This is a genomic window from Synechococcus sp. BDU 130192 (genome assembly GCF_963876085.1).
In the GTDB taxonomy this organism is placed as follows: domain Bacteria; phylum Cyanobacteriota; class Cyanobacteriia; order Cyanobacteriales; family MRBY01; genus MRBY01.
Genome location: NZ_CAWNNO010000060.1, coordinates 56,559 through 112,785, shown reverse-complemented (window position 1 = coordinate 112,785; position 56,227 = coordinate 56,559). Strand labels below are relative to the sequence as shown.

General features: G+C 49.6%; 59 protein-coding genes and 1 pseudogene (2 of these 60 only partly in view). 28 read left to right on the top strand and 32 right to left on the bottom strand.

Features of this window, described 5'->3' with window-relative positions:
• A protein-coding gene (locus AACT35_RS14120; protein WP_099237950.1) for a Uma2 family endonuclease crosses the window boundary here: on the bottom strand, window positions 1-178 show its beginning. It extends 386 nt beyond the left edge of the window; the window shows 178 of its 564 coding nt (coding positions 1-178); the start codon lies at window positions 176-178; the stop codon falls past the left edge of the window.
• Between the two features lie 144 nt (window positions 179-322).
• Here AACT35_RS14120 and AACT35_RS14115 point away from each other — a divergent pair, with 144 nt between their 5' ends.
• Together AACT35_RS14115 and AACT35_RS14110 are read left to right on the top strand one after the other, a co-directional pair.
• Window positions 323-553: a hypothetical protein gene (locus tag AACT35_RS14115; protein WP_099237948.1), complete on the top strand. Its 231-nt coding sequence runs from the start codon at window positions 323-325 to the stop codon at window positions 551-553.
• A complete protein-coding gene (locus AACT35_RS14110; protein ID WP_099237946.1) occupies window positions 546-899 on the top strand; it encodes a type II toxin-antitoxin system RelE/ParE family toxin in 354 nt (117 codons plus the stop codon). Before AACT35_RS14115 ends, AACT35_RS14110 begins: the two co-directional genes overlap by 8 nt.
• A gap of 18 nt (window positions 900-917) precedes the next feature.
• Here the strand turns inward: AACT35_RS14110 and AACT35_RS14105 are convergent, their stop codons facing one another.
• From AACT35_RS14105 to AACT35_RS14090, 4 genes are all read right to left on the bottom strand, one after another.
• On the bottom strand, window positions 918-1,823 hold the full coding sequence (locus AACT35_RS14105) for a hypothetical protein (protein ID WP_099237944.1): 906 nt from the start codon (window positions 1,821-1,823) through the stop codon (window positions 918-920).
• A gap of 91 nt (window positions 1,824-1,914) precedes the next feature.
• Window positions 1,915-3,600 (bottom strand): dihydroxy-acid dehydratase, encoded by a 1,686-nt coding sequence (ilvD, locus tag AACT35_RS14100; protein ID WP_099237942.1) that lies wholly within the window; start codon window positions 3,598-3,600, stop codon window positions 1,915-1,917.
• 93 nt (window positions 3,601-3,693) lie between these two features.
• Entirely contained in the window at window positions 3,694-5,064 is a 1,371-nt protein-coding gene (locus AACT35_RS14095) for a hypothetical protein (RefSeq protein ID WP_143596755.1), read from the bottom strand.
• Window positions 5,065-5,330: 266 nt separating this feature from the next.
• On the bottom strand, window positions 5,331-5,807 hold the full coding sequence (locus AACT35_RS14090) for an Hsp20/alpha crystallin family protein (protein ID WP_030005901.1): 477 nt from the start codon (window positions 5,805-5,807) through the stop codon (window positions 5,331-5,333).
• A gap of 369 nt (window positions 5,808-6,176) precedes the next feature.
• Here AACT35_RS14090 and AACT35_RS14085 point away from each other — a divergent pair, with 369 nt between their 5' ends.
• The 5 genes from AACT35_RS14085 (at window position 6,177) to AACT35_RS14065 (ending at window position 11,415) form a co-directional block, all read left to right on the top strand.
• Entirely contained in the window at window positions 6,177-7,160 is a 984-nt protein-coding gene (locus tag AACT35_RS14085; protein ID WP_012306284.1) for an alpha-ketoacid dehydrogenase subunit beta, read from the top strand.
• A 40-nt stretch (window positions 7,161-7,200) separates the two neighbouring features.
• Complete coding sequence (gene secD, locus AACT35_RS14080) at window positions 7,201-8,604, top strand: protein translocase subunit SecD (RefSeq protein ID WP_012306285.1); 1,404 nt, start codon at window positions 7,201-7,203, stop codon at window positions 8,602-8,604.
• Between the two features lie 32 nt (window positions 8,605-8,636).
• Entirely contained in the window at window positions 8,637-9,608 is a 972-nt protein-coding gene (secF, locus tag AACT35_RS14075) for a protein translocase subunit SecF (protein ID WP_099237936.1), read from the top strand.
• Between the two features lie 85 nt (window positions 9,609-9,693).
• Window positions 9,694-10,089 (top strand): hypothetical protein, encoded by a 396-nt coding sequence (locus AACT35_RS14070; protein WP_099237934.1) that lies wholly within the window; start codon window positions 9,694-9,696, stop codon window positions 10,087-10,089.
• Between the two features lie 234 nt (window positions 10,090-10,323).
• Entirely contained in the window at window positions 10,324-11,415 is a 1,092-nt protein-coding gene (locus AACT35_RS14065; protein WP_099237932.1) for a LuxR C-terminal-related transcriptional regulator, read from the top strand.
• Here the strand turns inward: AACT35_RS14065 and AACT35_RS14060 are convergent.
• The 4 genes and pseudogenes from AACT35_RS14060 to AACT35_RS14045 form a co-directional block, all read right to left on the bottom strand.
• Window positions 11,412-11,672: a hypothetical protein gene (locus tag AACT35_RS14060; RefSeq protein WP_254047949.1), complete on the bottom strand. Its 261-nt coding sequence runs from the start codon at window positions 11,670-11,672 to the stop codon at window positions 11,412-11,414. The two genes, AACT35_RS14065 and AACT35_RS14060, sit on opposite strands and share 4 nt — an antisense overlap.
• 9 nt (window positions 11,673-11,681) lie before the next feature.
• Window positions 11,682-11,879: pseudogene (locus tag AACT35_RS14055) on the bottom strand (HNH endonuclease); the annotation flags it as partial.
• 3 nt (window positions 11,880-11,882) lie between these two features.
• Window positions 11,883-12,155 carry a hypothetical protein gene (locus AACT35_RS14050; protein WP_099237928.1) on the bottom strand — a complete coding sequence of 91 codons (273 nt, stop codon included), beginning with the start codon at window positions 12,153-12,155 and terminating at the stop codon, window positions 11,883-11,885.
• A gap of 169 nt (window positions 12,156-12,324) precedes the next feature.
• Entirely contained in the window at window positions 12,325-13,563 is a 1,239-nt protein-coding gene (locus AACT35_RS14045; RefSeq protein WP_099237926.1) for an MSMEG_0569 family flavin-dependent oxidoreductase, read from the bottom strand.
• Between the two features lie 402 nt (window positions 13,564-13,965).
• On the opposite strand from AACT35_RS14045, the gene AACT35_RS14040 reads away from it, so the two are divergent.
• The 7 genes from AACT35_RS14040 to AACT35_RS14010 all read left to right on the top strand — a co-directional run bounded on the left by AACT35_RS14040 (window position 13,966) and on the right by AACT35_RS14010 (window position 19,066).
• A complete protein-coding gene (locus tag AACT35_RS14040; protein WP_012306292.1) occupies window positions 13,966-14,448 on the top strand; it encodes an MSMEG_0572/Sll0783 family nitrogen starvation response protein in 483 nt (160 codons plus the stop codon).
• Window positions 14,449-14,613: 165 nt separating this feature from the next.
• Window positions 14,614-15,621 (top strand): Nit6803 family nitrilase, encoded by a 1,008-nt coding sequence (locus AACT35_RS14035; protein WP_099237924.1) that lies wholly within the window; start codon window positions 14,614-14,616, stop codon window positions 15,619-15,621.
• Window positions 15,622-15,657: 36 nt separating this feature from the next.
• The gene (locus AACT35_RS14030) at window positions 15,658-16,740 is read left to right on the top strand and encodes an MSMEG_0568 family radical SAM protein (protein ID WP_099237922.1); all 1,083 of its coding nucleotides are present in this window, start codon (window positions 15,658-15,660) and stop codon (window positions 16,738-16,740) included.
• 14 nt (window positions 16,741-16,754) lie between these two features.
• Window positions 16,755-17,273, top strand: a complete 519-nt coding sequence (locus AACT35_RS14025) for an MSMEG_0567/Sll0786 family nitrogen starvation N-acetyltransferase (RefSeq protein ID WP_099237920.1) — start codon at window positions 16,755-16,757, stop codon at window positions 17,271-17,273.
• A 32-nt stretch (window positions 17,274-17,305) separates the two neighbouring features.
• Window positions 17,306-18,277 (top strand): sll0787 family AIR synthase-like protein, encoded by a 972-nt coding sequence (locus AACT35_RS14020; protein ID WP_339374624.1) that lies wholly within the window; start codon window positions 17,306-17,308, stop codon window positions 18,275-18,277.
• Between the two features lie 5 nt (window positions 18,278-18,282).
• The gene (locus tag AACT35_RS14015) at window positions 18,283-18,570 is read left to right on the top strand and encodes an MSMEG_0570 family nitrogen starvation response protein (RefSeq protein ID WP_099237916.1); all 288 of its coding nucleotides are present in this window, start codon (window positions 18,283-18,285) and stop codon (window positions 18,568-18,570) included.
• Window positions 18,536-19,066 (top strand): TolB family protein, encoded by a 531-nt coding sequence (locus AACT35_RS14010; protein ID WP_216820509.1) that lies wholly within the window; start codon window positions 18,536-18,538, stop codon window positions 19,064-19,066. Before AACT35_RS14015 ends, AACT35_RS14010 begins: the two co-directional genes overlap by 35 nt.
• 24 nt (window positions 19,067-19,090) lie before the next feature.
• Here the strand turns inward: AACT35_RS14010 and AACT35_RS14005 are convergent, their stop codons facing one another.
• Window positions 19,091-19,513, bottom strand: a complete 423-nt coding sequence (locus AACT35_RS14005) for a hypothetical protein (RefSeq protein WP_012306298.1) — start codon at window positions 19,511-19,513, stop codon at window positions 19,091-19,093.
• 168 nt (window positions 19,514-19,681) lie between these two features.
• On the opposite strand from AACT35_RS14005, the gene AACT35_RS14000 reads away from it, so the two are divergent.
• Window positions 19,682-20,734, top strand: a complete 1,053-nt coding sequence (locus AACT35_RS14000) for a tocopherol cyclase family protein (protein WP_099237912.1) — start codon at window positions 19,682-19,684, stop codon at window positions 20,732-20,734.
• Here the strand turns inward: AACT35_RS14000 and pdxA are convergent.
• Entirely contained in the window at window positions 20,664-21,740 is a 1,077-nt protein-coding gene (gene pdxA / locus AACT35_RS13995) for a 4-hydroxythreonine-4-phosphate dehydrogenase PdxA (protein ID WP_099237910.1), read from the bottom strand. The genes AACT35_RS14000 and pdxA overlap by 71 nt on opposite strands.
• A 108-nt stretch (window positions 21,741-21,848) precedes the next feature.
• Window positions 21,849-22,250 (bottom strand): peptide-methionine (R)-S-oxide reductase MsrB, encoded by a 402-nt coding sequence (gene msrB / locus AACT35_RS13990; protein WP_012306301.1) that lies wholly within the window; start codon window positions 22,248-22,250, stop codon window positions 21,849-21,851.
• 163 nt (window positions 22,251-22,413) lie between these two features.
• Here msrB and AACT35_RS13985 point away from each other — a divergent pair, with 163 nt between their 5' ends.
• Window positions 22,414-22,650: a hypothetical protein gene (locus AACT35_RS13985; protein ID WP_062432576.1), complete on the top strand. Its 237-nt coding sequence runs from the start codon at window positions 22,414-22,416 to the stop codon at window positions 22,648-22,650.
• A 14-nt stretch (window positions 22,651-22,664) separates the two neighbouring features.
• Here AACT35_RS13985 and argF read toward each other — a convergent pair whose 3' ends face one another.
• Entirely contained in the window at window positions 22,665-23,585 is a 921-nt protein-coding gene (gene argF / locus AACT35_RS13980) for an ornithine carbamoyltransferase (protein ID WP_012306303.1), read from the bottom strand.
• A 234-nt stretch (window positions 23,586-23,819) separates the two neighbouring features.
• Between argF and AACT35_RS13975 the strand changes: the two genes are divergently transcribed.
• From AACT35_RS13975 to AACT35_RS13950, 6 genes are all read left to right on the top strand, one after another.
• Window positions 23,820-25,733, top strand: coding sequence for a long-chain fatty acid--CoA ligase (locus AACT35_RS13975; RefSeq protein ID WP_099237908.1), 1,914 nt, complete (start codon window positions 23,820-23,822; stop codon window positions 25,731-25,733).
• 120 nt (window positions 25,734-25,853) lie between these two features.
• Complete coding sequence (locus tag AACT35_RS13970) at window positions 25,854-26,297, top strand: YlqD family protein (protein ID WP_012306305.1); 444 nt, start codon at window positions 25,854-25,856, stop codon at window positions 26,295-26,297.
• Window positions 26,298-26,384: 87 nt separating this feature from the next.
• Window positions 26,385-27,221 (top strand): prephenate/arogenate dehydrogenase, encoded by an 837-nt coding sequence (locus tag AACT35_RS13965; RefSeq protein WP_099237906.1) that lies wholly within the window; start codon window positions 26,385-26,387, stop codon window positions 27,219-27,221.
• 70 nt (window positions 27,222-27,291) lie between these two features.
• Window positions 27,292-27,960, top strand: coding sequence for a protein-L-isoaspartate(D-aspartate) O-methyltransferase (locus tag AACT35_RS13960; protein WP_099237904.1), 669 nt, complete (start codon window positions 27,292-27,294; stop codon window positions 27,958-27,960).
• Window positions 27,961-28,260: 300 nt separating this feature from the next.
• The gene (locus AACT35_RS13955; protein ID WP_339374623.1) at window positions 28,261-28,635 is read left to right on the top strand and encodes a DUF1823 family protein; all 375 of its coding nucleotides are present in this window, start codon (window positions 28,261-28,263) and stop codon (window positions 28,633-28,635) included.
• A 3-nt stretch (window positions 28,636-28,638) separates the two neighbouring features.
• On the top strand, window positions 28,639-29,448 hold the full coding sequence (locus AACT35_RS13950; RefSeq protein WP_099237902.1) for an MOSC domain-containing protein: 810 nt from the start codon (window positions 28,639-28,641) through the stop codon (window positions 29,446-29,448).
• 22 nt (window positions 29,449-29,470) lie between these two features.
• Here the strand turns inward: AACT35_RS13950 and trpE are convergent, their stop codons facing one another.
• Together trpE and AACT35_RS13940 are read right to left on the bottom strand one after the other, a co-directional pair.
• Window positions 29,471-30,991, bottom strand: coding sequence for an anthranilate synthase component I (gene trpE, locus AACT35_RS13945; protein ID WP_099238027.1), 1,521 nt, complete (start codon window positions 30,989-30,991; stop codon window positions 29,471-29,473).
• Window positions 30,992-31,206: 215 nt separating this feature from the next.
• Complete coding sequence (locus tag AACT35_RS13940; protein WP_012306311.1) at window positions 31,207-31,635, bottom strand: photosystem I reaction center subunit II PsaD; 429 nt, start codon at window positions 31,633-31,635, stop codon at window positions 31,207-31,209.
• 316 nt (window positions 31,636-31,951) lie between these two features.
• Here AACT35_RS13940 and AACT35_RS13935 point away from each other — a divergent pair, with 316 nt between their 5' ends.
• A complete protein-coding gene (locus tag AACT35_RS13935) occupies window positions 31,952-32,836 on the top strand; it encodes an alpha/beta hydrolase (protein WP_099237900.1) in 885 nt (294 codons plus the stop codon).
• Window positions 32,837-32,858: 22 nt separating this feature from the next.
• Here AACT35_RS13935 and rimK read toward each other — a convergent pair whose 3' ends face one another.
• The 12 genes from rimK to grpE all read right to left on the bottom strand — a co-directional run bounded on the left by rimK (window position 32,859) and on the right by grpE (window position 45,487).
• Window positions 32,859-33,764 carry a 30S ribosomal protein S6--L-glutamate ligase gene (rimK, locus tag AACT35_RS13930; RefSeq protein ID WP_012306313.1) on the bottom strand — a complete coding sequence of 302 codons (906 nt, stop codon included), beginning with the start codon at window positions 33,762-33,764 and terminating at the stop codon, window positions 32,859-32,861.
• Entirely contained in the window at window positions 33,761-34,219 is a 459-nt protein-coding gene (locus AACT35_RS13925) for an ATP-dependent zinc protease family protein (RefSeq protein WP_012306314.1), read from the bottom strand. Before AACT35_RS13925 ends, rimK begins: the two co-directional genes overlap by 4 nt.
• A 44-nt stretch (window positions 34,220-34,263) precedes the next feature.
• Window positions 34,264-35,046, bottom strand: a complete 783-nt coding sequence (locus AACT35_RS13920; protein ID WP_065710202.1) for an ABC transporter permease — start codon at window positions 35,044-35,046, stop codon at window positions 34,264-34,266.
• A 10-nt stretch (window positions 35,047-35,056) separates the two neighbouring features.
• Window positions 35,057-35,551, bottom strand: coding sequence for a DUF4330 domain-containing protein (locus tag AACT35_RS13915; protein WP_254047947.1), 495 nt, complete (start codon window positions 35,549-35,551; stop codon window positions 35,057-35,059).
• 121 nt (window positions 35,552-35,672) lie between these two features.
• On the bottom strand, window positions 35,673-36,194 hold the full coding sequence (locus AACT35_RS13910) for a hypothetical protein (protein ID WP_099237898.1): 522 nt from the start codon (window positions 36,192-36,194) through the stop codon (window positions 35,673-35,675).
• Between the two features lie 91 nt (window positions 36,195-36,285).
• Window positions 36,286-38,496, bottom strand: a complete 2,211-nt coding sequence (locus tag AACT35_RS13905; RefSeq protein ID WP_099237896.1) for an ATP-binding protein — start codon at window positions 38,494-38,496, stop codon at window positions 36,286-36,288.
• 153 nt (window positions 38,497-38,649) lie between these two features.
• Window positions 38,650-40,038 (bottom strand): IctB family putative bicarbonate transporter, encoded by a 1,389-nt coding sequence (locus AACT35_RS13900; RefSeq protein WP_099237894.1) that lies wholly within the window; start codon window positions 40,036-40,038, stop codon window positions 38,650-38,652.
• Window positions 40,039-40,084: 46 nt separating this feature from the next.
• Window positions 40,085-41,182 (bottom strand): small ribosomal subunit biogenesis GTPase RsgA, encoded by a 1,098-nt coding sequence (gene rsgA / locus AACT35_RS13895; protein WP_099237892.1) that lies wholly within the window; start codon window positions 41,180-41,182, stop codon window positions 40,085-40,087.
• Entirely contained in the window at window positions 41,158-41,412 is a 255-nt protein-coding gene (locus AACT35_RS13890; protein WP_030005932.1) for a sulfurtransferase TusA family protein, read from the bottom strand. The genes rsgA and AACT35_RS13890 overlap by 25 nt, the downstream gene beginning before the upstream one ends.
• On the bottom strand, window positions 41,409-42,545 hold the full coding sequence (dnaJ, locus tag AACT35_RS13885; RefSeq protein ID WP_099237890.1) for a molecular chaperone DnaJ: 1,137 nt from the start codon (window positions 42,543-42,545) through the stop codon (window positions 41,409-41,411). The genes AACT35_RS13890 and dnaJ overlap by 4 nt, the downstream gene beginning before the upstream one ends.
• Window positions 42,546-42,666: 121 nt before the next feature.
• Complete coding sequence (dnaK, locus tag AACT35_RS13880) at window positions 42,667-44,622, bottom strand: molecular chaperone DnaK (protein WP_099237888.1); 1,956 nt, start codon at window positions 44,620-44,622, stop codon at window positions 42,667-42,669.
• Between the two features lie 115 nt (window positions 44,623-44,737).
• The gene (gene grpE, locus AACT35_RS13875) at window positions 44,738-45,487 is read right to left on the bottom strand and encodes a nucleotide exchange factor GrpE (RefSeq protein ID WP_099237886.1); all 750 of its coding nucleotides are present in this window, start codon (window positions 45,485-45,487) and stop codon (window positions 44,738-44,740) included.
• A gap of 412 nt (window positions 45,488-45,899) precedes the next feature.
• Between grpE and AACT35_RS13870 the strand changes: the two genes are divergently transcribed.
• From AACT35_RS13870 to AACT35_RS13855, 4 genes are all read left to right on the top strand, one after another.
• Window positions 45,900-47,921, top strand: coding sequence for a GspE/PulE family protein (locus tag AACT35_RS13870; RefSeq protein WP_099237884.1), 2,022 nt, complete (start codon window positions 45,900-45,902; stop codon window positions 47,919-47,921).
• Window positions 47,922-48,041: 120 nt separating this feature from the next.
• Window positions 48,042-49,148, top strand: a complete 1,107-nt coding sequence (locus AACT35_RS13865; RefSeq protein WP_012306326.1) for a type IV pilus twitching motility protein PilT — start codon at window positions 48,042-48,044, stop codon at window positions 49,146-49,148.
• A gap of 65 nt (window positions 49,149-49,213) precedes the next feature.
• Window positions 49,214-50,452: a type II secretion system F family protein gene (locus tag AACT35_RS13860; RefSeq protein ID WP_012306328.1), complete on the top strand. Its 1,239-nt coding sequence runs from the start codon at window positions 49,214-49,216 to the stop codon at window positions 50,450-50,452.
• 8 nt (window positions 50,453-50,460) lie between these two features.
• Window positions 50,461-51,018, top strand: coding sequence for a hypothetical protein (locus AACT35_RS13855; RefSeq protein WP_099237882.1), 558 nt, complete (start codon window positions 50,461-50,463; stop codon window positions 51,016-51,018).
• Here the strand turns inward: AACT35_RS13855 and AACT35_RS13850 are convergent.
• Entirely contained in the window at window positions 51,015-52,091 is a 1,077-nt protein-coding gene (locus tag AACT35_RS13850) for a glycosyl transferase (protein WP_099237880.1), read from the bottom strand. The two genes, AACT35_RS13855 and AACT35_RS13850, sit on opposite strands and share 4 nt — an antisense overlap.
• Window positions 52,092-52,118: 27 nt before the next feature.
• Entirely contained in the window at window positions 52,119-53,282 is a 1,164-nt protein-coding gene (locus AACT35_RS13845; protein WP_099237878.1) for an SAM-dependent methyltransferase, read from the bottom strand.
• A gap of 69 nt (window positions 53,283-53,351) precedes the next feature.
• Between AACT35_RS13845 and AACT35_RS13840 the strand changes: the two genes are divergently transcribed.
• Window positions 53,352-54,278 (top strand): homogentisate phytyltransferase, encoded by a 927-nt coding sequence (locus AACT35_RS13840; RefSeq protein WP_099238025.1) that lies wholly within the window; start codon window positions 53,352-53,354, stop codon window positions 54,276-54,278.
• On the opposite strand, the gene AACT35_RS13835 is transcribed toward AACT35_RS13840, so the two are convergent.
• From AACT35_RS13835 to AACT35_RS13825, 3 genes are all read right to left on the bottom strand, one after another.
• Window positions 54,275-55,051, bottom strand: coding sequence for an alpha/beta fold hydrolase (locus AACT35_RS13835; protein WP_099237876.1), 777 nt, complete (start codon window positions 55,049-55,051; stop codon window positions 54,275-54,277). The genes AACT35_RS13840 and AACT35_RS13835 overlap by 4 nt on opposite strands.
• A gap of 83 nt (window positions 55,052-55,134) precedes the next feature.
• The gene (locus tag AACT35_RS13830) at window positions 55,135-56,157 is read right to left on the bottom strand and encodes a daunorubicin resistance protein DrrA family ABC transporter ATP-binding protein (RefSeq protein WP_012306334.1); all 1,023 of its coding nucleotides are present in this window, start codon (window positions 56,155-56,157) and stop codon (window positions 55,135-55,137) included.
• A 62-nt stretch (window positions 56,158-56,219) separates the two neighbouring features.
• Window positions 56,220-56,227 carry the 3' end of an inositol monophosphatase family protein gene (locus AACT35_RS13825; RefSeq protein ID WP_099237874.1) on the bottom strand. It continues 835 nt past the right edge of the window, so 8 of the gene's 843 nt are visible here — the last part of the coding sequence; the start codon falls outside the window, past its right edge; the stop codon is at window positions 56,220-56,222.

The window sequence follows — 56,227 nt, the reverse complement described above, 5'->3', positions numbered from 1 at the left end:
GAGTTGTTTCAGTAACAGCATTGATATGATTGCTGAGTTTTAACTGAAGACGGCTATGTTTACCCTTTGGCATTGGCTTTTGGTAGATGGCACCATTGATATATTCGCTTGCAGGTTTTGTTTCAGGACGCGCTAAAAAATCTTGTAATGATATCTGTAGTGAAGTTAAAGCGGTCATAATTTCGCTCTATCTCAAGAATATCCATAGTCTAACATTGACATCTTCTGATTTCTGCCATTGACACAGGAGCGGTCGCTAACCTGATGACTAGAGTTGTAGAAAAAGCTTTGTATAATGTAGAAAATAAGAAAGCGCGAATCTATGCGAAGTATTTACCGTCTCAAAGCCGATGAACTTAATACAGATTTCCTTGAAGGCTTAAAACTTATTTTCAAAAATCAAGAAATAGAAATTATTGTTTCGGCTGTTGGCGAGGAGCTTGAAGCAGATACTTCTGAAGTAATTCAGGCTAGTTTGAAACAGGCTTTACAAGATGTAAAAGCAGGGAAAACAAGACCGATTTCAGAGCTTTGGACAGGAATTGATGACTAAAAAAAAGCAAATTTCTATAGAGTTTGCTGATGAATTTCAAAAAAGGGTCCGCAAGCTTTTCAAAAAATATCGTAGTATCAAACAAGATCTCACACCGATTATTCAGCAGCTACAAAATGGGGAGACTTTAGGTGATCGCCTGTCTGGTGTTGACAATAATGCTATCTACAAAGTTCGCGTCAAAAATTCTGATATTAAGAAAGGCAAAAGTGCTGGCTATCGAGTGCTTTATTTATTGAAAAAGGAAACAAAGATTATCCTCTTAACTATTTACAGTAAGTCAGAGCAAGCAAATATTTCGGCGAAAGAACTTTTAAGTATTTTACAGGATTTTTATGGTGAGTAGGCGAGTGTCCTTTTAATTTTATTCTTCTTCATCTTGTTTTGGTTGAGGTAGACACTTTGGAGCTAAAGATGCATTCATTGAAATGGAAGAAGAATCTTGAGACATATTCAAATAAGCCTCATATAAACTTGATGAATTTTCAACTAATCTTTGAGATTCTTCTATTTTGTGAATAAATTGCTCATAGTTAGGCACCCAATATTGTTCAATTGCTGGAACGATGCTAATCATATCCGAAGGTGAAGGGCAAGCCCAAAACAAAAAGCCCAAAGCCAATCCTTTTACTTTATTAAATGTTGTTTTCGGTTGATCTTCTAAATCTATAGATTTTTCAGCAAGAAGAAGATCAGTCATCATAGATTTCGCAACTTTTTGTAACCCCTCAGTACCGTCAATTTGATATCGACTAATCACTCTTAAAATTTCATTTAGGTGACTTATGAGTACATTTTTGACATTAGAAGGTAGTCCTGATTTATCAACATCATCTAGAAGTTGATTGATTTTTTGAGCGATTTTTTTAAGGTCTTCCTCATCAACAGTCTTTAATTTATATGCTGAGTAATAATAGTTGGATAAGTTATCAAGCAATAAAATATAATTAGCGTTTTTTAAAAAAGTACTGAATTTTTGCCAGGGTGTATTCCAGATATTATTCTCAACAAAAAATCGATTAAGTTTTGTGATTGACTGCAAAGATTCTTGCAATATGTCCTTTTCCATTGTAGGAGATGATCTGAAGCTGTTTACTTCATTGGCTGCATTAAATAAAACTCCATAAAACGTAATAACGCTATCTGCGTTTACTGGCAATTTCATTAATGGCAAAATTACATCCTTTGCTGCACTATCTATCTTTCCTGATTTAATAGCTTCCTTGAAAATTCTCTGTAAAGTTCTAAGCTGACTTGATTGTTGAGTCATATTAATAAAATGGAGAAGAAATCACTTTCTTCTCCATATCATAAACTATCTTGTAGTGAAGCTAATTCGCTAGTCTAACTGCAATCAAATATTAGAATAAGTCGATATCTGTTACTGCACCTTTACTGCTGGTGGAAACAATCTTGGCATACTTCCCAAGGACACCACGCTTATAACGAGGTTCACGGGGTTTCCAAGCGGCACGACGTTTTGCCAGTTCCTCATCAGAAACATTGATTTGCAACAGTTTTTCGTGGGCATCGATGGTGATGCTGTCCCCTTCTTCCACGAGGGCAATATTGCCACCCACAAACGCTTCCGGGGCAACGTGACCAACCACAAGACCATAGGTTCCGCCAGAGAAACGACCATCGGTGATCAGACCGACAGAATCGCCCAGACCAGCGCCAATAATCGCGGAAGTGGGCGCTAACATTTCTCGCATCCCGGGGCCCCCCTTCGGCCCTTCATAACGAACAATCACCACATCACCAGCAACAATCTTGCCAGCCAGGATTGCATCGAGACATTCTTCTTCGGACTCAAAAACACGGGCAGGGCCAGTGATCCGGGGATTTTTTACGCCGCTAATTTTCGCGACGGAACCTTCTTCGGCCAAGTTGCCCTTGAGGATCGCCAGGTGTCCTTTTTCGTACATCGGCTTATCCCAAGGACGAATCACATCCTGATCGAGAGAGGGTTCGCTGGGAATATCGGCGAGGGTTTCAGCGACGGTTTTGCCAGTAACTGTTAGACAGTCGCCATGGAGAAGACCGTGATCCAAGAGCATTTTCATCACCTGGGGAATGCCGCCCGCCTTGTGGAGATCGGTAGCCACGTAGCGACCAGAGGGCTTGAGATCACAGATGACGGGGACGCGCTGGCGGATGGTTTCAAAGTCATCGATGGTCAGATCCACACCGATAGTATTGGCGATCGCCAACAAATGTAAAACGGAATTTGTCGAGCCGCCCACGGCCATAATTACGGAAATCGCGTTTTCAAATGCCTTGCGCGTGAGGATGTCCTTCGGCAAAATCTGCTTCTTGATCGCATTGACCAAAACGCGTGCCGACTCTTCCGCACTGACAGCTTTTTCTTCATCTTCAGCGGCCATCGTCGAGGAGTAGGGCAAACTGATCCCCATCGCCTCAAAAGCCGAGGACATCGTATTGGCCGTGTACATCCCGCCACAGGAGCCAGCCCCCGGACAAGCATTTTTCTCAACGGCTAATAATCTTTCTTCGTCGATTTTTCCGGCGCTAAATTCACCGACAGCCTCGAACGCACTGACCACTGTGAGGTCTTCACCGTCTAAATGGCCGGGTTTGATCGTGCCACCATAGACAAAAATTGCGGGAATATTCATCCGGGCGATCGCCAACACTGCCCCCGGCATATTCTTATCACAGCCACCGATCGCCAGCACCGCATCCATGCTCTGGCCATTACAAGCCGTCTCAATAGAATCAGCGATCACATCACGAGAAACCAAAGAATACTTCATCCCCTCCGTACCCATAGAGATCCCATCACTAATGGTGATCGTCCCAAACATCTGCGGCATCGCTCCCGCTTCCCGGATCGCCTTATCCGCTCGCTGGGCGAGGTCATTGATTCCCATATTGCATGGCGTAATCGTACTGTACCCATTCGCCAAGCCCACAATTGGTTTACTAAAATCATCATCCCCAAAGCCCACAGCCCGGAGCATGGCGCGGTTTGGGCTCCGCTGATGACCTTCGGTGACTACCCGGCTACGTCGATTGTCGCTCATAACAAATAGAAATCAAGATTTACATCAAAATAACCTTTCTATTGTCCTTTTTTTTCGAGCTTTTGGATAGGGACTGCCTAAAGTTAACCACGACTACTCAGGCACAACCGGGCAATACTGGGGAGCCGTCAGCACCAACGCCAAAATAACCTGAACCGTCTCAAAAAAGCCCATGAGCCACTGGCACTCTGCCTTGGGCTGGTCTTGATATTGTCCGAGCAGAAGATTGAGGGCTTGCATCAGTTCACCATAGGTTTCTGGCGCGACCAATACCAATTTCAACAACAAAATACTGTGGGTTAAATATTCCCGCTGAATCATTAAAACGGGCAGAGGATGGGATAAATCTTGCAAATGTTCAGGATTGAGTAGGTAATGGATCAAATTGCGGCAAACATCAGTAATCAGCGCCCGGTCTAGGGTGATACTGTCTCCTGCGGGATAACACTGTTTCAGATGTTGCAAAATCTTATCGGGCAGCCACTTCAAACGGCGTGGTGAAGTCATAGCACAGAACAAATAGTCAACAAAATAGGGCTGCCAAGTGACAAAGGTATGCTCGTCTGTCTGGGCTAAAAATTGCGTGGCAATATCAGGGTAACTGGGCTGCTTTTTAACCACTAAACGGTGAATCAGATTCAGGGTTACATCTTCAATGAGGGTAGGATTTTTAATGGCCTCTCCTGTCGCTGTCATTTTTCCCTTCGTTGACAGGTACATCACCAAGCGGTAGCGATAGCGGTTATTAAATAGTTGGTAAAGCAGCTTAGAGGCCCGTTGTTGTTCTGGGGAAGATTGTGGATCCGTCGCTTGGGCAAATAACATAAAACCAACATAGCGATCGCCCCAAGTCCGTTGATTTGTCTCACTAGGAGGTGCTAAAACCCGCAAGACCCGACATTCCTCGCTCTGAATAAATCCCCTTAGCCAATCCTGAAATCGCTCTGTGGTCAACGACGCATCACCCGTCTGCGATGTTGGCGTCAACAGCAAATGGGCCAGTTGAGTAATGTGCTGGATACTTTCTTGATTGAGGCAAGTTTCGATAAATAGATAACAACACCGTTTAAGAACCGCAATAAATCCCGTGCGCCGATTGCCAATAATCAGCTGATAACTTGCTTGTTGTAGGGGTTCTGGACATTGGGCCGCGTCATAACCAACGAAAAACCCTTGAAATAACCCCAAGAACTCATCAAGGGAAGCAGTTTGTAGCGTTTGGGCAAAGAAATCAAAAACAACCTGTTCCGGGGGGATTTCTGGCTTCGGCAACGATGATTCTACGGGAGCTAAGGAGGTTTCAAAATCACGGCCTGGAGTCATGTCCGGCATCATCTCTGTTGATTGCAGTACTGTCTCTTCCGATGATACATTGGCTCGCCCTGATGGGTCAGTCTTTGGGCTGCGGCGAACCGATTTCGACGTGATCGGCCGTAGGTGGTTCAGTGGCAACAGTTGCTTCATGATGTTTCTCCCCCCGGCAATCCTCAGTTTTCTTGACTACCTCCATGATAAAGTTCCAGGTCTGTTGAGCATTGCTTTCTTGGACAATTCAAAGAAAAGCTTTATACTTCATTGCTTCTTTAGATATATAGCCAAACTTTATTGTAAATTCACATTGGCGCAGGCCCTGTCAGTTACTCAAAAAAACAATGGCCTCCCCCAATTTTCGGGAAGGCCAGCACAGTGTTTATGATTTGACGGCGTCATGGAAAATGACAGTCCGTGAACTATTCAGTCGGTTCTTCGAGAACTTTTTGAGTTTCGGGGCTTTTACCCAGTTGTAGTTTGACAACTTTTTTCGCTGCGGGAACAACTTTGGGCAGCTTCAGGGTAAGAATGCCATCTTTAAATTCTGCTGTGGCATTTTCGTGGTCGACGGCGACCGGAAGCGCAATGGTGCGGTCAAATTTTCCATAGCGGAATTCAGAATGATAGCAGCCTTCATCTTCTTTTTCTTCTTCGTATTTATATTCCCCGGAGAGGCGGACTGATTCACGGGTCAACTGAATATCGATATCGTCAGCGGCAATGCCAGGAAGGGCGGCTTTTAAGGTTAATTCTGCGTCCCCATTGAGTAGCTCGACAGAGGGACGCCAGGGGGAGCGACCTTCCCCTTGCCAGCCGGCAAGTTCATCGAGAATGCGATTCATTTGGGTCTGAACTGTTTCTAGTTCAGAAAACGGCGAAAAATGTACTAAAGACATATATGACCTCCTAAGAGAATCAGCTTCTTGCTACATTTTTATTTTCTACTATCTTCAAGGGGTTTGTAGATGACACAAACCGTATTTTTTTGGTGGAATTACCGCAGAATTGCTACTTTTTCTTGGGATTACAAATTACATTTTTTTAGGAAAAATTTAAGGGTTTTTCGATCACCATTGGGGCAGGTTGGCCATTCCCCCCGCAAAAGGCGATCGCCACCGGACAGAGCCTCCCTGCCGATGGGGTTTCTCAATCCGGCCCTAGAGCCCTAAAAATGTCGGCTTCAATCCCACCTAGATTGATGGCGCAAGAAAGGCTCAGGAATGATACGATGTCACTTGCTGCGATAGGTTTTAGAACGATTTCATATGGCGGAAACTTTACTTTTTAATGCGCTGCGTCAAGCTATCGATGAAGAGATGGCACGTGACGAAACTGTCTTCGTTATGGGCGAAGATGTGGGTCATTACGGCGGTTCCTACAAGGTAACGAAGGATCTTGCGAAAAAATATGGCGACCTGCGCGTTCTGGATACACCCATCGCAGAAAACAGCTTCACCGGGATGGCTGTTGGCGCTGCCATGACTGGACTGCGGCCGATCATCGAAGGGATGAATATGGGCTTTTTGCTGTTGGCCTTTAACCAAATTTCCAATAACGCTGGGATGTTGCGCTACACATCCGGCGGTAATTTCACAATTCCGATGGTGATCCGTGGGCCTGGGGGGGTCGGTCGGCAGTTGGGGGCAGAACACTCCCAGCGTCTAGAAGCCTATTTCCAAGCCGTCCCTGGTTTGAAGATCGTCGCCTGTTCCACCCCTTACAATGCCAAAGGTTTATTAAAAGCGGCGATTCGTGACGAAAACCCCGTGCTTTTCTTTGAACACGTGCTGCTCTACAACCTCAAAGAGAATTTGCCCGATGGGGAATATGTGCTGCCCCTCGATAAGGCGGAATTGGTACGGGAAGGGAAAGATGTGACGATTCTGACCTATTCGCGGATGCGTCACCATTGCACCCAAGCGATTAAAACCCTCGAAAAACAAGGCATCGATCCAGAATTAATTGATCTCATCTCCCTGAAGCCCATCGACATGGAGGCGATCGCCAAATCCGTGAAGAAAACCCACCGGGTGATCATCGTCGAAGAATGTATGAAAACGGCGGGGATTGCGGCGGAAGTGATGTCCTTGATCAACGAGCAACTGTTTGACGAATTAGATGCCCCCGTAATGCGTCTCTCGTCCCAGGATATTCCCACCCCCTACAACGGTACCCTGGAGCGACTCACCATCGTCCAACCGGACAACATCGTCGAAGCAGTGCAAAATATGTTGGCCCTGAACGTCTAAACACCAGCGACCAACTGCGGTTCATCCTCCTAGATCCATCATGCAAAAACAACGGTTAATCATAGTTGCAATTCTTTTTTTGGTGGCGATCGCCATCACAATTTTGACAACCTTACCCCTCCAGCTCGGTCTGGATCTCAAAGGTGGTGCCCAACTGACGATTCAGGTGCAACCCAATGCCGAAGGAGTCGTCGTTGAGGCCGATGATACGGCTGCCGTGAAGCGAGTCATCGAAAATCGCATCAATGGTCTAGGAGTGGCCGAACCCATCACCCAACTTGTGGGGAACGACCGGATCCTCGTGCAATTGCCTGGAGTGACAGATCCTGAGCAGGCTGAACGGGTTCTCGGTGGCACCGCTCAGCTAGAGTTTCGGCCCCAAAACCCTGGCACCGAAGCCGAATTCCAAGAAAAGTACGCCCTCCGTCGCCAACTCGACGCCCAGTTAACCAGTCTCCGTGGCAGTGCAAGCCCTGCCGCTAGCGATGCCGAAATCGAAGAATTAGAAACCAATATTGACAGTCTCGATCAAGAGATTCTCGCTCTGTTTGAACCCGTTGGTCTAGTCGGCGAATACGTCACCAATGCCCAACCTGCCCCCACCCAAACGGGCAACAGTTGGCAAGTTTTTCTCAATTTCAATAGTGAAGGGGCCGAACTTTTTGCAGAAATCACAAAAGGTCTAGCTGGTACAGGCCGGAGTGTCGGCATTTTCTTAGATGATGCTCTTCTCAGCGCCCCCACCGTTGGCCCAGAATATACTGCCCAAGGGATCGCCGGGGGGAACGTGACCATTACCGGCAACTTTGATATTGATACCGCCAGTGATCTCGCCATTCAGATTCGGGGTGGGTCGTTACCCTTCCCGGTGGCCGTGGTCGAGAACCGTACCGTAGGGGCAACCCTAGGCCAAGATTCCATTCGCCAAAGTATCTATGCAGGGATTGCGGGCCTAATTCTGGTGTTGATCTTTGTGGCAGTCTATTACCGTTTGCCGGGGCTGATCGCAGATGTGGCGTTAGTGGTTTATACCCTACTCACTTTGGCCTGCTATTCCCTTGTGGGGGTTACGCTGACGTTACCGGGGATTGCTGGTTTTATTCTCAGTATCGGTATGGCCGTGGATGCAAATGTGCTGATCTTTGAGCGCACCCGGGAGGAAATCTATAAGGGAAATACCTTGTACCGGGCCGTGGAATCGGGATTTTTTAACGCTTTCTCCAGTATTCTCGACAGTAATGTCACCACTTTGATCGCCTGTGCGGCCCTCTTTTTCTTGGGTTCGGGTTTGGTAAAAGGTTTTGCGTTGACCTTGGCGATCGGGGTGGGGGTGAGTATGTTTACGGCAGTGACTTGCAGCCGCACTTTACTGCTGTTAACGGTATTGGGCTTACCGGCGGTGCGCCAAAATCCTAAGTTGTTTGCGCCTAAAGTCCCCAACTAATTTCCTTTGCCCTCTAGTCTGTTGTTAACCCGATGACTTTTAAATTTAGCGTCATTAAACAGCGTCTCCTTTGGTGGTCCATCTCGGCGATCGCCATCCTTGCGAGTGTGTTGTTTATGGGCATTTCTTTCAACCAACTTCAAGCGCCCCTCCGACCCAGTCTCGACTTTGTTGGGGGCACAAAAATCCAAGTGGCCCTCGACTGTACGGTGGCTGGCAACTGTACTGATCCTTTAGAAACAGCGACAATTCAAACCGTGGTGAATAACCAGGGGGTCGGCAGCAGTACGGTGCAAATTTTGGGCCAAGAGCGGACAACGTTTTCGGTGCGGACGCCGCAGCTTGATGTGGATCAACGCAGCCGTTTGCTCGACGCCCTAGAATCCGAAGTGGGCGCCCTAGATCCTGGCACGATCCAAATTGACTCGGTGGGGCCAACCATTGGTCGGGAATTGTTTATCCAAGGGATGCTCGCCCTCCTGGTTTCTTTTTTCGGGATTATTGTCTACTTGAGTATCCGCTTTCAGTTCGATTATGCGCTGTTTGCGATCGCCGCATTATTCCATGATGTGCTGGTCACGGCTGGTGTCTTTGCGCTACTCGGTCTGGTGTTGGGCGTTGAAGTAGATAGCCTTTTCCTCGTGGCCCTACTGACGATTATTGGTTTTTCTGTGAATGATACGGTGGTCATTTATGACCGCGTTCGTGAGAATCTCAAGGCCGACGAGGGAGACAACATCGATCAAGTTGTTGATCATTCCGTCCAGCAAACCCTGGGCCGTTCGATCAATACCACCCTCACCACCCTATTGCCGCTGGTGGCGATCTTTTTGTTCGGCGGTTCGACCCTCAAGTTTTTTGCCCTCGCCTTGATTATTGGGTTTATTTGCGGTTCTTACTCTAGTATTTTTGTCGCCAGTACCCTCTTGGCCTGGTGGCGTAATCGTAATGGCCAACCCCCCACGGTCACCAAAGAAGCGGTGAATGTTACAGAATTGTCCTAGCCATTGCAGGGGAACTTCCCGGTAACGGCGGCAATCCCAGGATTTGGCCTGACCCACTCGGTAAAGATGTTTAGGGTGAAAAAATATGGGCGATCGCCAACTTCAGGAAGCACCAACAGACCATCATTTTAGTCCCTTGGCCCGCAAGCTGGTGCGGTTCACCTTCCTCTGGCGTTGGCTATTGGTCGCCTTGCTGTGGCTGATCTTGGGAAGCTACGGCATTTGGGCGTTGCGGGGAGAATTTGCCCTCTGGCGCGACCATCTCACCTGGGCCGTGGTGCGTTTGAGCCTCGGTTATCATTACTGGGCCAGCGTTGCCTTGACGATCTGTGTCGCCTATACCTGTGCTGTTTTGGTTTGGCATAGCCAGAAATTAACCCAAGGCTGGTCTCAACGGGAAAAGTATCGTTTCAATCAATGGGCAGAAAAATTAACCCGAAATCAGCAGCATTGGCTTTGGTTTTTCCTAAGGCGTTTATAGTGTGATTTCAGCCATCTATAGGGTGTCAAAAGAAAAACAGCCAGCATTCGCAAATACGCCAAATTACTGAAAGCCGCTCTTTTGGGAGAGCGAGTCGCTGAAACTTTTCTGGATTAATCCCCTCCAAAGTTCCAGATAATTGCGGGTTTCTGTACTAATGTTCACTACTGACTGACGTAGGTGAGCTGGCTCGCGTTAACTAGAAAGAGAATTTGTGCTTAATTTACCGATGCCGTGCTTGATTCTGCTTGCTTGATTGTTGATTTGCAAAAGGTTCAGCGCATTACCCAGGGCATTTCTGGTTGTCTGGAACCAACGCTGATCGCCAAACGTTTAACCGAAGCATTGATTGGAGACTTTAATTGCGCCTTTGCGCGAATTTGGTTAACTGAGCCAGATCAACGATCGCTCCGGTTAGTGGCCTCATCGGGTCTGTCTGAAAACATTAATGGCAGTTTTGCACGGGTTCCCATGGGCGCCTATAAGGTCGGAAAAATTGCCAAAAATGGAATTCCTTTCTTGAGTAATCAACTGGCGGAAGAAGCTTGGGTAAAAGACCGTGACTGGGCGATCGCCAACGGAATTCAAGGTTTTGCGGGTTATCCCCTTGCCAGTCAACAGCGAATTATTGGTGTGTTAGCGGCCTTTAGCCATGAAACTTTTTTACCAGAATTTTTAGAGGTTTTGCAGGTGCTATGTATGGCTGGGGCGATCGCCTTAGATGCCGCCCAAAAAAGCCCCCAAGATCCTAGCAAAAGCCAGACAAGAGAATCTCACCCCCTCTCGGATCACCTGGGCAGCCTTTTAAGTACCAGCCAGCTTAGTTTGATTGGTACGGAACGACCTCTGACACCAAGTTCGACCTATCTCTTGATCAAAACCGTAGAAATTCTCAATCAATTCAACTGTCACTATTGCCGACTCATTTACGGTGATACGGAAATTTGTCTCGAAGGGATTATCGCTGCCCCTACCCCGACGAAAAACAAAGGGCGATCGCCTTTTGCCGACATTGAATTTTTCGTACAAACCCTTGGGGGGAACTGCGATGTCGGGATCAACACCCAGGAAGCAGTTCACCAAATTCGCCTTACTTTGCCCTATGGAGCGACCACCCAAGTCTACAAATCAAAAGAATCACTATCCCAACGGGAACGTCAGGTTTTAGCGCTCCTCACCAAAGGGTTGCGTGATCGCGACATTGCCCAGCAGCTCCACATCAGTGAAAGTACCGTAAAATTCCACCTAAACCGCACCTTGAGTAAACTACAAGCTAAAAACCGCTATCAAGCCATTTACCAAGCCACAAAACAAGGTCTGATTTAAACGCGATCGCTAGTTCCACTATCCCCCAACAGCCGATCCAATTTCGGAGGATGTCGCCCAACATCTCGATCCGCTTGCCGAATCAACAGAACGCGTTCCCGATTCATATCTAATCTGGCGATCGTTGCCCGCCCAATTTCCGTTAAGCCTACCAAAATAACTCCATCTTCTGCCCAAACAAAATGATCAGCCCATCGATCACAACGCGGGTTAAACAAGCGAACTTCCGCCCCTGACAGCAGATCAACTCCTGTCACAAAACTTGACTTTTTACGATTGCAATGAAAACAAGCCAACGCCAAATTTTCCACATCATCCGAACCGCCCCGAGCCTGTGGAATGACATGATCAATCGTGAAGCGAACATACTGCCATAACTCCACCCCATGGCAATACTCACATAGACCCTTAGCCCTTGCTCTGACTTTATTTTGAATTTTTTCTGGAAGTGGTGACCTACCCATTTCCTATGCCACCATGCTCCCAGCAACAGCATTACGAACTGTCCGATTCACAAAACTCAAATAATCATCAATTTCTTCATAACAGTCCAATTCTTCCTCCTCAGCCTCGGTCAATCCTTCAGACTGCTGCTTCTCCAACAAAACTTCAACCCGCGCCTGTACCTGTACTGAAGCTCGAAAAATCAGAACCCCTTCCACCAAATCAAGTCGAACAGCACCATCAAGCGGTATGGAATTCGACAAACGTTGCAGCACAGGAAAAGCAGAAGCAGCCATAATGTTTAAATCGAAAAACTATGATCATCATAACTTAATAAACTGCTCGTCACTAAGTCAGGAACTCGGTACTAAGTCAGGAACTCGGTTTTTATTTGATTGAGGAAGTTTAGAATTCCTAATGAACGTCTTTCAACTGAAACCGGATTAATAATCCTTCGTTCGGTTGTTAAGCAGAAGCCGGAACCAAAAGCCTTACTGTAATTTGTGTCGCCAAATATTCTGCATCGCGAGCGACACCAGAAAAGCGACCAGAACCCCAGGTATAGAGCCAGGGCAAACCGAGAAAATATAATCCATCTACAGCAGTCACACCCCGGTCATGTAGCGGTTCTCCCAATTCATTAAAAACCGGTAGATCAATCCAACCAAAATTCGAGCGAAAGCCCGTCGCCCAAATAACTGCACCAATGTTGGTTGCCTTGAGGTTGAGGGATGATGGTTCTAATTCTGGCTCCCAGACGGGTTGATAATGGGCCTCTGGGGGAGCGGTGATGTTGTTATCAGCGATAAATTTGTCAATATTCCGTTGGATGCGCACCACGGTGGCATCAGCCCGATCTAAATTTTGTTTTAAATCTTTCCCAAAGTGGAGAGTCTGCCCGGTAATACTTTGCAAGCGACCATAGAGGTGCATTCCCTGTTGGGCAAAGCGGCGCAGATCAATATCACGACCCCCATCCCGGCCTGTGACATAGTGATTGGTTTTATGACGCACCGTTTCTTTTTGGGGATGCTGGTCGATGGGTAGGTCGTAATAACCCATGCGTTCGAGCCACTCCACCACATCCTTACCCCGATAGCGGCGCGGCGCTCGGGGCGCACTACCGGTAACAAGGTGAACTGTTTTCCCTGCTAAATGAAGATCCTCAGCAATTTGACAACCCGACTGGCCAGTGCCCACAATCAACACTTCATCGGGAAGATCCTGGGGATTTTTGTACTGTACGGAATGGATTTGCTGCAACTCACGGAGCAGTTGGGCGGCGATGGGCGGAATTTTTGGAATATGGTATCCCCCCGTGGCGATCGCCACTTGATCAGCCGTGTAGTTACCGATAGATGTTTTTACTGCAAACTGGGTTCCAGACGAACTTACTTTTAAGACGGTTACTCTCTCTCGAATTGGCGGATTAAAAGAGCGGGCATAGGCTTCTAAATAAGCAACAATCTCTTCCTTGGCCATAAAGCCATTAGGATCAGGCCCCGCATAGGAAAAACCAGGGAGCCGACATTGCCAATTAGGGGTCACCAAACAAAAAGAATTCCAGCGTTCATTACGCCACGCATGACCAATTTTGTGTTTCTCAAAGATTAGGTGGTCAATGTTGTTTTGCTTGAGGAGATAGCTGAGGGCAAGTCCTGCCTGGCCACCCCCAACAATTATTACCGGGTAATGGGTCTGCATTGCCGTTGCTCTTAAGTGGATTGGATTTAACTGTAAACCCGCTCAATTCTTTTTCTTGTAAGGGTTGTTACCGATCCCAGCGGTTTGTGATTACCCATAGGCGATCGCCAAATTACTGCCAAATAGTTGCTATTTTGGTGGTCTGACCTAGCGAAATCAATAGTTCTTTTTAGAACACAATCACAACAACTTAATCGGGACAGAACTACCAGATATTCACCGTTAAACAAGCTTAAGCTTAGTCAGAAAGCCAATCTTTACATCACCTTTTTTATTTAAAAACTATTGCTTTATATAGAAGGTCTTCTTTTGTCAGCAATGATACAGGTTGCCTTGAGTTCTCCCCTTACAGTAATGCACAACTCAACCCATTAAAACCTAAAAACTAAAGGAAAATTTCTCATGCCTGAAGTAACAATCCCTGCCCATCAGACCGGTGACTTTCTTGTGGATTACGAAGAAAAGGTTTTTCCTGATGTCCAAGCAGAGCCCGGCGAAAAAGCATTGATTACCTTTCATACAGTAGCCTTTGAAGGATCTATTGGTTTAGTCAATTTATTACAAGCTAGTCGCCTCATCAAAAAAGGGTTTGAAACGTCTGTGCTACTTTATGGCCCTGGGGTGACTTTGGGAGTACAGCGGGGCTTTCCAAAACTCGGCGATGAAGGTTTTCCGGGGCACTTAGCCATGAATGATCGTCTGGTCAAGATTATGGAATCTGGCGGAAAGGTCTATGCCTGTCGTTTTGCACTACAAGCTCTTTATGGCCACGGAGAACCTTCTTTGATTCCTGGTATTCGCCCGATTAATCCCTTAGATGTGATGGATTTGATTTTAATGCACCGCAAAGAAGGGGCATTTATCCTTGATACCTGGACGATGTAAAAACAAAGGTTTTACTTCTGAAAATTTCCAAAGAGTTCACAAGAACAATTTTTAGATTTTTTTTGCACTCTTTGAAAACTTCCGAGTCTTTAAAAAAGTTTTGTTGGAATATTTTCGGTTACCAAATCCGTTTTCCGTGAGTTTGTTGTTTCCCTGGTAGCGACTATGTTTGATTATTCAAAAACGATTCGGGCAGCAGCAGCACAAATCAGTCCGGTTTTGTTTAGTTGTTCAGATACAACAGAAAAAATTCTAGAGACAATTACCCAAGCGGCCAAGGAGGGAGTGCAACTCATTGTTTTTCCAGAGACCTTTGTTCCTTACTACCCTTACTTTTCTTTTATCGAGCCCCCAGTGCTGATGGGCAAAAGCCATCTCCAGCTCTATGAGCAAGCAGTCACAGTCCCTGGCCCAGTTACGGAAGCGGTGGCTGAAGCGGCCCAAGCCCATGACATGGTGGTGGTTTTAGGGGTGAATGAACGGGAGGAGGGTTCCCTTTACAATACCCAATTGATTTTTGATCACGATGGGACATTGCGCCTTAAGCGCCGCAAAATCACTCCCACCTACCATGAGCGAATGGTTTGGGGCCAGGGAGATGGGGCTGGTTTAACGACGGTCGATACGGCGGTGGGCCGTGTGGGTGCTTTAGCTTGTTGGGAGCACTATAATCCCCTTGCTCGCTATAGTCTGATGGCCCAACATGAGCAGATTCACTGTGGTCAATTTCCGGGATCTATGGTGGGGCAAATTTTTACGGAGCAGATGGAAGTGACCATGCGTCACCATGCTCTTGAATCCGGCTGTTTTGTGATCAATGCAACGGGATGGCTCTCGGCAGAACAGAAGACCCAATTAACCAGCAATGAAAAGATGCACAAAGCCCTTAGTGGTGGTTGTTATACGGCCATCATTAGTCCTGAAGGTAAGCATTTAACGGCTCCGATTTATGAAGGGGAAGGTTTGGCGATCGCCGATTTAGATTTCTCCCTGATTACCAAACGCAAGCGAATGATGGATTCGGTGGGACATTACTCCCGCCCTGATCTATTCCAGGTACAACTCAATGACGCACCTTGGGCCACCCTCAACACGAGTTCCTTGCCCTTACCCTCAGAAGTAACACCACTGCCGAATACCCCGGCCCCAGATATTCCTGCTTCCTGTCCCTAATCTAGCGCGCCCTCACCCATCCCTATGACTATGCCCATGGATAGACAACGTCTGATTACAGAACTCCAGTCCCACGGCCTCCGCCTCACAGAGACCACAATGACGGGACGCCAAGGGGGGGCAGGGCCTTCGGATCACCGGGCAGTGACCATTGGCGGGATCACCGTGATGGTTCCTATTTATACGAATACCGCTGGGCGATCGCCTTACCATGCCACCCTAGATTCCCAACGGAGTGAAGCCAAGCTCCAGAAACATCACCAAGAAATTGCCCCCATTACCCTGCAAGGACGTCCCAAATTCTACGATCTAGAGACAGCGGAAGGGATTCCCTACTGGAAAATTGCCCTTCTCCATAGCAACAATGTGCTCGCCACAACGGTGCAACAAACCTGTATGCGCTATCGGGACGAAAGCACGGCCTGTCAATTTTGTGCGATCGAGAAATCCCTAGAAGCAGAACAAACCATTGCCCGTAAACTCCCAGAACAGTTAGCAGAGGTTGTGGAAGCGGCGGTGCGGCTCGATGGCATTGAGCAGGTGATCATGACCACAGGGACCCCCAACACAGGCGATCGCGGTGCGGCTTACCTGACCAAATGTGCCGCTGCCATCAAAGCCAAAGTCGATATTCCCATCCAATCCCAATGTGAACCCCCTGCCGATTTTGTTTGGTTTGAGCGCTTAAAAGCCGCTGGTGTCGATAGTTTAGGAATGCACCTAGAGGCCGTTGATCCCGCAGTCCGTGCCAAAATCATGCCGGGCAAAGCGGAAGTCCCTGTTTCCTACTACTACCAAGCCTATGCAGCGGCAGTGCAAGTATTCGGTTGGGGCCAAGTTAGCACCTACCTTTTAGCGGGTTTAGGTGATAGTTTTGCGACGCTTGTGACAGCAGCAGAAAAATTAGTCAGTCTTGGCGTTTATCCTTTTGTGGTACCTTTTGTCCCCATTTCTGGCACGCCCTTAGCAACCCATCCAGCCCCTGATCCAGAGTTTATGTTCGCTCTCTACCAAAAGGTGGGTCAGATTCTCAAGGAAGCGGGAATGTCTTCCCAGGCAATTAAAGCTGGTTGTGCGAAATGTGGTGCCTGTTCAGCATTATCTACCTTTGAAAATTAGGGAGGTTACGGGAAATGAGTCGTCAACGATTTCAGTTTGAACTCGCCCAGTCTGCGGTGGAAATCCGCGCTTATTTTGCTTTAAGACGGGATATTTTTTGTGAAGAACAGGGGATTTTTAGCGGCAATGATTTTGATGACCTCGATCCCATTGCCTATCCGATTGTTGCCTTGGACAAGAGCTCATCCCCTCAGAGTAAGGTGGTTGGGGTTGTGCGCATCTACGAAAGTGAGCCCCAGGTTTGGTATGGTGGCCGCCTGGGAGTCCAGCCAGAGTTTCGGCGCGTAGGACGCATTGGTAAGGGGTTAATCTACAAAGCGGTCACAACGGCCCATGGTTGGGGCTGTACTAAGTTTCTGGCGACGGTACAGCTACAGAATGTACGTTTTTTCCAGCGGCAACATTGGCATTCCCTGGCGGAAATGGACATTTGCGATCGCCCCCACCATCTCATGGAGGCAGATTTAAACTTTTACCCACCGGCAGTGAATCCCCGACCCCAACTTGACCTGGGGACTTGGCTCGTTTCCTAAAGGAAAAAATAATCGAAATACTTGGCGTGAACATCACTTTACCCCAGTTGGCAGAGACCCTACGCCACAATCTGGGCCTTTTACACAAACGAGATATTCAACTCGCTTCCCGGCAATTTCAACGGCAATTTACAGCCCAGGGGCAAGCCATTCGCCTTGGGGATGATTGTGCAGCCATTCCAGACCAAGCTGGTTTTCTCCTTCTCGCCGCAGAGGGCATGAGCCCCGCATTGGTGCAGCAAGATCCGTGGTTTGCGGGCTGGTGTGGGGTGCTCGTGAATGTCAGTGATATTTATGCCATGGGAGGACGACCACTGGCCGTTGTGGATGCTCTGTGGGCCTGTGGAGATCAGCAGGCGCGGCAGATTTGGGCCGGGATGCAGGCAGCGGCAGAAAAGTTTCAGGTACCGATTGTCGGGGGTCATACCAATACCCACAGTGAATATGATGCCTTGGGGGTCGCGATTCTCGGTCGGGCAAAACGACTGATTACCAGTTTTGATGCCCAGGTGGGCGATCGCCTCGTGTTAGTCGCTAATTTTCAGGGGCAACCCCGGCCCCAACTGCCCTACTGTTGGGATGCCGCCACCCAAGCCGATCCAGCGCAACTCCAGGCCCAATGGGATTTATTACCGCTCTTGGCTGAACGGGGTTTATGTAGCGCTGGCAAAGATGTCAGTATGGGGGGAATTATCGGCACAACTTTGATGCTTTTGGAAACGTCTAATTGCGGTGCGATCTTGGATATCGGCGCAGTTCCCTGTCCACCACAGCTCGATTTGCAACAATGGCTCCTCAGTTTTCCAAGCTACGGGTTTTTGCTGACTGTGCCGCCAGAGCAGGTCTCTGAAGTACAGATGTTGTGCAAAGATCAGGGGTTGGTCGCTCAGGCGATCGCCACCATTACCCCAGGCCACACCTTAACCCTTAAACTGGGGGAAACTAGCCTCGACTTTTGGCACCTCGACCATGTTCCGCTCACTGGCTTTACCGGAGGCTCCTAAATTCTATGCCAGCCGTTACTTTTGACATTGTTTGGCCCGACGGCTCCCAGGATCAATTTTATTCCCCCTCCACCGTCGTCCATGACTACTTTCAGGTGGGACAAGGCTACGCCCTGGCGGATTTTGTGCATCGCTCCCAAACGGCCCTCACCCTTGCCAGTAAGCGGGTCGAACAGCGCTATGGTAGCCCCTGTTCCCTGGCCCTGAGGCAACTCCAACGTGTTGAACAAAAGGCCAGTACATTCATGGATCAACCCAATGCCCAAGTCACAATCTTGGCGGATGATCACTAAGCTGATAGGAAAATTTTGGCCGTTGGCGATCGCCGCGATGGGAGTGATCTTGGGGGGCTGTGGTCGGGCCTTGTTCTATCAGCCCCAGATTGCCACGGGGGGAATTAATAGTAATTTTGCCGAAGAATTTCCGAGCTACAGCGGTGATGGCCGTTATCTCGCCTTTGCCTCAGAACGGGATGGCCGCCGCAATATTTTTCTCTACGATCTCCAGACTAATCAATTAGTTAACCTGCCTAATCTCAACCGCCGCGACTCTAGCCAAGACCAACCGGATCTCAGTGAAGATGGCCGTTTTATCGCCTATGTTTCCACCGAACGGGGCCGCCAGGATGTGTTTGTCTATGATCGCAACCAGGGGCGATCGCAGTTGTTGACAGTAAACTTACGGGGGTCGGTACAAAATCCCACCATTAGCGGCGATGGACGTCGGGTCGCCTTCCAGAGTAACGAACGGGGGCAATGGAATTTGATGCTGGTGGACGTGGTTCCCTAGCGGGAAATTTCCCCGCAATTGCATCTACAGATCAGAATGGTGCTGGCGTGACCGGAGACGTTTATGGATCGCAGACAGTTGGTCGCGGGCATAGTGAGGACAGTGGGGCACGGGAATATTAACATTCGGCCAATCTGCGAGATCCGCACAGGGGCAGCCATTTTTCAAACCCACCGCATCGAAGGGCATCGGCATCGCACAGCGGGGACAATCGGCAATATCCCACCGCTCTGAGAGCAAATCCGCGATGGTTTGGGTTGTACCCTGGAGATAACAGTCACGGTTTGCATTGAGGTCTTGCCAACAGGCCTCAAAATCTGGGGAATATTGATTTCCTTCGAGCACGGTCATCGGTAAAATTTGGCGATCGCCCTTGGGACAAATCACCGGTTTGCCCACCTGAAACCAGTAGGCTAAATATTGTTTAACTTGATTCACGGTCGCCATATATCTATCTTCTTCCTGCTGCATATCAATTCCTAAAGCTACGCCGTCCCCATCGTCCCTATCCTATCGAGAAAAAAGAAGACCCGTGGCGATCGCCCCCGTCTGAACCTTGAAAAGCAATTTTTTTTAAGATCGTTTTTAGATTTAAGCCCATCACCGCCTTTTTATATGAATTTTTGTGAACCGCCCCACAGTGGCTACCACTGGGATCACCACACCCCCCGTTTCTTTGAAGGTTGGTACTTTCGTGTCACCTTGCCGGAGTTGGGTGATAATTTTGCCTTCATGTATTCCATCGAAGATCCCCTCGGCGATCGCCCCCATAGTGGTGGTGCCGTGCAAGTTCTGGGCCTCCAGGATGAATATCTCTGGCGCACCTTACCGAACGTCAAAAATTTTTGGGCCGATCATCAACGCCTCGCCCTGGGCCATTGGCGACATTGCCCCCCCAATTTAAAACCCCAACGCCTCGCCCCCAGGGTTTTTCAGGAGAAAATTCACGAAGGCTACCAGGCAACGGCAACCCTCAACCAAGGCCGTATTATCGACCCAGGCACCGGGGAAATTTGCCAGTGGCACTATGAAACAAAGCCGATCTACGGTTGGGGAAGGCCTGCTAAGCCCACCGCCAATTGGTATTCTTTTTTGCCCATTTACGATCCCGGTTGGCAGGTGTTGCTGGCCCATGGGTTGAGTACGGGTTGGATCGAATGGCAGGGCAAACGCTATGAATTCAGAAATGCCCCGGCCTATAGCGAAAAAAATTGGGGCAAATCCTTTCCAAAGGCTTGGTTTTGGCTCAATTGCAATGCTTTCAAAGAAGAAAAAGATCTCGCCCTCACTGCCGCTGGTGGCATTCGTCAAATTTTAGCGAGGGAAGAGGAAGTGGGTTTAATTGGCATTCACCACCACGGAAAATTTTATGAATTTGCCCCATGGACAAGCAATCTTACTTGGCAGTTTTCGCCCTGGGGAAGTTGGGAAATGACCGCAGGCGATCGCCAAGGCTTTACGATTCATCTCAGTGGGGAAACTGACCTACCGGGACAACCCCTGCGAGCACCGACCCACACGGGCCTACGGTTTTGTTGTCAGGATACCCTGCGGGGCCAAATTTCCCTCGAACTATTCGCCCCGGACAAAACGCCCCTCATCCAAGCAACGAGCGATCTGGGGGGGTTAGAAGTGGGGGGACAGTGGTGGCGGCGCGATTTTGACTAATGCTGACGGCCAGTTTAATCGCTTCTTTCATGCTGGTGGGATTGGCGCTGCCTTGCCCCGCAATGTCGAAGGCGGTGCCGTGGTCGGGGGAAGTCCGAATAAAGGGTAAACCAATGGTGGTATTGATCGCGTAGTCAAAGGCCATCAGTTTCACTGGGATTAACCCTTGGTCGTGGTAGAGAGCCAGATACGCATCGGCGGCGGGTTTGAATTCTGGTTTGCCATACCAAGCTTTGCCCGCATTGACCCACATGGTATCCGGAGGATAAAGCCCTAACAGAGTTGCATTGGGATATTTTTGTCGCGCATCTTCTAGCCAACCGTTAAGCCAGTCCAGTTCTTCTGTACCTAGTTGACCATTTTCGCCACTGTGGGGATTTAAGCCGGCGATCGCCACCTGGGGATTTTCTAACCCAAAATCCTGCTGGAGCGACTCTAAAAGAAGACTAAGTTTCAAATCCATCAGCCCTGGGTTGAGGGTTTCTGGCACTGCTTTTAAAGGAATGTGGGTCGTCGCTAGCAGGCTCCGCAATGTCCAGCCCGTATAAGGAGATTTGCCAATAAAGGCCATGCCATAGCGGGTGGTTTGGCTCTTTTGGGCGAGAACCTCCGTTTGGCCGGGGTAGTCGTGGCCCGCTGCTTTCCAGAGGGATTTAGCAATGGGGGCGGTGACAATGCCCGAAAATTCTCCCTCCAGGGTTTTTTCAATCGCCGTGTCGAGGTACTGGAAAGCGCGATCGCCTGTTTCTACCGAACCTTCCCCCCAGGTGAAATTTCTCAGAAATTCATTGCCACTCGGTTCGACAATCTCTAACTCACTGGGATCAAGGAGATCAGATTCCGTCCGAGTTTTGAGGTGCTGATAGGTTTTTTCGAGCAAGGGGCGATCGCCAATGACCGTCATCGGACAAAGCGCTCTAATTTCTGGATCCGCCAGAGCTTTTAAAAGTACCTCTGGGCCAATCCCGGCCGGATCACCAATAGTCAAAGCGAGGCGAGTTTTCATAGGGGAGAATAGTCAATAAATAAAAAAATCCTCCCTAGAGGGAGGTGCCAAAGGCGGAGGGTGCATGTCCCTAGAGGGAGGTGCCAAAGGTGAAGGGTGTGAGGGCGTCTACTCGGCCTTCGGTTCAAACTTCAGGGCCACGGAATTGATACAGTAGCGCAAGCCCGTGGGAGGGGGGCCATCGTTAAATACATGACCTAGGTGGGCATCACATTTCGCGCAGAGCACTTCTGTCCGCTTCATAAAGAAACTAAAGTCATTTTTTTCGGCGATCGCCTGATCATTCACCGGTTGCCAATAGCTCGGCCAGCCAGTACCCGAATTAAACTTCGTCTCCGAGGTAAACAGGGGCGCACCACAGCACACACAATTGTAGGTGCCTTCCCCCTTAAAATCGTGATATTCACCCGTAAAGGCCCGCTCGGTGCCATGTTTGCGGGTAACTTTGTAGGCCTCTGGGGAAAGTTGCGCTTGCCATTCGGCGTCAGTTTTGACAACTTTGTCGGTCATGGTGGTGTTTTGTCTCCAAAAGTGAGGTTGCACTGCTTTGTATCGTAACAAGATCGACTAGGGGAAAACAGGTGAGAAATCCCCCAATGGATGTTGTGGGGTCGGGGCTTTCGGCTATACTCAACAAGGTTTTTTTATTCAAGTTCAAGGAGAGCGCCAAAAGATGCGATGTGCCATTATTAGTCGTGCCGGTCAAACTCTGGCGCGAGGGAAGTTAGTCTTAACCCCGATTGAAAACGATCAACAACGGCTTGATCTGGTTACGGACGGGGGTCGCTACCTAGAGGGAGGGCTGGTTGCTCCTGATGGTGATATGACCGAAGCCAGCCTAGAGCTATCGCGGAAATTTTTTGCGATGTGGGGCATGAGTAATCTCCAGCTACAAATCACCCTCCGCTAGATCCATAATTAAAGTTAGACAATGCCAAGGAGACTGGCCATCAGCGCTTTTTGGGCGTGCATCCGGTTTTCGGCTTGATCCCAAATTTTGGCTTGGGGGCCTTCCATCACGTCGGCAGTAATTTCTTCGCCTCGATGGGCGGGCAAACAGTGGAGGGCGATCGCCTCTTTATCGGCGAGGGCCATGAGTTCGGCGTTGACTTGGTAGGGTTGGAAAATGGGTACCCGACTGTTGGCGAGGTCTTCTTGGCCCATACTGGCCCACACATCGGTGTAGATGGCGTGACAGCCTTCGGCGGCTTCCTTGGGATCATGGGTAATTAAAATTTGACTGCGATCGCCTGCAATGGCCTGGGCCTGGGCGACAATTTTCGGGCTAGGTTCGTAATCTTTGGGGGTAGCGATGCGAATATTCATGCCGACTAACGCGCCACCGAGGAGGATCGAGTGGGCGACATTATTGCCATCACCCACATAGGTCATGGTCAGGCCTTCTAGTTGGCCGAAGGTTTCCTGCATCGTTTGCAGATCCGCCAACATCTGACAGGGGTGTTCTAAATCTGTAAGGGCGTTGATAATCGGCATTTCACAGTAATCAGCGAAGGTTTCGAGATCCTGTTGATCGAAGGTACGAATCGCCAAAATATCGAGGTAGCGGTCTAAAACCCTGGCGGTGTCCTCGATGGGTTCGCCGCGACCTACTTGGGTACGGTTTGGGTTCAGGTCAATGACATTGCCACCCAGTTGGTACATGGCCACGCTGAAGGAGACTCTGGTGCGGGTAGAGGCTTTGTAGAACAACAGGCCGAGGGTTTTGGGGCAGGTGGGGGCGATTTTTCCCTGTTTGAGATCTGCCGCCAGGTTTAGCAGGGTAATAATTTCTGTGCTGCTGAGATCTGCAATGCTCAGAAGATCCCGACCCTTGAGTGCATTCATCCTGTTTTCGGCTCCTTACCGTGGCAAAAAAATCATTATAAGCTCCCCTCCAGATTCCACAAAAGCTTGCAAGGGCGATCGCCACTGGTCTTCGTCAGGAAATGTTGATGGCGATCCCAAGGGGGTGACACTTGAAAAACTGTCTACTTTTGGGGAGATGGGTGAAATCTGGTTTTAAAGTAGGATTGTAGCCATGATTTCAGCTTGTTTTTTGCGCTTTTAAATGGAATTGCCATGAGCACTGCTCCCTACGACCAGATCCAATCTTTATCAGAAATTTGGGCGATCGCCGCTGAGCGTTATGCCGACATTGTTGCCCTCTATGATCCCCACCAAAAACCAGAATTCAAACTGACCTATCATCAGCTCTGGCAAGGGATTCAGCAGTTTGGGGCTGGCCTCCAAGCCCTTGGTCTTCAACCCCAGGAAAAAGTCGCCCTGATTGCGGATAATAGCCCCCGTTGGTTCATCGCCGATCAAGGTAGTATTGCGGCAGGGGCCGTGAATGCGGTGCGCTCATCCCAGGCAGAAAAACAAGAACTGCTCTACATCTACACTGACAGCGAAAGTCGATTTCTCATCGTCGAAGACCGCAAAACCTTTGAACGCCTCAATCCAGAAATTACAAATCTCCAACCCAGGGCCGTCATTTTCCTCACCGACGAAGAAGTGCCAGAAACGGAACTCCCGATTTTCAACTTTTCCCAACTGATGACCCTCGGCAGCCAGGAACCCCTGACGATGCCTGGGCGATCGCCCCAAGATTTAATGACCTTGATCTACACGTCTGGGACGACGGGCAAACCCAAAGGGGTGATGCTTTCCCACGGCAATGTCCTCTACCAAGTGCGCAACCTCGACCAGGTGATTCAACCGAATCCTGGCGATGTCACCCTCAGCATTCTCCCCACCTGGCATTCCTACGAACGGGCTGCTGAATATTTCCTCCTATCCCAGGGCTGCACCCAAATTTATACGAATATCCGCAACATCAAAAAAGATCTCCAAACCTACAAGCCCGGTTACATGGTTGCGGTGCCGCGCATTTGGGAATCGATTTACGAAGGAGTGCAGAAAAATCTCCGGGAACAACCCGCCAAGAAACAAAAGCTGGTGAACTTTTTCCTCACCTGCTCCCAAAATTATGTCCTGGCCCAGCGTATCGCCAACAACCTCAGCCTGGAGCATTTCCATGTTTCTCCCCTAACGCGGTTAATGGCTAGAGCAAAGGCGATCGCCCTTTACCCCTTTCACCTCCTCGGCAACAAACTCGTTTACGAAAAAATTCGGGGGGCCACTGGCGGCAAAATTCGCTACGTAATCAGCGGCGGCGGCTCCCTCGCCCAACACATCGACACCTTTTTTGAAATCGTGGGGATCAATATCCTCGTGGGTTATGGCCTCACCGAAACCTCCCCAGTGACCAATGCCCGTCGGCCCGAACGCAATGTGCGTGGCTCCGCTGGCCCCGCCCTCAAGGGCACCGAAATTCGCATTGTCGATCCCGAAACGCGACAAACCCTCTCCCAAGGCCAAAAGGGACTGGTTTTAATCCGTGGCCCCCAGGTGATGCAGGGCTACTACCGCAAACCCGAAGCCACCGCCAAGGCTATTGATCCCGAAGGCTGGTTTGACAGCGGCGACCTCGGCTGGGTGACGCCCCAGGGGGATCTCGTTTTAACGGGTCGGGCAAAGGATACTATTGTCCTCACCAACGGCGAAAACATCGAACCACAACCCATCGAAGATGCCTGCGCCCGCAGTCCCTACATCGATCAAATTATGCTGGTGGGCCAGGATCAAAAATCCCTCGGTGCTTTAATTGTGCCGAACCTCGAAGCCCTCGGCCAGTGGGTGTCCCAGGGTGGCCTTGGTTTGCAATTGCCAGATCCTGACATTCCTTCAGAACAACTGCCCCAAACGGATTTGTACAGTAAGCCAGTCTTGAATTTATTTAAACAGGAGCTGAATCGAGAAATTAAAAATCGGCCTGGCTATCGGGTGGATGACCGCATTAGTGATTTTGCGTTGATTTTGGAGCCTTTTTCCATTGAGAATGGCCTAATGACCCAGACGCTAAAGGTAAAGCGGCCAGTGGTGGCAGAGAAATATGCGGCCTTAATTGCTTCCCTTTACGACAAAGATTAAGCGATCCGAATGGCGGAATCTTCGGGTATTGATGCTACCCTGAAAATATTTTGCAGATAGGGCCCCTTTAGCCCACTGATTTAACAAAACCGAGTTACATTTCTCTAGGAAAACATTCACATGGACGGAAACCAAGTGCCTACTGTTACCCTCAAACGCCCAATTAATCTGAAGGTCATCGTGACCCCCCGCTGGAAAGAGGAAGTACAGCAGCAACTCCAGGGACAAATAGCGACTTTTGATGGTCAATTACAACAACTGGATGTCCAAGGAAATCGCACCATTAGTGAACTTCAACAACAGGGCAATACCCCCCAGGTCGCTCAACAAATGGAAAATATCCAACTCCAGGTTAACCAAAAAAAGCGGGAACTCCTTGAGAAGAAAAACCAAGTACTCCAGCAGCTCCAACAGGTACAAAACTTAGAATTAGATCAAGAGTTTCTCCAGGGTCAGATGGAGAGTTTCTTTGAAGTGAAAGTGGGCGATAATCTGGTGCGCAAGCTGAATGTTGAACTTGTGGTCCGGGATGGTGTTGTTGAAGAAATTCGCGGCGACCTCTAAATTTTTTTGTGATTGCTGTCGCGTGACAGTGTTCGGCTCCCCCGATGACACTTGCGGTGCGGGGGATTTTTAATGGGGAAAAAATTCATGAAAATTGGCATTGTCGGGCTGGGTTTAATCGGTGGATCTTTGGCGATCGCCTTTCGGGAAAAAGGGTTAGAAGTATTGGGAGTTTCCCGGAAAAATACAACCTGCGAAACGGCCTTGAGAAAGGGAATTGTCGACCAAGCCAGCACAGATTTTTCTCTTCTCAAGGATGCGGATGTGGTGTTTCTCTGCACGCCGATCAAAGCGATTTTGCCCACGGCCCAAACCCTTATTCCCCACCTCAAACCCACGACGATTTTGACGGATGTGGCCTCGGTGAAGGGGGAAATTGTCCAGGCGATCGCCCCGCTGTGGCCCAATTTTGTCGGGGGACATCCCATGGCGGGCACAGCCGAACAGGGTATTGACGCCGCACTCCCCGGATTGTTTATCAACGCACCCTACGTTTTAACGCCGACCGATGAAACTTCCCCTGATGCGGTGAAAATCCTTAAAGACTTAATCCTGCTGCTCCAGAGTCGTTTTTACTGCTGCGCCCCGGAGATTCACGATCAAGCGGTGGCCTGGATTTCCCATTTACCCGTTTACGTTGGTGCGAGTCTGATCGCGGCCTGTGGGTCGGAAATCAATTCAGAAGTGCTACAAATGGCCCAAGCTTTAGCGAGTTCTGGCTTTCGGGATACCAGTCGTGTCGGCGGTGGCAATCCAGAATTGGGGTTGATGATGGCCCAGGGGAATCGACAGGCGCTGTTAAAATCCCTCACCCATTATCGGCAGCAGTTAGATCAAGTCATTGCAGATCTTGAAACAGAAAACTGGGAGGCGATCGCCCAATTCCTCACAGCGGCCCAACAACAGCGGCCCGACTTTCTCTAGATTCCAGGAGTACAATGGAGGTAGGAGGAAGTCGAAGGATTCATAACTGAAATGATCCTCGCCAGCGACCATGGATCTTCCACCCACCAATGATTTCTGTGCCGATCCCACCGTTGCGTTACGTCAGCGGATGGTTAAGCAGCAAATTATCGCCAGGGGCGTGAACGATCCAGCCGTCTTAGCCGCGCTCCAGCAAGTGCCCCGGCATCGCTTTGTGCCCGCTTCTCTCCAAAATCTCGCCTACGCCGATCAACCCCTCACCATCGGCTATGGCCAAACCATTTCCCAACCCTACATCGTCGCCTACATGACCGAGGCGGCCCACCTGACGCCCAGCAGCAAAGTTTTAGAAATTGGTACGGGGTGCGGTTATCAAGCGGCAATCCTCGCCGAAATTGCCCAGGAAGTTTTTACCGTTGAAGTTGTGCCCGAATTAGCCCGGCAAGCCCGCGATCGCCTAGAACAATTAGGTTACAAAAATATCCACTACAAGATTGGTGACGGTTACCAGGGCTGGCCAGAATTTGCTCCCTACGACGCGATCCTTGTTACGGCGGCCCCAGACCATCGGCCCCAACCGTTACTGCAACAATTGGCCGTGGGCGGTCACCTGGTAATTCCTGTGGGCACCGTCGGCCAACGCCTTGAAGTCCTCCACAAAACCAGCACTGACTTAGAAATGGAAAAGGCGATCGCTGTGCGGTTTGTGCCACTCCAGGGCCACAGCTACGGATTTTGAAACAATCTTTTGACCCGAAAAACCAGCATTGACTTGGAAATGGAAAAGGCGATCTCGGAGAGATCCGCTGTGCGGCACGCTGTGCGGTTTGTGCCACTCCAGGGTCACAGCTACGGATTTTGAGTAAATTTGGATAGGTCGCCAGATTAATTGTCCCATCTCTATTGCTCGCATCGAGGGCATTGCCTTCCTGGAGAGTGACCCAGACGGTTTGGGAATCCGGCGCAACGGCCACATATTTTGTGGAGGCGATCGCCTAAAATTGAACCAGCTTTCTCTACACCTTTTCTTTCTGTTATCGTGACTTTGCCTCCCCTAACAACGGACACCATTCAGCAAATCATCGACGATCGCCTTGAGGATGAAACGCTCCATCAGTTGGTCTGGCATTACCTCGGCTACCGTTACAATGAAACTCAAAAATGCTGGAATCTTGACCAAGTTGATCCAGCCTGGGCCGAAAAATATCCAGAACCACCTAAGTTCATTGAGGAGCGTCCCCCCACGGTACAACTGACCCGCTCGATCCCCAAACCCTATAAGGCTCTGCTCAAGGAAAAAATGGGCTTTAAGGGCTACACAGTTGATCAACTGATTCCGCGCCTGACGCGGCGGGCGACCATGGCCAGTTGGCTCCTTAGCTATATGGCCCAACACGATTTGTTAGAGGTTTAGCGAGTGGCACGGGTGACGGCCTTATGGATTTATCCGGTGAAGTCCTGCGGTGGGATTCCCTTGGAGACAGTGGAAGTTTTAACCCAGGGTTTTCAAGGCGATCGCCAATGGATGATTGTTGATGCCGACGGGAAATTTCTCAGTCAACGGCAATATCCCCAACTGGCCAGGGTTAAGCCCCACATGACAGAGGATAATCTCACCTTAACTTTTGATGATTTTTCGCCCCTGAAACTGTCTCCCAAAACCGTAGGCTCCCTCAAACCTGTGACAATCTGGCGCAACCAGACCCAAGCCCTTGACCAAGGCCCTGAAGCTGCCGCTTGGTTTTCGGAGGTGCTACAAACCCCCTGCCGTCTCGTGCGCCAATCCCCCGACCATCCCCGGCCCCTTAACCCAAAATACGCCCTGTGGGAGACCCAAAATGTCAGTTTTGCCGATGGTTATCCGGTGCTCCTCACCAATACTGCTTCTTTAAAGCTGCTGGAAGAAAAATTAGGGGCAGCCGTTTCGATGAATCAGTTTCGTCCCAATCTGGTAGTCGAGACAGCACAACCCTTTGCGGAAGATCATTGGCAGACTGTGGGTATTGGTGGCACGACCTTTGTCACCGCCAAACCCTGCGAACGTTGCATTGTGATTACGACGAATCAAACCACAGGCGATCGCCACCCAACCCAAGAACCCCTCCGCACTCTGGGCACTTTTCGACGCACTGCCAAAGGCATTCTTTTTGGCATTAATCTCATGCCTACCAGTTCAGGCAAGATTTCAGTGGGAGATGCTGTGATCCTGAATCCAACGTCTTCTTAAAGCTCCCTGTCCCCAGACGTCATTAAACCTGAAGGCAGCGAATCGCTTCCAACATCCCCCTGGCCTTATCGAGGGTTTCTTGGTATTCTCGCTCCGGCTCTGAATCCGCGACGATGCCCGCGCCCGCCTGGACAAAGACCTGGTGCTGATTCCCCTGCGATCGCACAATCATGCTCCGGATCGTAATCGCCGTATTCAGTTGGCCTTCAAAATCGTAGTAACCGTAGACGCCAGAGTAGGGGCCGCGCCGTTCGGGTTCCAGTTCATTGATAATTTCTAAAGCCCGAATTTTCGGCGCACCGCTGACTGTTCCGGCGGGAAAACAAGCCTGTAATAAATTCCAAGCCGATTGGTCGGGGGCTAAATCTCCCATCACATTACTCACGATGTGCATCACGTGGGAATAGCGTTCGATGATCATCAAATCCCCAACTGTGACCGTGCCTTTTTCGCAGACGCGACCGAGATCATTGCGGCCCAAATCCACAAGCATCACGTGTTCAGCGATTTCCTTAGGGTCGGCCAAGAGGTCTTTTTCTAACGCTAAATCCTCAGCTTGGGTTTTCCCCCGGCGTCGCGTGCCCGCAATCGGTCGGAGCATCGCCTGGAGTTTTCCGTCTGGCGCTTGCTCGGCTTTGACCATAATCTCTGGGCTAGAACCGATGAGTTGCCAGTCCCCAAAATTGTAAAAAGACATATAGGGAGAAGGGTTAATCAGGCGCAAGGAACGGTAGAGATCAAAGGGATGGCCTTCGTAGCTCGTCTGGAGCCGCTGGGACAGCACCACCTGGAAAATATCCCCGGCCTTAATGTATTCCTTTGCCTTGGCGACGTTCTGGCAAAACTGTGCTTGGGAAGTGTTGCTTTCGTACTTGAGGGCTTCCCCGTCTGGGTTGGCGAGCCATTCTAAGGGTTTGGCGGCAACAGGCAAAGGCAACTTGAGCTTGAGGACTAATTTCGTCACGCGATCGCAGGCATTTAGGTAGGCTTCTTCTAGGGGCACCGCCGGATCCCGCAGGTCAGCATAGGTGATGACCCAAATCTTGCGTTTAACTTGGTCAAAAATAATCAAGCTATCAATTTGCATCCAGAGGCCATCGGGCAGATCCTCTTCTTGGCGTTCGTACACTGGCACCCGTGGCTCGATCCAGCGCATCAACTCATAGCCCCACATCCCAAATAGGCCACCAATCCCCGGTGGTAATTCCGGCAGTTGGACAGGCTTAATGCTGGCGAGACATTGGGCCAACACATCAAAGGGATTGCCGCTAAATTCTTGGACGGCCCCATCACGGAATTTTTGCGTGGTGCGATCGCCTTTATTTTCTAAGACCCAAACCGGATCGCAACCGAGGAAACTATAGCGACCAATATTTTCGCCCCCCTCAACGGACTCCAACAGAAAATTGTAGGGTTGATCTGCACAAACCTTGTACCAAGCCGACACTGGCGTTTCGAGATCCGCCACCCACTCCTGATAGACCGGAATAAAATTACCCTGTTGACTGAGATGCCGAAACTGCTCGAAATCAGGAAAAATCATAGGAAATGCGTCGGTCGCCTGGGGCACATGGAGGGCCGCTGGGACAGTGAATAAAAGTAAAAATAGAGCTAGACACAAAGAAGCGGAAGCCTTTTGTTCAGCTTTTCATCATAACAGACTTTCTTCATCGGTCTGGGCTAATCGCCGCCACCAAGAAAGCCTTCATAACTCAAACTAAAACTGTCAACTTCCGCCCGGACTGTTGTGGTAAAAATCTAGGCTTCGTAGGGGGCCACACCAGAAAACTTCAGGGTTGCCGGTTCGGGGTTGCTCCCGATATTGCGGTCAACTTTCCCTTTGTATTCGCGACCTTCGTTTACCTTCTCAGAAGGTACACCATCGAGAGGATAGAGGAACTGAGTTTCGCCGGAGGGGAAGACACGGTAAATCTTATAGTCGGTAATCTTGGGCTTAAATTGTGTTTTCAGCTGAGTCCCGAGGGCAAGGCACTGTTCCTTGCGGGCAAAGTACATGAGGTTATCGCCTTCGTTCATGACCGCTGCACCACCGGTGGGCAGTTCAAAAACCTGCTCTTTTGCGCTAGACCAGGTGATGGCGTATTTTTCCTCCCGTTCAGCAGCGGCGAGTAGACCACCCGTGCTGCCACCGAATTTCGGTGTTTTTCCAGTAAGCTCGTTAGACATGCTCAAAAATCTTTATTAAATAAAGGGTGTTTCGCAAATGCTATCACCAGACCCCTACGCCATAGATCAAGTGTCAAGAACTGTAACAGTTATTTTCTATTTGTAAGGGAAGCAGACAGGCAAATTTATCATCCTTTAGGGACTGTTTTGGTGGGAATGGCCCTAGGGGCAAAAGTTTCTGGCAAAAGCCACTAGAATGCGAGAAAATCCCCTTTTTTCCACTGCAAAACCGAGGCTTAGTAGAAGGTGAGCATCCGTTGTTTTTGGAATTTTTGGGTTAGGGGATGGGTTGAACCCAGCAGGTTAAAAAACATCTATGGCAGAAGAATTTTACAAAGGTGGACAACGGGCTTGGTTCCATGATCAGGGCCATTGGGGCGGTTTTTTCCATACCTATGATCAGTTGCAACTCAAGGGTTTTGGGGCGTATTTTGATCAACCCCGCAAAATCCATGTCTTTTTACCACGAGATTATGAAGTAACTGGCGATCGCCTGCCCGTACTTTACTGCAACGATGGCGACCATATTTTTTTCCCCGATGGGGATTTTGGTCAATGTTGGCAGGCGGCAGAGCGCTTGAGTCGACTGTACCTGCGGGAGCAATTGCAAAAACTGATTGTCGTAGCCATTTGCCCCAATGATCGTGCTTACGAATATTCCCATATCCCGGATCAAGGTGGTGGCCTAGGGGATTACAGTCGTTATCTTGCCAAAGGACTGAAACCCTTTATCGATGCGCAATACCGCACCCAAACCGATCAAACGCTCATCGTCGGTGCTGCCCAAGGCGGGTTGGCTGCTTTTTACACGGCTACCCAGCACCCCCGCCAGTTTCCCCAAGTGGCCGCTTTATCCCCCTCTTTTTGGCTGGGACTGGAGGCAAACCCAATGTCCATAAATGGTTTAGATGGAGCTTTTAAGATATCCCTTGAAAATTCGGCGTTGGTTTTTGCCGCGACTCCCGTTTTGAGCAATCCCAAATTGCGCCCCAAAATTTACCTAGACTGGGGTTTAATGGCTGATGCCCAGCACCAGGAGGCACGGGCGAGATTACGGGGCCAAGAAATGCGATCGCTTTTAATCGAAGAGTTCCAATACCAAGAAAATGTGAATCTTTTTACCCTTGAAGATCCCCTTGGTCGCCACGATGAACTTACCTGGGGCGATCGCCTTGAGACAATTTTGCAGCTTTTCTTCTAGCCCGTGGGCAAAAATCTGACCTCTAATACTGAATGCGATCGGTGGTTTTCCCAGGAGCGGCATTCTTTTCGAGATATTCAATAATTTTTCCGGCCACATCAACCCCGGTGGTTTTTTCGATGCCTTCTAATCCCGGTGAAGAGTTAATTTCCATCACCAGAGGCCCGTGGTTTGAACGCAACAAATCTACCCCAGCGACCCGCAATCCCATCGCTTTAGCGGCCCGGACAGCGGTACTGCGCTCTTCGGGGGTGAGTCGAACTTTGTCCGCTTTGCCACCCCGGTGCAAATTAGACCGAAATTCTCCCTCTGCTCCCTGGCGCTTCATTGCCGCCACGACTTTCTCGCCCACCACAAAACAGCGGATATCTGTACCCTTGGCTTCGGCGATGTATTCTTGCACCAAAATGTTGGCATCCAACCCCCGAAAGGCTTCGATCACGGATTTGGCGGCCTGGTGGGTTTCCGCGAGCACCACACCAATACCCTGGGTGCCTTCTAAAAGTTTAATGACCACGGGGGCACCACCCACGGTTTCGATGAGGCCATCAATGTCCTGGGTCGCGTGGGCAAAACCTGTCACCGGAAGTCCAATGCCTTTGCGGGCTAAAATTTGCAGCGATCGCAGTTTATCGCGGGACCGAGAAATCGCCTGGGATGTATTGGCACTAAACCCTCCCATCACTTCAAACTGACGCACCACCGCCGTACCGTAAAAAGTGGCCGATGCTCCAATGCGAGGAATAATCGCGTCAAAATTTTCTAACCGCTGCCCCTGGTAAATGACAAAGGGTTGATGGGATGTGATATTCATGTAGCAGCGCATGAAATTAATCACCTGGACGTCGTGGTGACGATTTTCGGCGGCTTCCCGGAGACGACGGGTGGAATAGAGTTTTGGATCTTGGGAGAGAATGGCAATTTTCATGGTTGGTGGGGATGATCCGGTTGGCTTTGGAGAAAAGATTTGCTCACATCAACGAGGAATCGTTTGCGCAGGGCCTGGCGTCCAAGGAGCATCCGATAACCCATTAAGGAGCGATTGGTGAGATTGAGTTCAATGAGCCAACGGTGTTCGCCTAGTTGAACATGGGTTTCGATGACGGGCCGCAGTTGCTTTTGGCCATTGGAACTTTTGATGCTGCGGTGTTCGACCAAAGGGGCTTCTATGGTAACGGTGTCATGGATATTGTGCTGGTGGGGGTGAATTTGGAAACGAACCATCTCGCGATCGCCTTGGTGAAAATAGTGAATGCGGGTGGCATGGATCGAGGAGGAGCCAGCACCGGTATCAATTTTGGCGCGAATCACGGGGATCTGAAAATCCGGGAGCGCCACACATTCTCGCCAACCAATGGTCGATAGGATGGGTTTTCTTTTCATACAACGGCAGTCTAGGAGACAAAGTTTAAATTCTTGCTAAGGCTTCAGCTAGAAGCACTGGTATAAAACCGTAGGGCAAACCGCCACACCACATTAGACAATAACAGCAGCAGCAGGCCCAAACAACCGGCACCAGCAATCCACCCCAAAGGCGATCGCCCCAACATGGTTTCCGCAGGAATGGTCGTTAAAAAAACAATGGGGACAATGAAGGTAAAGAAAAAACGAAAGACCCCCGGATAGGCCACAATCGGGTAACGCCCCGCCTCAAGGAAACCCCGCAGCACCTCGGTGACGTTATAAATTTTCACAAACCAGATACTCGTTGCCCCCAACATAAACCAGAGGCTGTAGAGGATCAACATCCCAAACCCGATGGGAATCAGGCTCAACACATAATTGAGCGGTGACAGACCCAACTGCAGCCCGATGTAGATCAAAATTCCCAGTCCTAAAACTAAGTCAGGCAAGCCCCAGGGGGAAATCATCCGCGCCGAGAGCCAAAATTGACTACTGATGGGCTTGAGTAGCACAAAATCGAGGGTGCCTTCCTGTACCTGTTGGACGATCCGGTTGAGATTCGGCGAAAAAAAAGTATTGGCCACCCCCTGCAAGAGGGTAAACATTCCCACCACCAACATCGCCTCTTGCCAAGTCCAACCGGAAAATTGATATCCCGTGCGGTAAAACAAAAAGAGGCTGAACAGGCTGCCCGCTAAATTTCCCACACTACTGAGGGCCGCAATGAAAAAATTTAAACGATACTCCAATTCGGCGGCGATCGCCGTACTCCAAAACAGTCCTAAAATGCGCCAATACTTGCCCATGGAGTCGAGCCTATTTCTCCACTGCCCGGATATCAATCACGCTGCCATTGAAATCGTAATTAAACCCCTCAAGGCGCAGGGTATGGCCAATTTTGACCTTGTTGTTGCCAAAAACATAGCCATTATCTGTTTTCTGGGCTTCGCTGGTTAACACAATCCGAAAATCCCCAATATTCTGCACCTCAGGACGGGGATCATTTAACGGTAAAACAGAGCCGTCCGGCTGGGGCACAGGGGTTGTCCGGGGTAAAAGCTCAATGGACTTAATGCCAACATTGGCAAAGGGTTGATTGCGGATCACGATGGAGGTCGTTTCAGACCCTTGAAATTCTGCCACAAAGGTCTCTGGGGACTTTACACTCAGACCCCGCACCAGGACTTCCACCTCGATCGCTTCCATGGCTGACCCAATTTGGGCCACGGAACCCGAACGACCGGGGAGGAAAAAAATACCAAAAATTACGCCGAGAATGATCAGAAGTGCCCCCAGATCGAGGATGCTCACTTTGCCGAAAAGACGCCCTTTTGAATCCAACAGAGCCATATGTTTGTGGAAATACACTAAAAGTTTTTTTAACCCTCCACATTATAGGGGAGGTGGCCGCCGTCCCCCGATAAATTCGCCCTTAACCGTCTTGGGGAGGGGACATCGGCAGCGGCGATCGCCCAACTTCTGGGGAGGCTTGTCTCTGTATTTGAGGCCGTCGTCGGGACTGTTGATAGAGTCGGTAAAGGGCATAGGTAAATAGAGAAGGCCCCACCAGAGCACAAAGCACAATGACGCCATAAATCCAGAGGGGTAACACGGACGGTTCTCCCCCAGGGGAATCTGTCTGAGCATTAGTCTCGGCGGGTGGCGGCGTTGTTGTTGCCGGGGAGGCGTCCGCGCCACTGACCGTTTGGGATGATGGGGATTCCGTTTCCTCCAAAACCCGCGCCGCTGTCTGGACCGGCAATTGTCCCAAAAGACTATCCACCACCGGAATCGGCACCCGAGGATTGACCAGGGTTGCGAAGCCCACACTTGTGAGGGTTAACATCGCCAAGCAACTACCACCCAGGAAATAAGCGCGACCATGGTGGGTTTTAATGAGTTGTTTAAAGGTGATCAGGCGAGGCGGTTGTTTTTTCGGGGAAGTAGAAGCCATCGGCGGTGACAAAATTTAAAGATTAGTAGCCTTTGAGCCAAGGAGATTAAAACAAGGTAATCGCTGACAACTTCAGCATAACGAACTGGATTTAGGACGGGGAGGTTTGTGATTTTGGGTGGGCGTCAACGGGATTCAAGATTCCCCTATGTTGCTCTAAATGATGGGCAACCTTACCTAGAAGTTCCTCCAAAGAGACCGGGTGATAAATAATGTCATCACAAGCTAACCGCGAATGCTCATCTTGCTGATTTTGAAAGATATCGGCGGTAATCACGATGAGTTTTGGGTCTTCGGTTAGGGGGACTGTTTGGAGCTGTTGTTGGATATTACTCAAGATCTCCGCACCATCGACGGAGGCCAGTTTCAGGTCAACCAAAATTAGGTCTGGTGTCCATTGTTGCCATGGGTGATTGGAGATTGCTTCCATGGCGATCGCCTGGGTTTCGATACCAGCCCTGGCCAGTCGCTGACAGAGTAATTCCCGCTGCTCGACTTGATCCTTGAGGAGCAAAATTTTGGGCGATCGCCCCGTGTGTTCTCCAAAAGCCTGAATTGAAACGTCTGCTTGATCTTTTTCTGGCGAAGCGAGGGACAGCTCAAACCAAAAGCAACTACCCTGGTTTTCTGCCGTTGTTACCTGGATTTCTCCCCCCATGAGCTGTACCAACTGCTGACTGATGGCGAGACCTAGGCCCGTACCTTGGCGCGAACGGATTCCTGTGCTGGTTTGCTGAAAAACCTGAAATAATTTGTTCTGCTCATGTTCTGGGATGCCAGGCCCCGTATCAATTACGGCAAAGTGTAAGTTCTGTTGGTGGGCATCATAGGTAATTTTGAGGGTAACGCGACCCACCTCAGTAAATTTAATGGCATTACTCAAGAGATTAATTAAGACTTGCTTGAGCTTTTTTTCATCGAGGTAAATCACCTCCGGTACATTGGCATCACGCTCAAAGATCAGTTCTAGTTGCTTTTGTTTCGCCGCAAGGACAACAAAATCGTAGATAACATTGAGAGCTTCAACGAGATTAAAGGCTTCTCGAAGGACGCTGGTCTCCCCGGCCTCAATTTTTGAGAGGGAGAGAATATCGTTGATCAGGTTCAGCAGGTGCTGGGCACTCTGGGTAATGATGTCGAGGGATTCGAGTTGATCGGCAGTGAGGTTAGTATCCCCCGTGAGTAGCTCCGTAAACCCCAAAATGGCGCTGAGGGGTGTGCGGAGTTCATGGCTCATATTGGCCAAAAATTGACTTTTTGCTTGGTTTGCCTTTTCTGCCTCTTCCTTGGCTGCCTGTAGGGTTTCTAGGAGTTGGGCCTGTTGGAGGGCCACACCCAGTTGGGTAGCGATCTGCCGCAGCATTTCGATTTCCTCGGTAAGCCAGGTGCGGGGGGCGTTGTTTTGGTAGATGCCGAGGAGTCCCCACAGGCGATCGCCTAGGAAAATCGGTAGGGTGATATAGGCTTTGGCTTGGAAGTTTTCGAGGAGCTCGATGTAACAGGGAGGAAACCCAGCTTTGTAAATATCATGGACTGCCCGGTAGGTATTGCCTTGACGATAAATCCCCCCCTGGGTTTCCTGGAGATAGGTATCTTCTACCCAGCCCGGTAGCTCACTTTCAAAAACTTTGACAATACAACGGTCATCACGCACTGCGGAATATTTTAGGAGTTCACGCTGTCGCGCACTGGCGTCATTCATCAGCGATCGCCATTGGGGAGACATGGCCTCAGCCACAAAGTGACCACTCCAGTCGGGGTTAAACTTGTAGATCACCACCCGGTCACAATGCAGGGCATCATGGATTTCTTTAGTCGTGCTCTGAAAAATTTCGTTGAGGTTGAGGGTACGACGAATCCGATTGATCACGACCCGGAGAATTCTTTGGCGGGTGATTGTCTGTTGCAGTTGCTCGGTTTGGTTTGACCACAGGGCTTGGAGATGTTTGTGGTTAAGTTGTTGTTGGACACGTTTTTGTAATTCGGTGCTGGTGCAGGGCAATAGCAACACATCATCGGCCCCAAACGAGAAAGCCTCGGCCCGGGTTTGGGCATGGATATCCGTGGTGGTAATAATCAGGGGGATATCGCGGCTGTGCAGATCACTTTTAAGCTGGGCAAACAGTTTGCGCTCCGGACGGGACACAAAATCGAGGTTCACAATGATCAGTTCTGGATGATTGGCGATCGCCAAAGCCGACAAATGGGCGGCGCTGGGGGCAACCTGCACTGCGGCAATACCCCGGAGGGTCTCCAGGAAAAATTCAAGGAAATGGGCTTGGTGCTCACCGACTAAAATCATGACAAAATTGCAAACCTCAGGGCAGGAGATAATGGGAAGAAAAATCAGACCGCTCCTCTCCAAAGAGCAGATGCAGATCAAAATTTCAGGCCGCACGCTGAAACCACGGGACAAAAAGTTCCCCGGTAGCTCAGCCAGAAAAAATAATCGAGATTAAGGGCTGGGGTTGTCTCTTCCAGTGGGTTGGCACGGGGGGATCTGGGCGGCAATAATGCCCACCATCAACCACCAGAGGGTATTGACCTGGGGACGATACCAAACGGTATCAAAGAGGCCCTGGATCAACAGTCCTGTCATCGCGGCGATCGCCCCAACTAACCATAGTCCTTCTATTTTATGCTGGGACTGAAAGTCTTTAAGGCTTTGTAAAGCTTGGCTAAAGATATTGATCAGCAACCACACAAATGTGGTCAAACCCAGTAAACCAGTTTCCACAGCGGTCTCCAGAAAAATTGAATAGGCACTCAGGGCCGAAAAACGACTTTCCATATACTGGGGGTACACCGCATTAAAGGCATCATGGCCTGGCCCAATCCCCAGCAGGGGGCGATCGCCAATCATCCGCAGCACCGCCAACCACACATTAATCCGGAAATTATTACTACTATCGCCCCGCCAGGAAAAAATACTCAGCAACCGTAGGCGAATGGCATCAACGCCCAATACCGCAATGAGCAGTAACCCCGCCCCAAAGCCGAAACACAAGGGCAGCAACCATTTACGCCAAAAAGGACTGAGGCGATCGCCATACCAACTGTAGAGTAATAATCCCCCCACAATGGCCGCTCCCACCATCGCCAGCCAGCCCCCCCGACTATCGGTAAAAAATAGGCAAGCTGCATTGGTTACAAACATGACCGCTGCTAAAGTTTTCTGGATCTTGGTGCGCCAAATCAGCATCGCTACGCTACTAAAGGCGATCGCCCCCAGGAGATAACCCGCCAAAAGATTCGGGTTGCCTAGGTAACTGTAAACCCTAGTATCATTGGCAAACTCCGACAAAGGATCATTCCAGGTGGCCAACTGTTCTACCCCAAAAAATTCCTGACGAATGCCGTAGCCGCTCACCACCAGGGACACTATTAAATACACCCAAATGACCGCCGCGAGAATTTTAGGCGATCGCAAGACCCGCGCACAAAACGCAAAGAAAATCAGATATAGCAACAACTGCACCAACCCAGACAGGGCCGCCCCCTTAACCGGCGACAAGACCGTGGCGATCGCCGCGATGCCCCCATACAGCGCAACCAAAAGATGAATTCCCGTCACCTGTCCCAGGGGCAGATCTGACAGACTTAGCAAAATCCAATAGCCCGCACAGGCCAACAGCAAAAATCCGATTAAGGTTGTCGAGACAAAGGGCGCTGCCACCAACAATACACAGAGAATCATTGCCCCCAGGGGTTCTGCCCATTGCAATAGCCAACTGCCGCCCCGCCAGGACTGCAAAAGTCCAAACACCCGGTAACTGACACTGGCCCGTAACCAAGGCTCAAAGGGAAAGCGCAAAAAGAGAATCTGCTGCCACACTGCCGCCATGAACCATCAACCTCAGTATTGTGTAACTGTTCATTGTAAAAGAGATTTAGCCGTCGTCGTTCCCATACAACTCATCGAGGGATTGCTTTTCGTATAGATCTTTTAAATTTTGGTGCCGTTCCCGCCGGGAAGTCCGTCGATATTTTTTGGTCGCTAGTTTCGGTTCGTGAATTTGTTTGCCCGCCGCTGTAATTTTGACCTTGAGGTGATCTTCTTCATCCCGTTGCTGCTGCTGGACTTCACGGTAGGCGATCGCCTCTTCGAGAAATTTTTCATAGATCTCATAGCGTTCCCAATCCCGTCCCACCGCACAGTTGGGTTCCTGCAGGTGTAGGCAATCCTTAAACTGGCAATTTTGTTGTTTGAGTTGGGCACGAATTTCTGGGAAATACCCCCCCAACGCCTGGGGCAGCACCGACCAATCCGGCTGATTAAATCCAGGACTATCGGCCAAAAGTCCCCCCTGGGGCAGTGGAAATAGTTCCACATGGCGGGTTGTGTGTCGTCCCCGCTGCAATTTGCCTGAAACTTCGCCCACCCGTAGCTCTACCTGGGGAATTAAGCGGTTGATCAGACTTGATTTTCCCACCCCCGAAGGCCCAGCCACCACGGTGATTTTATTCTTAAGACTGGCTTCTAGGGCGGCAATGCCAGCATCCTGGAGCACACTAAAAAAGACAGCCCGATAGCCCCATTGTTGGAGGCGTTCAGCCCAGGTCTGTTGTTCTTTTTTAGAGAGTAAATCTTGTTTATTAAGACCCAATAATAACGGCAACCCCGTTGATTCTGCTTTGATCAAGAAGCGACTCAGTTGCCAGGGATCAAGGGATGGTTCCGCTAGGGCAAACACCAACAAGAGTTGGTCGGCATTGGCCACAGGGGGTCGATCTAAAACGGTGCGGCGGGATAAAACCTGGGCGATCGCCCCCCGTCTATCTTGAAAATCAACTTCTTCAACGATGACCTGGTCTCCCACCATGACCCGTTGACCAATTTTTTTTAAGCGGGCTCGCCTTGTACAGAGTAAATGTCCTGCCCCAGCTTGGAGTTGCACATGGTAAAAGTTTGCCTGAACCGCCGTTACGGTTCCCTGGCAGTTCTCTGGGACTAAGCCACCACTCATGTCGCCGGACAACGTACCCATAATACGTAGTGTCCCTCCGGTTGGGCGATCGCCTTTTCTACCAAATACCCTTCCATCGTCAAACTATCGGGCACTTGCTCCATGGGTTCCCCCGCATCGAGCCACACTTCGAGCAGGGCATTGGCGGCCATTTTCTTGAGTTGTAACTTTGTGCGCACAAAATTAATCGGGCAGGGAGTCCCCCGCAAATCTAACCGTGCGTCTGCCTCTAATGTTTGCGGATTGCTCATTTGTTATGGAATAGGTTCCCCAATAACCCTTCAAAACCACCTTTGCTGTGTTCAGTTCCCTTTAATTTCGCCAGTTGGTGCAACAGTTCTTTTTCTTCTCGACTTACTTTCGTCGGAATCACGACTTTTACCGTGATTAGATGATCACCACGGCTCACTGGATTACCCAGTTTAGGCACCCCTTTTCCTTCCAACGTAAGCACTTTATTGGGCTGTAAACCAGCGGGAATCGTCAAATCTTCTGTACCATCAACGGTTTTAACCTTTACCGTATCCCCAAGAATTGCTTGGAGATAGCTAATTTCAATTTCCGAGAGGATATTTGTACCGTCGCGACGAAACTCTTTATCCGCATTGACGGCTAAGTAAACGTAAAGATCCCCAGGGGGGCCACCTTTAACGCCAGCATCACCTTCCCGCGATACTCGCAGCCGCGTGCCACTATCAACTCCAGCTGGAATTGTGATTTTGAGCTTTTTGGTTTCTTGTTTGCGGCCAGCACCACCACAGGATTCACACTTCTCGGTGATCACTTGTCCTTCCCCATTACAGGTCGGACAGACGGAAACTTGAGCAAAACTACCGAAGGGGGTTCGGGTCGCCCGCCGCACTTGGCCAGTGCCATTACAAGTGCCGCAGGTATTTGCCGAAGTACCAGCCTTTGCTCCAGAGCCACTGCACGTTTTACAGGTCTCTAGGTGGGGAATACGAATTTCCTTTTCGCCCCCAAAAATCGCTTCTTTAAAGTCGAGCTTTAGGTCTAGGCGGAGGTCATCGCCTCGCATCGGCCCACTGCGTCGGCGGCCGCCCCCGGTGGCACCAGTGCCCATACCACCAAACCCGCTGAAAATGGTCTCAAAAATATCAGCAAAGCCGCCCATGTCGCCATAGTCAGCCCCAGCAGCACCAGCCCCAGAGACACCAGCTTCACCAAAGCGATCATAGCGGGCTCGGGTTTCCGGTTCCGAGAGGACTTCGTAGGCGCGGTTAATTTCTTTAAATTTTTCTTCGGCCCCAGGGTCTTTATTCACATCTGGGTGATATTGACGAGCTAGACGACGATAAGCCCGCTTGAGTTCATCTTTCCCACAATCACGGGAGACACCAAGAATTTCGTAAAAGTCGCCTGCCATAAACCTTTTCTAATAACGAGCACAATCTAGCCTTTACCAATCTTAACTTGAACTGGGAAAACCTGAAAAGTGTTATGGGGAATAGATGTGTTATCTGGGTCAAGGTTTAGCCATAACCCAATCAATCAATGGTTTCATAATCCCCAGTAATATTGCCTTCGCCATTTTCAATGACAACACCAGCTTCGGTGGGAAACTCGATCAAATCATCGTCGGCAGTGGTTGGCACAGGGGTCACTGAGATGGGGCGATAGATCGGTGTATCGCCTTCGCGGTCATAGAGTTTTGAGCCAATGGCCAGGAGTGCTGTCTTAAAGTCTTCGAGTAGACGGCGAATTTCTGCGGTCGAGAAGGAACGGTCGGTAAAGGATTGTTCTAAAACAGCACGTTTTTGGATTAGTTGGGTTTTAACTTCATTGGTTAACAATTCGCTATTTTCTCGCAGGGTGGCATCAAGGCTGTAGAAGAGGCTATCGGCTTGGTTTTGGAGGTCAACTACTTGGAGACGTTGGCGGTCTTGTTCGGCGTACTTTGCGGCTTCGGCGCGCATTGCTTCGATTTCAGCGGGGTCAAGGCCTCCGGTATTGGTGATTTTAATGCCCTGTTCTTTGCCGGTACCGCGATCCTGGGCGGACACTTGCAAAATACCGTTGACATCGATTTCGAAGCTAACTTCAATTTGAGGCAAGCCCCGGGGAGCAGGTGGAATCCCTGTGAGCAGAAATTTTCCTAGACTTTTATTGTCTTTTGCGAGGGCGCGCTCACCTTGCAGAACATGGATTTCTACAGAGGTTTGGCCGTCGGTGGCGGTGGAAAAAACTTGGGAATTGTTGGTTGGCAGGGTGGTGTTACGGTCAATGATTTTGGTAAAGACTTCGCCGAGGGTTTCGATGCCGAGGGAAATGGGGGTGACATCAAGGAGGAGAACGTCTTTCACTTCACCATTGAGGACCCCGGCTTGGATTGCGGCCCCAATGGCGATCGCCTCGTCAGGATTTACAGAACGGTCAATTTGTTTGCCATGGAAAAAACCTTGAATCGCCTGCTGGACTGCGGGAATGCGCGTGGAACCTCCCACCAAAATAATCCGATCAATATTATCGACCGTTAATTCTGCATCTTTTAGGGCTTGTTCTACGGGGCGGAGGGTTGCCTCAATGTAATCTTTGGCTAATTCCTCAAACTTCGAGCGACTCAAATCAATTTCAAAGTGCTTAGGGCCAGTGTCATCGGCCGTGATAAACGGCAAATTAATGGATGTCGTAATGGTGCTAGACAACTCAATCTTGGCCTTTTCTGCCGCTTCCCGGAGCCGTTGGAGGGCCATCTTATCGCTACTTAGATCAATGCCTTCGAGTTGCTGAAACCGTTCAACCATCCATTCCACAATGGCGTTGTCGAAATCATCACCACCCAGTTGATTGTTTCCAGAGGTCGCCTTGACCTCAAACACCCCGTCTCCCAACTGCAGGATGGAAACATCGAAGGTGCCGCCCCCAAGGTCAAATACGAGGATAAATTGTTCTTGGTCTTGTTTGTCTAGGCCATAGGCAAGGGCCGCAGCGGTCGGTTCATTGATAATTCGCAGCACTTCAAGACCGGCGATCGTTCCGGCATCTTTGGTGGCTTGACGTTGGGCATCGGTAAAGTAGGCTGGCACGGTGATGACCGCTTGAAAAACTTCCTCCCCTAAAAATGCCTCTGCATCGGCCTTGATCTTTTGGAGCACCATTGCTGAAATTTCTTGGGGCGTAAAAACCTGTTTCCGCACCGCGACATCAACGGTATCATCCTTTCCCTTAACACATTTGTAAGGAACCCGACGGCGTTCTTGTTCCGTATCATCCCAGCGACGGCCAATGAACCGCTTGATACTATAGACTGTGTTTTCGGCATTGGTTACGCTCTGGCGTTTTGCCAATTGACCCACGAGGCGAATATCGCTTTTGCCAAAACCGACAATACTTGGCGTAGTCCGTGCCCCTTCTGCGTTGGTAATGACAAGGGGATTACCGCCCTCAAGGACAGAAACACAGCTATTGGTAGTGCCAAGATCGATGCCAATTACTTTGCCCATGGTTCGCGGCCGAAAGACGATAAGGATTTTTTCAATACTACTGAAGATTTTGTCTGGGGCCAGGAACTACAACAGTTTAGTCTATAGGCCCCATCGCAAAAATTGGGTTTAACCCTTAACTTTCACTGGTGCTGGTTTCACCGCTGGGGGGTTCTTCGGGCGCGGCGGCAACCTTAACCATGGCATGGCGTAACACCATGTCCCCTAAAAGATAGCCACGCACGACCTGCTCAATCACAGTGCCTTCTGGGTGCTCACTGGTGGGTTCTTGGAAGATCGCTTCGTGGAAATTGGGATCAAATTCTTCTCCTTCTGGACGCATGGCAGAGACACCAATTTTCTTCAATCCATCGACAAGTTGTTTATAAACCCCTTGATAGCTTTTGTGGATTGTCATTTCGCCATCTGTGGAGGGCTTGATCTGCAATCTGGCCCGCTCAAAGTTGTCAACGGCACCCAAGATTTCATTGACGGTATTGCACTTGATCCGCAATTCCATTTCTTCTTTTTCTTTGCTGGTGCGCTTGCGGAAATTTTCAAAATCGGCGGCGATCCGCATATATTGGCTTTTGAAATTTTCGGTTTGTTGACTTTGGGTACTGAGCTGTTGGCGCAGGGTACTGACTTCCTGCTGGAGAGCGGCAATGACAGCTTCTAGTTCGGCACCATCGAGGGGCGTGTCATCGACCTCCTGGTCAGAGGCTTGATCTGCGGTATCGGTGTTTGTTTCTCCTTGAGCTTCAATCGTTGTGGCATCCTCCCCAAGGTTAGACTCGATGGTTGTCTCGGGGGCCTCGTCGGAAACAGACTCGGGCGTGCTTCCTGGATCAATTGGGCTATCAAGATTTTTCGCGTCTTCTACCATGGTTGCTTGAACTAGTTGTTTTAGGATTGGCTATTGGGTTATATCGATGTTTTTAGTCGTTTCTATCCTAGTAGTGATGGTGGGCGATCGCCTAACCTAGAGTAAAAACATCAAATATAGGTCTTTTAACATTACCAAATGTAACATTGTCCCCTATGGATCCCGTCTTTCCCAGGTAAAAAGAATAAAACTTCAAGCAACCGCTATATTAGGAAGAAACAACCCTGGCACCGTAACCGACACAGACAGCTGCCATTATTAAGCCCCGACCGATCCCCTTGATCCCAAAAAGCAGATTCTTTCTGCTACATTCAGCATTGAACTACGAATCATCATAATATTGCCAACAACTATCCCGCTTTTCTTTTTTGCCTAGTCTGCCGTCATTTGCCAATGCTGTCTGGTTTTTCCTATGACCCACTCTTCCCTTCCCAAACGGACAAGAGCCCTTGCCCTCCGCAATGATTTCTCTCCTTTCGGCAACAAGCTCATTCAACAGGGAGTTGTAGACCATCAACAGATGGAAAAAGCCCTCGTTGAAACCCGGCGTAGTGGACGCCCCCTCACGGCCATTGTCGAAGAACTAACCGGGAAAGCCCTGTCCCCTGAGCTAGTCCGACAGTACAAAAAACATCATCTCTTTGAACTGAAGATCCTCTACGGTCTCAATTCCATTGACCCAGAAGTTCAAAAAATTGACATCGATCAGATGGGCGAGTTGATCAATTCCCTCGTGCCCGTAGAATTATGTCGCCGCCATCGTCTCCTCCCGATCCGGCGGGTTCAAGATGAAGTGATTGTGGCGATGGTAGAGCCCGATAACCTAGCCGCCCAAGATGATTTAAACCGTCTTTTTCGCCTGCAAAATCTGACGTTACGGCGCATCGTGATCACAGAAGACGACTATCGTCAGGTTCTAGATGGCTATTTAGAACAGCAAGTCCAGATTCAAATCCAACAGCAGGAACAAGCAGCCAAGGCCGCCGAAGCAGCAGAACTGAAAAAAGCAGTTGATATCGAAGATCTTGATCTCGGTGTAGCCGGGGAATTAGACGAGCAGGAAGAAGAAAGCGCCGACTTGATGAATGAAAATCAGGCTAGCTCTGCTCCGGTGATCAAACTTGTCAATAAAGTGCTACTTAAAGCTCTCCAGGAAGGGGCCTCAGATATTCACATCGAACCCCAAGAAAATGATCTGCGGATTCGTTTCCGTAAAGATGGGGTTCTGCAATACGCATTTGATCCGCTGCCCAAACGGATTGTGCCGGCGGTGACGGCCCGGTTTAAAATTATGGCGGACCTAGACATTGCGGAACGTCGTTCGCCTCAGGATGGTCGGATTCGGCGGATGTTTAAGGGGCGCAAGGTGGACTTTCGTGTCAATAGCCTACCCAGTCGCTACGGCGAAAAAATTGTTTTACGGATTCTCGATAATTCTTCAACCCAGTTGGGCTTGGATTTGTTAATTACCAACCAAGATATTCTGGGGCAGGTGCGGGAAATGGCCCAGCGGCCATTTGGTCTAATTTTGGTGACGGGGCCAACAGGCTCAGGAAAATCAACAACTTTGTACTCAATTCTGGCGGAGCGCAACGAGCCGGGCATCAACATCAGTACCGCAGAAGACCCCATTGAATATACTTTGCCGGGCATTACCCAGGTGCAGGTCATCCGGGAAAAGGGGATGGATTTTGCGTCAATTTTGCGGGCATTTTTGCGGCAGGATCCAGATGTCATTCTTGTGGGGGAAACCCGGGATAAGGAAACGGCAAAAACAGCCATTGAGGCGGCTTTAACGGGGCACTTGGTACTAACGACTCTCCACACCAATGATGCTCCAGGGGCGATCGCCCGTCTAGATGAGATGGGAGTTGAACCCTTTATGATTTCCGGGTCACTCCTGGGAGTTCTGGCCCAGCGCTTGATGCGACGGGTTTGTGGGGAATGCCGCATCCCCTATCAGCCCACAGTGGAAGAACTGGCACGCTACGGCCTTTCCAGTAATGATCGCCATCCTTTAACGGTGTACCGGGCCAATACCCTGACGCCAGAGCAAATCCAAATGGCCAAAGAAGCCGGCAGTCTCTGTCCTAAATGTGGCGGCGGCGGCTACAAAGGCCGGGTAGGGGTCTATGAGTTTATGCAAAATAGCGAAGAAATTGAACGGTTGATTAATACCGGGGCCACTACGGACATGATTAAAGAAGTGGCAGTGCAAGAGGGCATGTTGAGTATCTTGGCCTACAGTTTGGAGTTGGTCAAAGAAGGCCATACAACCTTTGAGGAAGTAGACCGCGTTACCTTTACGGATTCTGGTCTTGAGGCAGAACTAAAGGCGAAACGAAAAACGGGCCTGGTTTGTGACACCTGTAATGCTGAGTTGCAGCCGGATTGGCTAGATTGTCCCTACTGTATGACGCCCCGCTTTAGTTAAGACTCTTCACTCTCTGTTCCCTGGCGATCGCCTTTTGGGCAGAATAATGGCAGCGACAATCTTTCACCCCAACTTTTTTCTTTTCCTATCCCAGGCGATCGCCCAAGGAGTAACAAGCCAATGGATTACATGATCGAAGACCTCATGGAGCAACTCGTAGAAATGGGCGGCTCCGATATGCACATCCAGGCCGGTGCCCCCGTTTATTTCCGAGTCAGTGGGAAACTTGGCCCCATTAATGACGAGCCCCTCTCCGCCCAAGATGCCCAAAAGCTCATCTTCAGTATGCTCAACAACACCCAACGCAAAGACCTGGAGCAAAATTGGGAACTAGACTGTTCCTATGGCGTGAAAGGACTCGCGCGCTTCCGGGTCAATGTCTACAAAGAACGGGGCTGTTATGCCGCTTGCCTGCGGGCCTTGTCCTCGAAAATTCCCAACTTTGATCAACTCGGTTTACCCGATATTGTGCGGGAAATGGCCGAGCGTCCCCGGGGCTTGGTGCTGGTTACGGGCCAAACGGGTTCTGGGAAAACCACCACCATGGCTGCGATGTTGGATTTGATCAACCGCACCCGTGCCGAACATATCCTCACCGTCGAAGACCCCATTGAATACGTTTTCCCAAACCACAAAAGCCTTTTCCACCAACGGCAAAAGGGAGAAGACACCAAAAGCTTTGCCAATGCGCTCCGGGCCGCGCTCCGGGAAGATCCAGACATCATCCTCGTCGGGGAAATGCGAGACCTCGAAACTATCTCCTTGGCTATCTCCGCCGCTGAAACCGGGCACCTCGTCTTCGGGACGCTCCACACCAACTCCGCCGCCAGCACCATCGACCGGATGTTAGACGTGTTCCCGCCGATCCAACAGCCCCAAATTCGGGCGATGCTCTCCAACTCTCTCTTGGCTGTTTTTAGTCAATGCCTGGTGAAAAAAGCGAATCCGAAACCCGGTGAATTCGGGCGCTCTATGGCCCAAGAAATTATGGTTGTCACCCCGGCGATCGCCAATCTGATTCGTGAAGGAAAAAGCGCCCAGGTCTACTCAGCAATCCAAACGGGGATGAAACTCGGCATGCAAACCATGGAGCAAGCCCTGGCGGGTTTAGTGGCCACAGGCACCGTTACCTTTGAAGAAGCCCTGTCGAAGAGTGGTAAACCCGATGAACTACAACGACTCGTTGGGGGAGCCTTGGGGGCTAGTCCAACCGCAAAACGTCGCTAAATAAATATTGTCAGTTAAGCTGGCAAGAGCACCCTTTATTCCATTTTTCCCAGTGAACGAAAGCCATGGCACAGTATGTCGCACAAGTCGTTGATCGCAACGGTCAAAAGCTAAAAGAAAAAATCGAAGCCAACTCCCCCGAACAAGCCCGCACCATGCTAGCGACGCGCTATCCAGAAGTGGGCAAGATCATGAAGCCGGGGGAAATCGATCTCTCGTTTTTAGAAGAGGCCCTCGCGAAAGTTTCCATCAAAGATAAAGCCGTATTTTCGCGACAATTTGCGGTGATGATCAATGCTGGGGTGGCGATCGTTCGTTGTCTAAGCATCTTGGGAGAAAACCACTCCAACATCAAGATGCGTAAAGCCCTCACTGCCATCAAGGCCGAAGTTCAGCAGGGGGTGAATCTTTCCGACGCGATGCGGCCCCACGAAGAATGCTTCGATACCCTGTATGTCAGCATGGTAGAAGCTGGTGAAATTGGTGGGGTGCTCGATGAAGTCCTGAACCGTTTGGCGAAGGTACTCGAAGACATGGCCAAACTGGAAAACCAAATCAAATCAGCCATGACCTACCCAATGGCCGTGGCATTTTTGGCGGTGGCGGTGTTCTTTGGGATGACCGTCTTTTTGATTCCGGTTTTTGCCGATATTTTTGAAAGTATTGGCACAGAACTTCCGGCTTTAACGATCATCATGATGGGGATCAGTAACTTTCTGCGGACTAGCGAAGGGTTATTGCCAATGCCTTTTGGGAATGTGCTCCTGATGATTATTGGTGCCAATATTCTCTTTTTTGCGATCCGCCGCTACTACAACACCGAAATGGGGCGGTGGCAAATTGATTCTTTGTTACTAAAGTTGCCTCTGTTTGGGGATTTGCTCCGGAAAAATGCGGTGGCTCGGTTCTGTCGGATCTTCGGGACATTAACCCGGTCTGGGGTACCGATCCTCAATTCCTTTGATATTGTCGGGGCAACGGCGGGGAATGTGGTCATTGCCAAGGCGATTAATGATGCCAAGTCTGAAATTCAAGAAGGGGGGATGTTAAGTGTTGCCCTCGATCGCGACCGGGTTTTTCCGATCCTTGCGATTCAAATGATGACCATTGGTGAGGAAACAGGGGAATTAGATAGCATGATGATGAAGGTGGCAGATTTTTACGAAGATGAAGTAGAGCAGACGGTAAAGGCGCTGACCAGTATTCTAGAACCAGCGATGATGGTGATTATTGCGGCGATGGTTGGTGTTATTTTGCTCTCGATGTATCTGCCGATGTTTAAGGTATTTGAAGATTTGGGTTAGAACAAACGATGACCGGACAGCAAAGTCAGTATGAAACGCTTTTAGCGGCCTACAGTGATCGACAAACGGCGATCGCCTTACTGAAGCAACATCGCCCTTACCTTTCTTTGGTACCCAGTGTCCGGCGTCCTGAAGGGAGCTTAATTGTGATGCCGCTGCCGGTGATGCGCCACCTCAGCAGGAATGAACAGCGCTCCACTCCAAAAACCTTGATTTTGCCTTGTGATTTGGCGATTTTAACCTGTGATCCGGAGTGGCAAATTAAGCTAGATGCCGAAATTATGGTGTTTATCCATCGGCCTGGGGAAACTTTTTCGGAGCTATTGCTGCGCTGGCGTCATACCCAGGTTTACCTTGATCAAGATTACGAGTGGTTATTGCCAGAGTCGGAGGCCCACATGATCAGTAATCTTCCGGCCCAAATTCACCCTCTGTTTGTGGTGTTCCCGACAACCCCTGAGCACATTATTAAGGGACTTACGGGGGCGCATCTCCCCTTTGTTCTGGGGGAATCACCGTTTCCTGAACCGGAGTCTGTACCTGAGGTTTTCGTCACAGAGCATTAATGGCTGAGAAATTCGGCAATGGCTTGGGCGATCGCCTTTGTGCCCGTCTTATCGATGGGTTGATTGCCTTGGGGTGGTTGGGGTGATTCCCGGAGAAAATCCCAATCACCCTGGGCAAATTGCTCTGGATCTAAAATTTGGTGGTGGCCATATTGTTGGAGGTTTTTAATTAAAATTGGCCCTTCGGCAAAATCATCCCTAGGCAAGGTCACAACGGGAAGATCGAGGCGCAGGGCTTCGGCGTAGGTACTAAAGCCCGGTTTGGAAATAATGCGATCGCACAGGGGCATAAAGTCAACGGGGCGGTACTGGGTCTCTGTAATTTTGCGGAGATTTGCTAAATCGGGGGCGTCACGGTCGAAGCTAATAAATTGATAATCAGGAAATTGCGCCAAGGCTTCATAGGGCATTCCGGCAAAACCGAGGCCGCCAAAACTGAGAAGAATAGTTTTTTCCTTGGGATGAGTTAATTGAAATTTTTCCCGCAGGGCTGCCAGATCATATTGCGGATCGCCGCCCGTCAGTCCGACATCGGTAACGTTTGCAAAATTCCCCATAGGTTCGTGCAGCGGTAAACGAAACAGGCGATCGCCTTCACGATAAAGCTCTGTAATCCAATCGGCTTCGGGAATAAATTCTCCACCCCAAGCACGGTAAATAAAATCCCAACCAAAATTCCCCATACACCAACAGGGAATATCCGCACCATGGGCAATGGGAATCGCCAGGGGCGGCAAATCAGCTAAAACCAATTGGGCACGATTTAACCGTAAAAAGTCCACTTCACTCGCAATAATCCGGGGCGATCGCCGACGAATTTCCCGCAATTTTTCTAGGGTCGCACCGTAGTTCATGGAGAAACTATCCGCCTGAATTACCCCCACATCCAACCGTTTCGGCCGCTGAATAAAATCTCCTTTGACATAACTGCGAATCAACCAGTGGGGCGCTGTCGTCACAAAAATCAGCAATACATCGGGCAGTAATTTCTGCACCTGGGCCGCCACCGAAGCCACCCGCACCACATGGCCAAACCCATGACTCGTAATCGCCAAATACAAAACAGGACGCATAGAACCTTCCGCAATCGTTGAAAACTATTAGACCATGGGGGGCTGGGTTAAACCTTTTAGGGAAGTCTGAAGCTGATCATCCATGAGATTTTTTCCCTGAACCAAGACATAAAAGCCCCCTAAACCCATGGGATCGATCAACTGATGGAGGGCATCCCGACGACGAAACAGAGTCATCACATCAGTGGGATTTTGAGATAAAGCATTGAGGCGATCGCCTAACCCTAAAGCCATCAGAAAAAGTCCCTGTTGCGTCAAACCTAAAGTTACTAATCCCAGAGATTCGCCATGGTTTTGGAGGCTGGTAAAATCCACATGGGCTGTTAGATCCTGTTCGCCTAAATTGGTGTAGGGATTATCATGGCGACGGTGCTGAAAATAACATTGCAAAGTGCCCTGAGACCGTTGGGGATGATAATATTTTGCCGCTGGATAGCCATAGTCAATGGTGAGAATATAGCCGGTTTTTAGTTTGGTCTGTAGCTGCTCTAACCAACTCAGTATCCCTAAATTAACTTCTGTGCGATAACCATCAGGATAATTAGAGAAATCAATATTTAAGTGATTAAAATAAGCTTGAATCTCCGGTGTAGATAGAGAATCCTCCACTTCCTGTAATGAATTTTTAGCAGGATTATATTGAACATAAATCTCCTTGAGTGCCCCGGCCTGAACTATGACTAAATGTACAGGAAAAGCATCAAGCAATTCATTAGAAATAAAACAGCCTTGGATACTATTTTCTGGCAACTCTGACCAATCACACCATTGAATTTTTACAGGGGAAAACCCCGCTAATTTTTCCTGTTGTTGCTGGCGGAGAGCCGGGGATTTTTCAATAATATAATATTCAATTTCTTCAAGTTCTTTTGGATAATGCTGCTGGAGGTAAGACAAAATATCCTTCGCCAAGTCGCCCTTGCCTGCTCCCATTTCGACGATCTGAAACGGCGATCGCCCCAAAATCTGCTTCATGTGAAGCAACTGTTCTGCCAATAATTCCCCAAAGTCTGGGCCGAGGGATGTGGCCGTAAAGAAATCCCCCTGGGCACCGATCGCCACTTTCCCGCTACTGTAGTAACCTGCCATGGGGTGATAGAGCGCCAATTCCATAAACTCTGCAAAGGTGAGGCGCTGGTGCGGTGCGGTCTGGAGTTTTTCCTGGAGGATCGCCAAAAGGGGGGAAGCCATGGACAAGTCCGTTAAAATGATGTGCGATTAGTGTATGCTGCCGCCTTTTTGAGGTGCAACCTTTTACCTGTGAAGTCTTCTATTTCTCCCACTGCCCCGCGACCGTCATTTCTTGCTTCCCTATGGCAATTTTCCCGTCCCCATACGATTATCGGCACGAGTCTGAGTGTTTGGGCCTTGGCGCTGTTGGCGGTGACCCCTGAAACATTTTCCTGGGGCTATGGTCAGTCGGTGCTTGGTGCTTGGCTCGCTTGTCTGGCGGGCAATGTCTTTATTGTCGGCCTCAATCAACTAACGGACATTGACATTGACAAAATTAATAAACCCCATTTACCAGTGGCGGCGGGACATTTTTCTCGAAAAACAGGTTGGGGTATTGTCTGGTTTTGCGGAGCTTTAGCGCTGATTTTGAGTGCTTTTAGTGGCCTGTGGCTTGGGGTGACGGTGTGGGGCAGTTTGGCCATCGGGACAATGTATTCTCTGCCCCCAGTGCGCCTGAAACGATTTCCCCTACTCGCAGCGATGTGTATTTTTACGGTGCGGGGTGTGGTGGTGAACCTTGGTCTTTTTGCCCATTTTCAGACGATGTTACAGAACCCAGTGGTGATTACGCCGACGGTATGGCTGTTGACGGGGTTTATTATTGTGTTTACGGTGGCGATCGCCATTTTTAAAGACGTGCCGGATCTAGAGGGCGATCGCCAATATCAAATCACAACCTTTACAATTTTGTTGGGCAAAAAACGGATTTTTCAGCTTTCGTTGGGGATTATTTTTGCCTGTTACGCCGGGATGATTGTCGGTGAAATAATGATGACCACCAGCTTGAATCAACTGCTATTTATTGGGTGTCACCTTATCCTGGGTGCTCTGCTGTGGTGGCGTAGTCGTCAGATTGATCTTGAATCGAAAAAATCTATTGCCAGCTTTTATCAATTTATTTGGAAACTCTTTTTTCTGGAATATCTTTTGTTTCCCCTTGCCCATTGGCTTTAAGTTTGCTGTTGGTTAAGCCAGTTTTTGATTAAGGCGATCGCCTCTATGTTGTCTTGGACTTTAACCATTTGTGATTGGGGAATTTTTTGGGCAAACAATAAGGCTTGGTGGGAGCCTTGATCGGCTGAAACAATTAACGTAGGTGCAGTTAGCTGAGACAATTCAGAGTTTAGATATTCTGCCTGAATTTCACTGGGATGCCGCTGAAACAAAAGTCGTCGACTGGCCGGAGATTTAAGCAACTGTTGTCGATAGTTGAGAAGTTTTTGAATCTTTTGACCGAGGCCAATTAGCTTACCTAGGGGGTAGAGTAATTTAAGTCCCCAAGGCAAAATTGGAATTGGTAATAATAAGCATTTTTCAAGGAAATAACCAGCATTATTGGGGGCTTCAAAACCGATGGGGGAAAGCAAAATTAAGCCTTGAATTTGTTCAGGATTGTTCAGGGCGTAACGAGTGGCGACCCAAGCCCCAAGGGAATCTCCCACAAAATATATTTTCTTAAGATTTAACTGACTAAAAAATTCCGCTAAAATTTCACTTTGCCATTGAATAGACTGGGACGAAACTGCTGGATCAGAATCCCCAAACCCCAACAAATCCGGCGCAAAGCATTGATAATCTGGCCCTAAATTTTCAAAAAAATCTAACCACTGACTACCGTCGCTATATTCCCGGTGAATAAAGGCGATCGCCTCCCCTTGACCTGTTTCTCGCCAAAAAATCTGGCCTTGATTTAAACGTAGGCGTCCATTCCGAACAACACATCCCATAAATATTTTTTGATAATCTTTAGCGAGGGTTTTTGAGCGATCAACTTTTGCGTGGATAAATTCTCCAGAAACGATGGATTGGCTTAACCTTTCATTTGTTGCTTTTTCTCTTTTTTGAGATCCCGCTTGCTGGCTGCTTCGATTTCGGCATCCATGAGGGTCTTACCCGTAGCCGCGAGATAAACGTCATCCAAACTAGGCCGCGCTTGACTCAAGCTAAAAATGGGCAGTCCAGCCGCCTGAATGCTTTGCTCAATGGTGCTCAGGTGATTGCCCTGGCGACTCACCACCAGATTCAAAGAATTCCCTTGGGAGCCATTAATGATCACGCTCTCAACAAAATCCAAGGCCGATACCACTTCTTTCGCTTTTTCAGCATTCTGGGCAGAGGTAAATTCTTCGATGCGTAACGTGATGCGATCGCCACCCACTTTATCCTTGAGTTCGTTGGGGGTACCATTGGCAATGACTTTGCCCTGATCAATGATCGCGACACTATCGGCGAGGGCATCAATTTCTTCGAGGTAATGGCTGGTGATAATTACCGTTGTGCCTGCCGCCCGCAGTTGCCGCAGAAAATCCCAAACTGCAACGCGACTTTCGATATCGAGGCCCACCGTCGGCTCGTCTAGAACCAACACATCTGGCTGATGGAGCAGACCTGCCGCCAAATCTAAGCGTTTTCGCAAACCACCGGAATAGGTGCCTGTTTTCTGGTCAGCGTAATCGTTTAAACCTAGGGCATTAAGGAGTTGTTCCACCCGCTGGGGAATAAAGCTTTTCGGCAGATGGTAGAGGGCCGCCTGTAAATTCAGCAGTTCCCGCCCGGTGAGAATTTTGTCGATTGCCACTTCCTGGGCCACATAACCGAGCCGTTGTCGCACTGCTTTCGGTTGAGTCAGGGCAGAAATACCGCAGACTTCGATCTGGCCTCCGTCCGGTTGGGCGAGGGTACAGAGACAGCGAATCGTCGTCGTTTTGCCTGCGCCGTTTGGCCCCAACAGCCCAAATATTTTTCCTTGTTCCACCGTGAAGGAGACATCCTTTACCGCTTGGGTGGTGCCGTAGCTTTTCTGGAGGTGGTCAATGGCAACCGCAACAGTCATGGTCGGGGGAGTCCTCGCAATGGTTCGTCAAAATACTCAGTTGTGTATTGTATCGAAGTTCTTTACAATC

What these genes read in the sequence shown, in the direction of transcription:
- AACT35_RS14115 (WP_099237948.1), top strand. Translation starts at nt 323, where the DNA reads ATGCGAAGTATTTACCGTCTCAAAGCCGATGAACTTAATACAGATTTC.
- AACT35_RS14110 (WP_099237946.1), top strand. Translation starts at nt 546, where the DNA reads ATGACTAAAAAAAAGCAAATTTCTATAGAGTTTGCTGATGAATTTCAA.
- AACT35_RS14105 (WP_099237944.1), bottom strand. Translation starts at nt 1,823, where the DNA reads ATGACTCAACAATCAAGTCAGCTTAGAACTTTACAGAGAATTTTCAAG.
- ilvD (WP_099237942.1), bottom strand. Translation starts at nt 3,600, where the DNA reads ATGAGCGACAATCGACGTAGCCGGGTAGTCACCGAAGGTCATCAGCGG.
- AACT35_RS14095 (WP_143596755.1), bottom strand. Translation starts at nt 5,064, where the DNA reads ATGAAGCAACTGTTGCCACTGAACCACCTACGGCCGATCACGTCGAAA.
- AACT35_RS14090 (WP_030005901.1), bottom strand. Translation starts at nt 5,807, where the DNA reads ATGTCTTTAGTACATTTTTCGCCGTTTTCTGAACTAGAAACAGTTCAG.
- AACT35_RS14085 (WP_012306284.1), top strand. Translation starts at nt 6,177, where the DNA reads ATGGCGGAAACTTTACTTTTTAATGCGCTGCGTCAAGCTATCGATGAA.
- secD (WP_012306285.1), top strand. Translation starts at nt 7,201, where the DNA reads ATGCAAAAACAACGGTTAATCATAGTTGCAATTCTTTTTTTGGTGGCG.
- secF (WP_099237936.1), top strand. Translation starts at nt 8,637, where the DNA reads ATGACTTTTAAATTTAGCGTCATTAAACAGCGTCTCCTTTGGTGGTCC.
- AACT35_RS14070 (WP_099237934.1), top strand. Translation starts at nt 9,694, where the DNA reads ATGGGCGATCGCCAACTTCAGGAAGCACCAACAGACCATCATTTTAGT.
- AACT35_RS14050 (WP_099237928.1), bottom strand. Translation starts at nt 12,155, where the DNA reads ATGGCTGCTTCTGCTTTTCCTGTGCTGCAACGTTTGTCGAATTCCATA.
- AACT35_RS14045 (WP_099237926.1), bottom strand. Translation starts at nt 13,563, where the DNA reads ATGCAGACCCATTACCCGGTAATAATTGTTGGGGGTGGCCAGGCAGGA.
- AACT35_RS14040 (WP_012306292.1), top strand. Translation starts at nt 13,966, where the DNA reads ATGCCTGAAGTAACAATCCCTGCCCATCAGACCGGTGACTTTCTTGTG.
- AACT35_RS14035 (WP_099237924.1), top strand. Translation starts at nt 14,614, where the DNA reads ATGTTTGATTATTCAAAAACGATTCGGGCAGCAGCAGCACAAATCAGT.
- AACT35_RS14030 (WP_099237922.1), top strand. Translation starts at nt 15,658, where the DNA reads ATGGATAGACAACGTCTGATTACAGAACTCCAGTCCCACGGCCTCCGC.
- AACT35_RS14025 (WP_099237920.1), top strand. Translation starts at nt 16,755, where the DNA reads ATGAGTCGTCAACGATTTCAGTTTGAACTCGCCCAGTCTGCGGTGGAA.
- AACT35_RS14015 (WP_099237916.1), top strand. Translation starts at nt 18,283, where the DNA reads ATGCCAGCCGTTACTTTTGACATTGTTTGGCCCGACGGCTCCCAGGAT.
- AACT35_RS14010 (WP_216820509.1), top strand. Translation starts at nt 18,536, where the DNA reads ATGCCCAAGTCACAATCTTGGCGGATGATCACTAAGCTGATAGGAAAA.
- AACT35_RS14005 (WP_012306298.1), bottom strand. Translation starts at nt 19,513, where the DNA reads ATGGCGACCGTGAATCAAGTTAAACAATATTTAGCCTACTGGTTTCAG.
- AACT35_RS14000 (WP_099237912.1), top strand. Translation starts at nt 19,682, where the DNA reads ATGAATTTTTGTGAACCGCCCCACAGTGGCTACCACTGGGATCACCAC.
- pdxA (WP_099237910.1), bottom strand. Translation starts at nt 21,740, where the DNA reads ATGAAAACTCGCCTCGCTTTGACTATTGGTGATCCGGCCGGGATTGGC.
- msrB (WP_012306301.1), bottom strand. Translation starts at nt 22,250, where the DNA reads ATGACCGACAAAGTTGTCAAAACTGACGCCGAATGGCAAGCGCAACTT.
- AACT35_RS13985 (WP_062432576.1), top strand. Translation starts at nt 22,414, where the DNA reads ATGCGATGTGCCATTATTAGTCGTGCCGGTCAAACTCTGGCGCGAGGG.
- argF (WP_012306303.1), bottom strand. Translation starts at nt 23,585, where the DNA reads ATGAATGCACTCAAGGGTCGGGATCTTCTGAGCATTGCAGATCTCAGC.
- AACT35_RS13975 (WP_099237908.1), top strand. Translation starts at nt 23,820, where the DNA reads ATGAGCACTGCTCCCTACGACCAGATCCAATCTTTATCAGAAATTTGG.
- AACT35_RS13970 (WP_012306305.1), top strand. Translation starts at nt 25,854, where the DNA reads ATGGACGGAAACCAAGTGCCTACTGTTACCCTCAAACGCCCAATTAAT.
- AACT35_RS13965 (WP_099237906.1), top strand. Translation starts at nt 26,385, where the DNA reads ATGAAAATTGGCATTGTCGGGCTGGGTTTAATCGGTGGATCTTTGGCG.
- AACT35_RS13960 (WP_099237904.1), top strand. Translation starts at nt 27,292, where the DNA reads ATGGATCTTCCACCCACCAATGATTTCTGTGCCGATCCCACCGTTGCG.
- trpE (WP_099238027.1), bottom strand. Translation starts at nt 30,991, where the DNA reads ATGATTTTTCCTGATTTCGAGCAGTTTCGGCATCTCAGTCAACAGGGT.
- AACT35_RS13940 (WP_012306311.1), bottom strand. Translation starts at nt 31,635, where the DNA reads ATGTCTAACGAGCTTACTGGAAAAACACCGAAATTCGGTGGCAGCACG.
- AACT35_RS13935 (WP_099237900.1), top strand. Translation starts at nt 31,952, where the DNA reads ATGGCAGAAGAATTTTACAAAGGTGGACAACGGGCTTGGTTCCATGAT.
- rimK (WP_012306313.1), bottom strand. Translation starts at nt 33,764, where the DNA reads ATGAAAATTGCCATTCTCTCCCAAGATCCAAAACTCTATTCCACCCGT.
- AACT35_RS13925 (WP_012306314.1), bottom strand. Translation starts at nt 34,219, where the DNA reads ATGAAAAGAAAACCCATCCTATCGACCATTGGTTGGCGAGAATGTGTG.
- AACT35_RS13920 (WP_065710202.1), bottom strand. Translation starts at nt 35,046, where the DNA reads ATGGGCAAGTATTGGCGCATTTTAGGACTGTTTTGGAGTACGGCGATC.
- AACT35_RS13910 (WP_099237898.1), bottom strand. Translation starts at nt 36,194, where the DNA reads ATGGCTTCTACTTCCCCGAAAAAACAACCGCCTCGCCTGATCACCTTT.
- AACT35_RS13905 (WP_099237896.1), bottom strand. Translation starts at nt 38,496, where the DNA reads ATGATTTTAGTCGGTGAGCACCAAGCCCATTTCCTTGAATTTTTCCTG.
- AACT35_RS13900 (WP_099237894.1), bottom strand. Translation starts at nt 40,038, where the DNA reads ATGGCGGCAGTGTGGCAGCAGATTCTCTTTTTGCGCTTTCCCTTTGAG.
- rsgA (WP_099237892.1), bottom strand. Translation starts at nt 41,182, where the DNA reads ATGGGTACGTTGTCCGGCGACATGAGTGGTGGCTTAGTCCCAGAGAAC.
- AACT35_RS13890 (WP_030005932.1), bottom strand. Translation starts at nt 41,412, where the DNA reads ATGAGCAATCCGCAAACATTAGAGGCAGACGCACGGTTAGATTTGCGG.
- dnaJ (WP_099237890.1), bottom strand. Translation starts at nt 42,545, where the DNA reads ATGGCAGGCGACTTTTACGAAATTCTTGGTGTCTCCCGTGATTGTGGG.
- dnaK (WP_099237888.1), bottom strand. Translation starts at nt 44,622, where the DNA reads ATGGGCAAAGTAATTGGCATCGATCTTGGCACTACCAATAGCTGTGTT.
- grpE (WP_099237886.1), bottom strand. Translation starts at nt 45,487, where the DNA reads ATGGTAGAAGACGCGAAAAATCTTGATAGCCCAATTGATCCAGGAAGC.
- AACT35_RS13870 (WP_099237884.1), top strand. Translation starts at nt 45,900, where the DNA reads ATGACCCACTCTTCCCTTCCCAAACGGACAAGAGCCCTTGCCCTCCGC.
- AACT35_RS13865 (WP_012306326.1), top strand. Translation starts at nt 48,042, where the DNA reads ATGGATTACATGATCGAAGACCTCATGGAGCAACTCGTAGAAATGGGC.
- AACT35_RS13860 (WP_012306328.1), top strand. Translation starts at nt 49,214, where the DNA reads ATGGCACAGTATGTCGCACAAGTCGTTGATCGCAACGGTCAAAAGCTA.
- AACT35_RS13855 (WP_099237882.1), top strand. Translation starts at nt 50,461, where the DNA reads ATGACCGGACAGCAAAGTCAGTATGAAACGCTTTTAGCGGCCTACAGT.
- AACT35_RS13850 (WP_099237880.1), bottom strand. Translation starts at nt 52,091, where the DNA reads ATGCGTCCTGTTTTGTATTTGGCGATTACGAGTCATGGGTTTGGCCAT.
- AACT35_RS13845 (WP_099237878.1), bottom strand. Translation starts at nt 53,282, where the DNA reads ATGGCTTCCCCCCTTTTGGCGATCCTCCAGGAAAAACTCCAGACCGCA.
- AACT35_RS13835 (WP_099237876.1), bottom strand. Translation starts at nt 55,051, where the DNA reads ATGGGATGTGTTGTTCGGAATGGACGCCTACGTTTAAATCAAGGCCAG.
- AACT35_RS13830 (WP_012306334.1), bottom strand. Translation starts at nt 56,157, where the DNA reads ATGACTGTTGCGGTTGCCATTGACCACCTCCAGAAAAGCTACGGCACC.